The sequence below is a fragment of the Geomonas oryzae genome (genome assembly GCF_004117875.1).
Lineage (GTDB): Bacteria > Desulfobacterota > Desulfuromonadia > Geobacterales > Geobacteraceae > Geomonas > Geomonas oryzae.
Map to the genome: position 1 here is coordinate 1 of NZ_RAHW01000003.1, position 57,671 is coordinate 57,671.

44 protein-coding genes (1 of these 44 running past the window's edge) are annotated in these 57,671 nt (G+C 61.5%); 28 read left to right on the forward strand and 16 right to left on the reverse strand.

What is annotated here, in order from left to right; translation table 11 throughout:
* Positions 1–602: 602 nt before the first annotated feature.
* From D6Z24_RS08225 to D6Z24_RS08295, 16 genes are all read left to right on the forward strand, one after another.
* Positions 603–1,238 carry a DUF4255 domain-containing protein gene (locus tag D6Z24_RS08225; protein ID WP_129126108.1) on the forward strand — a complete coding sequence of 212 codons (636 nt, stop codon included), beginning with the start codon at positions 603–605 and terminating at the stop codon, positions 1,236–1,238.
* 52 nt (positions 1,239–1,290) lie between these two features.
* The gene (locus tag D6Z24_RS08230; protein WP_129126109.1) at positions 1,291–2,727 is read left to right on the forward strand and encodes a phage tail sheath family protein; all 1,437 of its coding nucleotides are present in this window, start codon (positions 1,291–1,293) and stop codon (positions 2,725–2,727) included.
* 38 nt (positions 2,728–2,765) lie between these two features.
* On the forward strand, positions 2,766–3,203 hold the full coding sequence (locus tag D6Z24_RS08235; protein ID WP_129126110.1) for a phage tail protein: 438 nt from the start codon (positions 2,766–2,768) through the stop codon (positions 3,201–3,203).
* Positions 3,204–3,213: 10 nt separating this feature from the next.
* Positions 3,214–3,651 (forward strand): phage tail protein, encoded by a 438-nt coding sequence (locus tag D6Z24_RS08240; protein ID WP_129126111.1) that lies wholly within the window; start codon positions 3,214–3,216, stop codon positions 3,649–3,651.
* 147 nt (positions 3,652–3,798) lie between these two features.
* Positions 3,799–3,954: a DUF5908 family protein gene (locus D6Z24_RS21620; RefSeq protein ID WP_198419528.1), complete on the forward strand. Its 156-nt coding sequence runs from the start codon at positions 3,799–3,801 to the stop codon at positions 3,952–3,954.
* The gene (locus D6Z24_RS08245) at positions 3,954–4,661 is read left to right on the forward strand and encodes a CIS tube protein (protein ID WP_129126112.1); all 708 of its coding nucleotides are present in this window, start codon (positions 3,954–3,956) and stop codon (positions 4,659–4,661) included. Before D6Z24_RS21620 ends, D6Z24_RS08245 begins: the two co-directional genes overlap by 1 nt.
* Positions 4,658–6,427, forward strand: coding sequence for a type VI secretion system tip protein VgrG (vgrG, locus tag D6Z24_RS08250; protein WP_129126113.1), 1,770 nt, complete (start codon positions 4,658–4,660; stop codon positions 6,425–6,427). The genes D6Z24_RS08245 and vgrG overlap by 4 nt, the downstream gene beginning before the upstream one ends.
* Before the next feature lie 219 nt (positions 6,428–6,646).
* Complete coding sequence (locus D6Z24_RS08255) at positions 6,647–6,916, forward strand: PAAR domain-containing protein (protein ID WP_129126114.1); 270 nt, start codon at positions 6,647–6,649, stop codon at positions 6,914–6,916.
* Between the two features lie 2 nt (positions 6,917–6,918).
* Complete coding sequence (locus tag D6Z24_RS08260) at positions 6,919–7,362, forward strand: GPW/gp25 family protein (RefSeq protein ID WP_129126115.1); 444 nt, start codon at positions 6,919–6,921, stop codon at positions 7,360–7,362.
* Positions 7,363–7,368: 6 nt separating this feature from the next.
* The gene (locus D6Z24_RS08265) at positions 7,369–11,085 is read left to right on the forward strand and encodes a baseplate J/gp47 family protein (protein ID WP_129126116.1); all 3,717 of its coding nucleotides are present in this window, start codon (positions 7,369–7,371) and stop codon (positions 11,083–11,085) included.
* On the forward strand, positions 11,082–14,489 hold the full coding sequence (locus tag D6Z24_RS08270; protein WP_129126117.1) for a hypothetical protein: 3,408 nt from the start codon (positions 11,082–11,084) through the stop codon (positions 14,487–14,489). The genes D6Z24_RS08265 and D6Z24_RS08270 overlap by 4 nt, the downstream gene beginning before the upstream one ends.
* A gap of 15 nt (positions 14,490–14,504) precedes the next feature.
* The gene (locus D6Z24_RS08275; protein WP_129126118.1) at positions 14,505–18,917 is read left to right on the forward strand and encodes a hypothetical protein; all 4,413 of its coding nucleotides are present in this window, start codon (positions 14,505–14,507) and stop codon (positions 18,915–18,917) included.
* Positions 18,918–19,093: 176 nt separating this feature from the next.
* Positions 19,094–20,512, forward strand: coding sequence for a contractile injection system tape measure protein (locus D6Z24_RS08280; protein ID WP_129126119.1), 1,419 nt, complete (start codon positions 19,094–19,096; stop codon positions 20,510–20,512).
* A 103-nt stretch (positions 20,513–20,615) separates the two neighbouring features.
* On the forward strand, positions 20,616–24,164 hold the full coding sequence (locus D6Z24_RS08285; RefSeq protein ID WP_246014612.1) for an eCIS core domain-containing protein: 3,549 nt from the start codon (positions 20,616–20,618) through the stop codon (positions 24,162–24,164).
* The gene (locus D6Z24_RS08290; protein ID WP_129126121.1) at positions 24,161–24,790 is read left to right on the forward strand and encodes a hypothetical protein; all 630 of its coding nucleotides are present in this window, start codon (positions 24,161–24,163) and stop codon (positions 24,788–24,790) included. Before D6Z24_RS08285 ends, D6Z24_RS08290 begins: the two co-directional genes overlap by 4 nt.
* The gene (locus D6Z24_RS08295; RefSeq protein ID WP_129126122.1) at positions 24,777–26,129 is read left to right on the forward strand and encodes an ATP-binding protein; all 1,353 of its coding nucleotides are present in this window, start codon (positions 24,777–24,779) and stop codon (positions 26,127–26,129) included. Before D6Z24_RS08290 ends, D6Z24_RS08295 begins: the two co-directional genes overlap by 14 nt.
* 92 nt (positions 26,130–26,221) lie before the next feature.
* Here D6Z24_RS08295 and D6Z24_RS08300 read toward each other — a convergent pair whose 3' ends face one another.
* Positions 26,222–26,698 carry a hypothetical protein gene (locus D6Z24_RS08300; protein WP_246014613.1) on the reverse strand — a complete coding sequence of 159 codons (477 nt, stop codon included), beginning with the start codon at positions 26,696–26,698 and terminating at the stop codon, positions 26,222–26,224.
* Positions 26,699–26,844: 146 nt separating this feature from the next.
* Here D6Z24_RS08300 and D6Z24_RS08305 point away from each other — a divergent pair, with 146 nt between their 5' ends.
* The 9 genes from D6Z24_RS08305 (at position 26,845) to D6Z24_RS22000 (ending at position 38,874) form a co-directional block, all read left to right on the forward strand.
* Positions 26,845–28,059: a molybdopterin molybdotransferase MoeA gene (locus D6Z24_RS08305; protein WP_129126124.1), complete on the forward strand. Its 1,215-nt coding sequence runs from the start codon at positions 26,845–26,847 to the stop codon at positions 28,057–28,059.
* A gap of 627 nt (positions 28,060–28,686) precedes the next feature.
* A complete protein-coding gene (locus D6Z24_RS08310; protein ID WP_129126125.1) occupies positions 28,687–29,511 on the forward strand; it encodes a c-type cytochrome in 825 nt (274 codons plus the stop codon).
* A complete protein-coding gene (locus tag D6Z24_RS08315) occupies positions 29,511–33,113 on the forward strand; it encodes a nitrate reductase subunit alpha (RefSeq protein WP_129126126.1) in 3,603 nt (1,200 codons plus the stop codon). The genes D6Z24_RS08310 and D6Z24_RS08315 overlap by 1 nt, the downstream gene beginning before the upstream one ends.
* Before the next feature lie 162 nt (positions 33,114–33,275).
* A complete protein-coding gene (narH, locus tag D6Z24_RS08320; protein ID WP_129126127.1) occupies positions 33,276–34,730 on the forward strand; it encodes a nitrate reductase subunit beta in 1,455 nt (484 codons plus the stop codon).
* Positions 34,727–35,272, forward strand: coding sequence for a nitrate reductase molybdenum cofactor assembly chaperone (gene narJ / locus D6Z24_RS08325; protein ID WP_129126128.1), 546 nt, complete (start codon positions 34,727–34,729; stop codon positions 35,270–35,272). The genes narH and narJ overlap by 4 nt, the downstream gene beginning before the upstream one ends.
* Positions 35,266–35,937 carry a respiratory nitrate reductase subunit gamma gene (locus D6Z24_RS08330; RefSeq protein WP_129126129.1) on the forward strand — a complete coding sequence of 224 codons (672 nt, stop codon included), beginning with the start codon at positions 35,266–35,268 and terminating at the stop codon, positions 35,935–35,937. The genes narJ and D6Z24_RS08330 overlap by 7 nt, the downstream gene beginning before the upstream one ends.
* Before the next feature lie 194 nt (positions 35,938–36,131).
* The gene (locus D6Z24_RS08335) at positions 36,132–37,517 is read left to right on the forward strand and encodes a NarK family nitrate/nitrite MFS transporter (RefSeq protein ID WP_129126130.1); all 1,386 of its coding nucleotides are present in this window, start codon (positions 36,132–36,134) and stop codon (positions 37,515–37,517) included.
* A gap of 114 nt (positions 37,518–37,631) precedes the next feature.
* The gene (locus D6Z24_RS08340) at positions 37,632–38,369 is read left to right on the forward strand and encodes a sulfite exporter TauE/SafE family protein (protein ID WP_129126131.1); all 738 of its coding nucleotides are present in this window, start codon (positions 37,632–37,634) and stop codon (positions 38,367–38,369) included.
* Positions 38,370–38,493: 124 nt separating this feature from the next.
* Complete coding sequence (locus D6Z24_RS22000) at positions 38,494–38,874, forward strand: DUF559 domain-containing protein (protein ID WP_129126132.1); 381 nt, start codon at positions 38,494–38,496, stop codon at positions 38,872–38,874.
* 137 nt (positions 38,875–39,011) lie between these two features.
* Here D6Z24_RS22000 and D6Z24_RS08350 read toward each other — a convergent pair whose 3' ends face one another.
* Positions 39,012–39,776: an undecaprenyl-diphosphate phosphatase gene (locus tag D6Z24_RS08350; RefSeq protein WP_129126133.1), complete on the reverse strand. Its 765-nt coding sequence runs from the start codon at positions 39,774–39,776 to the stop codon at positions 39,012–39,014.
* A 256-nt stretch (positions 39,777–40,032) separates the two neighbouring features.
* On the opposite strand from D6Z24_RS08350, the gene D6Z24_RS08355 reads away from it, so the two are divergent.
* Complete coding sequence (locus tag D6Z24_RS08355) at positions 40,033–41,439, forward strand: DUF6056 family protein (RefSeq protein WP_129126134.1); 1,407 nt, start codon at positions 40,033–40,035, stop codon at positions 41,437–41,439.
* A gap of 46 nt (positions 41,440–41,485) precedes the next feature.
* Here the strand turns inward: D6Z24_RS08355 and D6Z24_RS08360 are convergent, their stop codons facing one another.
* Both D6Z24_RS08360 and D6Z24_RS08365 read right to left on the reverse strand, forming a co-directional pair.
* Positions 41,486–41,893, reverse strand: a complete 408-nt coding sequence (locus tag D6Z24_RS08360) for a hemerythrin domain-containing protein (RefSeq protein ID WP_129126135.1) — start codon at positions 41,891–41,893, stop codon at positions 41,486–41,488.
* Positions 41,894–41,990: 97 nt separating this feature from the next.
* Positions 41,991–43,064 (reverse strand): glycosyltransferase family 2 protein, encoded by a 1,074-nt coding sequence (locus D6Z24_RS08365; protein ID WP_129126136.1) that lies wholly within the window; start codon positions 43,062–43,064, stop codon positions 41,991–41,993.
* Positions 43,065–43,452: 388 nt separating this feature from the next.
* On the opposite strand from D6Z24_RS08365, the gene D6Z24_RS08370 reads away from it, so the two are divergent.
* Both D6Z24_RS08370 and D6Z24_RS08375 read left to right on the forward strand, forming a co-directional pair.
* Positions 43,453–44,505 (forward strand): NAD-dependent epimerase/dehydratase family protein, encoded by a 1,053-nt coding sequence (locus D6Z24_RS08370; protein WP_129126137.1) that lies wholly within the window; start codon positions 43,453–43,455, stop codon positions 44,503–44,505.
* 22 nt (positions 44,506–44,527) lie between these two features.
* On the forward strand, positions 44,528–45,400 hold the full coding sequence (locus tag D6Z24_RS08375; protein WP_129126138.1) for an alpha-1,2-fucosyltransferase: 873 nt from the start codon (positions 44,528–44,530) through the stop codon (positions 45,398–45,400).
* Between the two features lie 7 nt (positions 45,401–45,407).
* Here D6Z24_RS08375 and D6Z24_RS08380 read toward each other — a convergent pair whose 3' ends face one another.
* The 12 genes from D6Z24_RS08380 to D6Z24_RS08435 form a co-directional block, all read right to left on the reverse strand.
* Complete coding sequence (locus D6Z24_RS08380; RefSeq protein ID WP_129126139.1) at positions 45,408–46,439, reverse strand: STELLO glycosyltransferase family protein; 1,032 nt, start codon at positions 46,437–46,439, stop codon at positions 45,408–45,410.
* 95 nt (positions 46,440–46,534) lie between these two features.
* Positions 46,535–47,815, reverse strand: a complete 1,281-nt coding sequence (locus tag D6Z24_RS08385; protein WP_129126140.1) for a hypothetical protein — start codon at positions 47,813–47,815, stop codon at positions 46,535–46,537.
* A gap of 72 nt (positions 47,816–47,887) precedes the next feature.
* A complete protein-coding gene (locus tag D6Z24_RS08390; RefSeq protein WP_198419529.1) occupies positions 47,888–48,631 on the reverse strand; it encodes a glycosyltransferase in 744 nt (247 codons plus the stop codon).
* A 224-nt stretch (positions 48,632–48,855) separates the two neighbouring features.
* Complete coding sequence (locus D6Z24_RS08395; protein WP_129126141.1) at positions 48,856–50,268, reverse strand: hypothetical protein; 1,413 nt, start codon at positions 50,266–50,268, stop codon at positions 48,856–48,858.
* 2 nt (positions 50,269–50,270) lie between these two features.
* Positions 50,271–51,104, reverse strand: a complete 834-nt coding sequence (locus D6Z24_RS08400; RefSeq protein ID WP_129126142.1) for a glycosyltransferase family 2 protein — start codon at positions 51,102–51,104, stop codon at positions 50,271–50,273.
* Entirely contained in the window at positions 51,101–51,937 is an 837-nt protein-coding gene (locus D6Z24_RS08405; RefSeq protein ID WP_129126143.1) for a sugar phosphate isomerase/epimerase family protein, read from the reverse strand. The genes D6Z24_RS08400 and D6Z24_RS08405 overlap by 4 nt, the downstream gene beginning before the upstream one ends.
* Positions 51,934–52,722 carry an NAD-dependent epimerase/dehydratase family protein gene (locus D6Z24_RS08410; RefSeq protein ID WP_129126144.1) on the reverse strand — a complete coding sequence of 263 codons (789 nt, stop codon included), beginning with the start codon at positions 52,720–52,722 and terminating at the stop codon, positions 51,934–51,936. The genes D6Z24_RS08405 and D6Z24_RS08410 overlap by 4 nt, the downstream gene beginning before the upstream one ends.
* A complete protein-coding gene (locus D6Z24_RS08415; RefSeq protein WP_129126145.1) occupies positions 52,719–53,987 on the reverse strand; it encodes a hypothetical protein in 1,269 nt (422 codons plus the stop codon). Before D6Z24_RS08415 ends, D6Z24_RS08410 begins: the two co-directional genes overlap by 4 nt.
* Complete coding sequence (locus D6Z24_RS08420) at positions 53,987–54,991, reverse strand: glycosyltransferase family protein (protein WP_129126146.1); 1,005 nt, start codon at positions 54,989–54,991, stop codon at positions 53,987–53,989. Before D6Z24_RS08420 ends, D6Z24_RS08415 begins: the two co-directional genes overlap by 1 nt.
* Positions 54,992–55,008: 17 nt before the next feature.
* Complete coding sequence (locus tag D6Z24_RS08425; RefSeq protein ID WP_198419530.1) at positions 55,009–56,145, reverse strand: NAD(P)/FAD-dependent oxidoreductase; 1,137 nt, start codon at positions 56,143–56,145, stop codon at positions 55,009–55,011.
* A complete protein-coding gene (locus D6Z24_RS08430; protein ID WP_129126147.1) occupies positions 56,142–57,338 on the reverse strand; it encodes a glycosyltransferase family 4 protein in 1,197 nt (398 codons plus the stop codon). The genes D6Z24_RS08425 and D6Z24_RS08430 overlap by 4 nt, the downstream gene beginning before the upstream one ends.
* A gap of 1 nt (position 57,339) precedes the next feature.
* On the reverse strand, positions 57,340–57,671 hold the end of the coding sequence (locus D6Z24_RS08435; protein WP_162605094.1) for a glycosyltransferase family 2 protein. The gene runs 505 nt beyond the window's last position; 332 of the gene's 837 nt are visible here — the last part of the coding sequence; its start codon lies off the right edge, out of view; its stop codon occupies positions 57,340–57,342.

Here is a 57,671-nt window from a genome sequence, read left to right on the forward strand (position 1 = left end):
CCACGGATCAGGACGGAACATTTTTAATTTACTACTGCCACCATAAGCTCCGGGAGATCCGGATCGGCGATAAAAAAGTGTCACCCATGTCTCCGAACGACTGTCACCCTTGACTCCGGTCTATACACCCTTCGCAAAGGGGGGAACATAACGCCTGCTGCTCTGCTTCGTGGAAACGGTCACCCTGCTTTCCCGGAATTCCCTGATGAACCTTCGCAAAGGGGGGAACGCCTGGGCTCATGCAACACTTCGCGAGCAACTGCACCCTGCCTTCCCGGAATTCCCCGCCTTCCCCGGGAACGCTCCATTTCGCACCGCCGCCTTAAGGGGACAGGCACCTGGCGGAGCCAGTCCCCCTCCCTCGTGCCCCACCGAAACAGAGAAACTCTGAATCCATTTTTTGTCGGTGCAGTTGACATCTTCACAAGCCGCGTTATTTTTAACCAATCCTAATTATTTTATTCAAATTTTAATCCTCATTACAGCTTCGGCGCCTGCGCCCGCACTTGTCGGTACACGCGCAGTTTGGTCCATAGGCATCCAAATAAGCAGGATTTATTGCGTTTTTTATTCCGGAAGCGCTCGGCGCAGCGAGAGAAGCCATGATATCCCACGCCCTCACCATCATAATGAACGAGCTGAACAAGCATCTTCATGATGTGTACAACATGACCGACGGCGTGAACCTTGGCAACGTTTCCGACATCTTCGCCTCAGGCGGGGGAAGCGGCAGCGTCTCGCGCGACAAGCTCTACATCTCGGCGGTGAACGTGAAGGAGGAGAAGACGCTCAAGAACGTCCCGAACTACGTGCGCAACGAGGCGACGCTCAAGGCAACCTACGAGAACCCTCCGGTATTCCTGAACTTCCTGATCCTGATGACGGCGACGCACAGCGACTACGTGAACGCCCTTTCGATACTCTCCCGCGTGATCCGGTACTTCCAGTTCAGAAACGTTTTCACTGAAACGAGCGTCGATCCGTCCTCGATCACCACTTCGAGCGTTCCGATCAACCCGCTCGACCAGTTACAGAGCTTCAAGCTGATCCTCGATATATACTCGCCGACCCTGGAAGAGGTGAACCATCTATGGGGGACGCTCGGAGGCAAACAGTACCCTTTCGTCCTCTACATCCTGCGTATGCTCGACCTGAAGTTCACCTTCGTGGAAAAGGAAGAGAGCCTGATCCTGGAGATCGTACGCAACATCCATCACAAACCGGCGGTAACGGTATAAGGGCTGGCGCTTCAAGCACAAAGCCTCTCACGCAAAAAAGGAGGAAGCACCCATGGCCACACTGTACAAGACACCGGGAGTTTACATCGAAGAGATACCCAAGTTTCCTCCTTCCGTGGCCCCGGTAGAAACCGCGATTCCCGCCTTCATCGGCTACACGGAAAAGGCGGAAGACGTGACACCGGGGGATCTCACCCTGAAGCCGACGCGCATCTCCTCGCTGGTCGAGTACGAGAAGTACTTCGGCGGACCCCAGAAGGAGCAGGACATCAACGTCGACGTGCAGGAAACACAGGTAAACGGCGTGACCGTCGACCTTAAGTCGACCGCTGCCGTGGCGGAAAACGCGCGCTCCAAGCACATCATGTACTACGCGATGCAGATGTTCTTCGCCAACGGCGGAGGCCCCTGCTACATCGTCTCGGCGGGTGCCTATAAGGCGACTTTCGGCGGCGCGCTGGTCGAGACCGAGCTGAAGGCGGGGCTTGACACCCTGGCGAAAAAGGACGAACCGACCCTCATCATCTTCCCCGAGGCCCAGAGCCTCTCCATCGCCGACTTCAAGGCGCTGCACGACGCCGCCCTCGCGCAATGCGCGGACCTCAAAGACCGCTTCGTGATCATGGACCTGCACGGCGACTCCGTCTCGCTCTCCGATCCGGGGGCGAATCTTTTGAACGCGGTGAACAACTTTCGCTCCAACGGCATCGGCGTGAACAACCTGAAGTACGGCGCGGTGTACGGGCCGAACATCGACACCATCCTCGATTTCGCTTACGACGACACCGCGGTGGACGTCACCATCACGACGAACGGAACCGCGGCAGCGCCGGTGAAGCTCGACACCCTCAAGGGGGGTAACAACAGGGTCTATGAGCAGGCGAAGGCGGCGATCACCGACATGGCCTGCAGGCTCCCCCCTTCCACGACCATGGCCGGGATTTACGCGGCGGTGGACAACAGCCGCGGCGTCTGGAAGGCGCCCGCCAACGTGAGCGTGAACTCGGTGATCCAGCCGACCATCGAGTTTTCCAACGTGGAGCAGGACCAGATGAACGTCGACCCGGTGGCTGGGAAATCGGTCAACGCGATCCGCGCCTTCACCGGCAAGGGGACCCTGGTCTGGGGGGCGCGCACCCTCGCAGGCAACGACAACGAATGGCGCTACGTGAACGTGCGCCGGCTCTTCAACTTCGTCGAGGAGTCGGTGAAGCGCGCCACCGAACCGTTCGTTTTCGAGGCGAACGACGCGAACACCTGGGTCCGCGTCCAGGGGATGGTGGAGAACTTCCTCACCGTGATCTGGCGTCAGGGAGCGCTGCAGGGGGTGAAACCCGAGCACGCCTTCTTCGTGGCGGTGGGGCTTGGCAAGACCATGACCGCCATCGACATCCTGGAGGGACGCATGATCGTCGAGGTGGGACTTGCCGCCGTGCGCCCCGCCGAATTCATCATCTTCCGGTTCTCGCACAAAATGGCGGAATCGTAGGGGCGGGAACCTAGGAACCGACAATAAAGGAGAAAGACATGGCGCAAGAATACCCACTACCGCGGTTTCATTTCCAGGTCGACTGGGGCGGGGCGAAGATCAGCTTCACCGAGGTGACCGGGCTCGTCATGGAGCGGGAAAAGATCGAATACCGCCACAGCGACAGCCGGGACTTCAACAAGATCGCCATGCCCGGCCTGGTGAAGAACAACAACCTCACCCTGAAGCGCGGCAAGTTCGAGAAGGACTTCGACTACAACACCTGGCTCGAGGCGGTGGCCAACGAGCGCGTCGAAGGGCGGCGCGACATCATCATCAGGCTTTTGAACGAGAAGCACGAACCGGTGGCGGCGTGGACCGCGACCCGCTGCTTCCCGGTCAAGGTCACCGCCCCGGATCTGAAATCGGACGCGAACGAGGCGGCCATAGAGACGCTCGAGGTCGCCCACGAGGGGCTGAAGCTGATGAAGGTCTAGGGGTGCCGTCATGGTGGACTACTATCCCCCTTGGGCCTTCTACTTCCGGGTCGAGTTCGGCATCAGCAAGAAGAAGGACGACGTCCGTTTCCAGATGGTCTCGGGGCTCTCGGTAGAGTACGACACGGAGGAGTACAAGGAGGGGGGCGAAAACCGCTTCACCCACAAGCTCCCGGTGCGCACGAAGTACGCCGACCTGGTGTTGAAGCGCGGCATGCTGACCGACTCCGAGGTGATCAAGTGGTTCTTGCGGGCCTTCCGGGACCGGCAGTTCGAGCCCACCGACCTGAACGTCATCCTGATGAACGAAAAGGGAGAGCCGCTGAAGACGTGGCAGGTATCGCACGCCATACCGAAGAAGTGGCAGGTAAGCGATCTGAACTCCGGCGAGAACGCGCTGGTGATCGAGACGCTGGAGCTTACCTACCGGTATTTCACGGTGGCCTAACGGTGCTTTACCCCTCTCCCTCCGGGAGAGGGTGGCCGGAGGCCGGGTGAGGGAGGTGCCCGAACGCCCTCACCCCAGCCCTCTCCCGGAGGGAGAGGGAGTGCCCGGGAAGAGCTTTTAAAAGAGAAAGAAATACCTAAGGACATCATGCCCATCGAGATCAAGGAACTGCACATACGGGTCGCGCTGACCACCTCGCCTGCCCCGCCTCCCTCTGCCGGAGGCGGCGCGGAGAAAGACGCCATCGTGAGCGAGTGCATCGAACAGATGCTGCAGATACTGCAAAACAAGGCGGAGCGCTGATGGCGGACAACGGCAAGCTGGAAAAGCTCCTGATCCTGGCCTTCGACACCTCGGAGGATGCCGAGCGCGGCACCAAGGCGGAGGCGAAGGAGACCTTCGAGGCGCTCATCAACCCTGAGAGCTACACCCTCGAATACAAGGTGAAGACCTCGGATGGCCAGGGCCAGGGAACCAGCGGCGCCCAGGTGAAATACGAGTTCACCCTCCCCGAGGAGCTGACCTTCGAGTTCCTCTTCGACAACACCGGCATCATCGATGGCAAGCCGAATAAGGAAGGGGTGCAAAAGGACGTCGACCGGCTGCGCAAAATGCTGACCGGCTACCAGGGGAAATCGCACGAGCCGTACCACTTGAAGCTGGTCTGGGGAAGCCTCGTCTTCACCGGGCGCGCCACCGAACTTTCCCTTACGCACAAACTCTTCAACCCGGACGGCCAGCCGATACGCACGATCGCCAAGGTGAAGTTCAAGAAGAGCATCGAGGAGAAGAAACGTGCGCGCAAGGAGGACAAGTCCTCACCGGACCTGACGCACCGGCGCACGGTAAAGGGGGGCGACACCCTGCCGCTGCTCTGTTACCGGATCTACGGCGACCCGAGATACTACCTGCAGGTGGCGCAGGTAAACGGACTCGACAACTTCCGCAAGCTCACGCCCAACACGAGCCTGCTTTTCCCCCCGATAGACAAGAAAGGTGCGCTGCCGTGAGCACGGAGTCGACCATACCCACCCCGGCGACGCCCGACGTCTGCACCGTGGAACTCCTGATGGACGGAGCAGCGGTGCCCGGGGAATACCACGTGATGTCGGTCGCGGTCCGCAAAGAGGTGAACCGCATCCCGACCGCGACGCTCCGGATCCGCGACGGCGAGGCAGCCAAGGCGACCTTCAACGCCAGCAACGCGGACCTCTTCCTCCCGGGGAAGAAGATCGAAATCAAGCTGGGTTACCGCTCGCAGAACGACACAGTCTTCAAAGGGGTGGTGCTCAAGTACGGCATCAGCGTCCGAAAGAGCGGCAGCCTCCTCACCGTCGAGTGCCGGGATGAGGCGGTGAAAATGAGCCAGGGGCTCAAGAGCCGCTACTTCGTGGAGATGAAAGACAGCGACGTCATCGAGCAGATCATCGACTCTTACAAGCTCGGCAAAGAGGTCGATGCCACGAAGCCGGACCTCAAGGAGGTCACGCAGTACAACTCGACCGATTGGGATTTCCTGTTGCTGCGTGCCGAGGCGAACGGACTCGTGGTGATCGCAAGCGACGGCAAGGTGACCGTGACGGCACCCGGCACGAGCGCCGCCCCGGTCCTGACCGTCGGTTTCGGCTCGACGCTTTTGGAACTCGATGCCGACATCGACGCGCGCAGGCAGAGCAAAGGGATCGTGGCGAAGAGTTGGGACGCATCGGAGCAGAAGGTCCAGGAGGCAGAGGCCAGGGAACCGGCGCCCTCTTCAAGCGGCAACCTGAAACCTGCCGATCTTGCAGCCGTTTTGGGGAGCGACCCGCACGAGTTGAGACACGGCGGAAGACTGGGGCAACCGGAATTGCAGGCCTGGGCGGACGGGAGGCTGCGGACCGAGCGCCTGGCGCAGGTGCGGGGGCGTGCGAGGTTTCAGGGCTTCGCCGCCGTCGCCCCCGGCAAGGTCATCGAGCTCACCGGCGTAGGTGAGCGATTCCAGGGGAAGGTCTACGTCTCCGGCGTGCGCCACCAGGTGGACAACGGCAACTGGGAAACCGACGTGCAGTTCGGCCTCAGCCCGGAGACCTTCGCCGAGAGTTTCGAGGTGAGGCCCGTTCCCGCCGCCGGGCTCATACCTGGGGTGACCGGGCTGCAGATGGGGGTGGTGACCGTTTTGGAAAAGGACCCGCAGGGAGAGGACCGCATCAAGGTCCGGCTCCCGCTCGTCAGCAAGGCCGATGAGGGGATCTGGGCGCGGCTGGCGACCCTGGATGCGGGGAAGGAGCGCGGCACCTTTTTCAGGCCCGAGATCGGCGACGAGGTCGTCGTCGGCTTTCTCTGGGACGACCCGCGCCACCCGGTGGTCCTGGGTATGTGCCACAGCTCGGCGAAGCCCGCGCCCGAACCTGCCAAGGACAAGAACCACCGCAAGGGGTACGTGAGCCGCTCCAAGATGAAGTTCACCTTCGACGACGAGAAGAAGTCCGTGCAGTTGGAGACCCCCAAGGGGAACCGGCTGACGCTCTCCGAGGATAAAAAGGGCGTGGTGATAGAGGACCAAAACGGGAACAAGATCACCATGGACGATCAGGGGGTGCGGATTGAAAGCGCAAAGGATCTCACCCTTAAGGCGGCCAAGAACCTGAAGATCGAGTGCGGCTCCAATCTGGATTTGAGTGCCCAAGCCGCGCTGAAGGCAGCCGGTACCGCGAGCGCCGAGGTGTCCGGCGCGAGCACGACGATCAAGGGAAGTGCTAAGACCGTGATCCAGGGGGGGATCGTGCAGATCAACTAGAGGCATGGGGGAATCATCGCCTAGTCCCCCTCTCCCTCCGGGAGAGGGTGCCCGAAGGGCGGGTGAGGGCGTTGGCACCATCAAAATCTCGCCTATCGCAGCGCCCTCACCCTAACCCTCTCCCGGAGGGAGAGGGGACATGGACGCTGTAGACGCATGGGGGCAACATGCCTACCGCCTCTCCCGGAGGGAGAGGGATGCTACAAAAGGAGCCCCAGCATGCTTCCTGCCGCACGCATCACGGATCTCATCGTCAGCACTGCGACGCAGGGGGTGCCGACGCCGATCATACCGCCGGGGGCGCCGACCGTGCTCATCGCCGGACTCCCCGCGGCGCGCATGGGGGACTCCTGCGGCGCTGACGCGATCATAAAGGGCTCGGCTACGGTGTTCATCGGCGGACTACCCGCAGCACGCATGTCGGACTCGACCGCGGGCGGCGGACTCATCCTCCCCCCCTGCGCCCTCACCGTGCTCATCGGAGGCTAACCATGAACCTCGACTTCCTGGGCCGCGGCTGGTCCTTTCCTCCCGAATTCGACAAGTCACTCCCCGGTGTCGCCATGCTGGAAGAGGAGGCGGACATCGTCGCGAGCCTGCAGACCTTGCTCAGCACCTCGCAGGGGGAACGGGCCATGCTCCCGCAGTACGGCTGCAACCTGGACGACCTGATCTTCGAAAACCTCGACACCGGCACCAAGGCGCTCATGGCGGACAAGATCGAGACGGCGATCCTCTACCACGAACCGCGCATCGAACTGGAGGGGATCAACCTGGACGACACGCGCGAACTCGAAGGGGTCGTCCTCATCGAGGTGGTCTACCGGGTCAAGACGACCAACTCGCGCTTCAATTTCGTCTTCCCCTACTACAGGCTGGAAGGAACCGACCTCGATCTCGGGGTGACGGTGAACCTCCTGCCGGAAAACGACTAGGTCCATATGCCCAAATCCGCCGACTGCAAACAGAACAGGGACGCACTGAAGCCGCTCCGCGAAGGGACGAGCCAGGACCAGCGCCTCGCCCTCCCCCTCGACCCGAACTTCGCTCCGGTGGACCAACGCGACACGGCGCACGGCATGGTCTTCGCGCAGGCCTACGCCTCCTTCCTGAACTACTTAAACACCAACGATGTGAAAGACGGCGACTGGACCCCTTTCTTCGGCACCGACGTATCGGTGCAGCTGGCACTCACCGCGGTGCAGGATGTGGAATTCTACCGAGGCAGGATCAAGGAGTTCCTCGACTTCCTGAAGGATCTCGGCTTCGGCTCGGACGAAACCAAGGCGAAGGATTATCTAGGCTACCTCTTCAGCAGCGTCGGGAGCCTTGCGCGGCAGTTCGACCGGCTGAAAGACGCGCTCCCACAGGATCTCGCCCTGAAGGAGATGCTGCAGGGGCTCATCGCGAACCAGCTCGCCCCGGCGCTGAACCGGCTCATCGCCTACTACAAGGCGGATCTCGCCGTGACGCCCGAATCGGACCGCCTGATAGCAGACCTGCAGCCGGGACTGGAGCTGTTCGGCGCCCAAACCGTCCCCTTCAGCACGGTCTTCACTTCCGGTCTCGGCAAGGAATGGATCACAGACAGCTCTCCCGACTGGGCGAGGTATACCGGGGCCGTCGCCCCGGACGCCTCGGTGTACGGGACCGGCATCGAGCCGTTCCAGAGGATCAATCACATCGCGACGCACAACATGTTCACCTCGATCCTCGACCAGTTTCTGAAAAGTTACGCGAAGGTCGCGAGCGAGGGTAAACAGGCGCTGGAGAAAAGCCTGACTGATCGCGATGACCACCAGCCCCATTACGCGCTGTTTCTCGCCTTTCTACGCCTCTTCGCCTACGCGCGCGATGCCGCCAACACGCTCACCGCCCGCCATCTCGATTTCTATTACCGTGAGATCCTGCGGCTGAAGGAGAAACCGGCCCACCCGGGACAGGTGCACCTCCTGGCGGAGCTCGCACGCCAAGTGGAAGAGCGGCTCTTCCCGGCGGGTGAGCTCTTAAAGGCGGGGAAGGATGCCCAGGGAAAGGACGCCTTCTACGCGAGCGATGCCGATTTCGTGGCGAACCAGGCCAAGGTGGCGGAGCTTAAGACCGTGTACCGCCACGGCCCGGAAAAGGTTGGGCTCTTAAGTCCCAGCGACGTGGACCGGGGGCGTCTCTTCGCCTCCCCGGTCGCCAACTCGGCCGACGGTAAGGGAGCGGAACTCACCAGCGAGGACAAGTCCTGGCACCCATTCCACAACAAGCGCTACCAGGACGGTGTGCTGGCCGCGATCGACATGCCCCGCGCGGAAATAGGTTTCGCCGTCGCCTCGCACTACCTGTTCCTTGCCCAGGGAACCCGTACCGTCACCGTGATCTTTCAACAGCCCGCGCCGGTCTCCGGTGATTTCACGGCCGACGTCGTCTGCTCCTTCACCACGAAAAAGGGTTGGCTCGACAAGTCCCCCCTCTCCTTCGGCCAGGTGACCGGGGGGCTGAGGGTAGTGGTCGCGCTCACCGGCGCGGATCCGGCGATAACCCCGTACCTCCCGGATACGCACGGCTACAACTTCGACACGACGCTCCCGGTCCTCATGGTGCGGCTCAAGCAGCGCCCAGATGCGAAGTTCAAGTACGAAAGCCTCGAGGACGTGACCATCAGCGGCGTGGAGCTGACCGTGGAGGTGCAGGACCTGAAGGTAGCCGCACTCGCAAACGACTTCGGACCGGTCGATGCCTCGAAACCCTTCCAGCCCTTCGGCCCCTCGCCGCTGGCGAACAGCGCATTCATCGTCGGCTCGAAGGAGCTTTTCCAGAAGAAGCTGACCGGCGCGACGCTGCACCTCACCTGGCAGGGGACGCCCGCCCCCTACGGCGGCAAGACGGTCAACGCGGTGACCGAATACCTCCAGGGGGGGCGCTGGCACCCGTACCTGACCGCGGTGCAGTCCTCGGTTACCGACACGAGCTTCACCCTGCTCGGCGACCCGCAAACCTCCGACGCGCCCCCATACCTGGACGCACCGGACCCGAGCGAGGACGAGCAGTTCACGACCGCTTCCCGAAACGGCTTCGTCCGCCTGAGGCTCGACGACGATTTCGGTCAGGCAAGCTACGAGCAGGCGCTCATCGACTACATCAAGCGGGTGACCGACGCCGACCCGAACAACGACGGCACGAGACCCACGCCCCCGGCGGGACCGTTCGTCACCGAGCTCACCCTCGATTACGCGGCGACCCAGACCATCCCCCTCGAAAAGGCGGCCCCCGACCAGTTTGCCGGACGTCCGGCACGCTTTTTCAACCTGGCCCCCTTTGGCACCGCCGAGCAGCACCCTTACCTGAAGGCGAACGCCCCATCGGCGGACGCCGCCATTTACCTTTTGCCTCAGTTCAAGCATCAAAACCGGGACGACCTGAAGCTGCCGCAGGGGCAAAAGGTGAAGCACGAGGCGGAGTTCTACATCGGCATCAGCGGCCTGGAGCCCCCCCGCAATGTAGCCCTCCTCTTCCAGGTGGTGGACGGCAGCGCCGATCCCCTCTCGGTGAAACCAAAGCCGCACGTCGAGTGGAGTTACCTTCGGCAAAACGAGTGGGTGCCCTTTGCCAAAGACGGGGTGGACGACCGCACCGCCGAACTGATCGACTCGGGCATCGTCACGTTCGCCGTGCCTCGCGAGGCCTCGGCCGACAACACCGTGCTCCCCGCCGGGATGCACTGGCTGCGCGCGGCGGTGGCGGAAAATGCCGATTCGGTTTGCCGCCTGATCATGGTCGCAGCGCAGGCGCTCAGGGCGACCTTCGCCGACCGCGGCAATGACCCGGCCTTCCAGGCTACGCCCCTTCCCGCCGGAACCGTCTCAAAGCTGGACCAACCCGACGCGGCCGTAAAGGGGATCACCCAGCCCTTCCCCGGTTTCGGAGGGCGCGGCAAGGAGTCCCCCGGAGACTTCTACACGCGCGTTTCGGAGAGGCTCAGGCACAAGGACCGCGCCATCGCACAGTGGGACTACGAGCACCTGATCCTTGAAGCGTTCCCTCAGGTCTACCGGGTCAAATGCCTGAACCACACGCAGTACGAGCCGGACGCAAGCGGCGCCGGGATCTACCGGGAACTTGCGCCGGGTCACGTCGCCGTGGTCGCGATACCGAACCAGCGCTTCGCGCATCTGCGCGATCCCCTGCGCCCCTACACGAGCCTTGGGCTCCTGGAAGAGATCGCCCGTTTCGTCGCAGCGCGCACCTCCTGTTTCGTAAAGCTGCACGTCAAGAACCCGCAGTTCGAGGAGGTGCGCGTGGACTGCAAGGTGCGCCTGCACCCGGGCCTGGACCGGTCCTTTTACGGGCAGAAGATCTCGGAGGCGATCACCCGTTTTCTTTCCCCCTGGGCGTTCCCCGGCGGCGGGAGCCCGACCTTCGGAGGGGTGGTGAGGAAGTCGGTCCTCATCAACTTCCTGGAGGATCTCCCGTACGTCGACTGCGTCACCGATTTCCGCCTCTTCCACACCTACCGGGACGAACACGACCAGCAAAGGACGGCGGAGGTGAACGAGGCGGCAGGATCCAAGGCGGTATCGGTACTCGTCTCGGCAAGAAAGCACGCGATCGCCTTCATCGACCCCGCCGGGGTGTCCTCCCCCGCCGAGCTCTGCAGGTGCGCGTTATGAGCAGCTTATCCGCGACCATAGCGAAACAGCCGCCGCTTCCCCCCGCCCAGGATTTCTACCGCCTGCGCCGGGAGGGGATCGCCTTCATCGAGCAGATGGCAAGCAGGCTTTGGACCGACTACAACGAGAGCGACTCCGGCATCGCCATCCACGAGGCCCTCTGCTACGCCATCACCGACCTCGGCTACCGCACCGGCTGGGACATCAAGGACATCCTGGCCCCGGCAGTCCCGTCCGGCGATCCGGCGCACCCCTTCCCGAACCAGCCCTTCTTCACGGCACGCTCCATCCTCACCGTCAACCCGTGGACAGAAAAGGATTTCAGACGCCTTATGATCGATCTCGAGCCGGTGCGCAACGCCTGGATCATCTGCAAGGAGTGCGCGTGCGACACGAGTTACTGGGCCTGGTGCGAAGAAGAGGATGGGCTCGCCCTCTCCTACCGCCCGCCGGAGGCAGGGGGACGCGGCAAGGTTCAGGTCTGGCCGCTCGGGCTGTACGAGGCGCTCCTGGAACTCGAAGAGGATCCTGACGCCGGGGACCTGAACGACAGGAAGATCGAGTCGGCCGCGGTGTTGAACGAAGCGGCGGCAGGCACTCCCGTTGTACTGGAGCTTCGTTTCCCGGAGGTGTCGCTTGCCGACCGGGAGCAGTGGGAACTCTTCCTGGACAGCGACGACGCCTTCGACGGCAAAAACGGCGCCTCCGTCAACCTGAAGCTGATCCGCTTCGGGGCGACCAGGAGCTACGATTTGCTGAGCGACCCGCATCTCGACGAAGAGGGGCGCGACGAGTACCTGAGGCGCCACTGGCGCAACATCTTCTACGGGACCTTCGAGGTCGAGATCCTCCCTTCCGGGGCGAAGATCGTGCTGCAGGATGCGGCGCTCCGCCTGCTGGGAGCGAGTGCGGCGCGGGACGCCGCCACGGTCGCGACACTGAAAGCGATACTGGAAGATAAGACGCCTAACGGACTGATTCAGCGTTATCGGCGCAAGGAACGGCTGAAGGCCTCCGCCGTCGGTCTAGCGAAGAAGGAGTTGGTCGCGCACCGCAACCTGGACGAGGACTTCTGCCGGGTAGGCGTGATCGGCATCGAGGAGGTGGCGGCCTGCGCCGACGTCGAGGTGGCGCCGGACGCCGACATAGAACTCGTACAGGCGCGCATCTGGTTCGAGATCGAGCGCTACTTCAACCCGCCCATCCCCTTCTACACGCTGCAGGAACTCCTCGACCGGGAAGTACCGGTGGAGGATATCTTCAACGGCCCGGAGCTCGCGAGCGGCTTCTTGAGCGACGACGACCTCGACGCGGCTTCGCTTAAGAGCGCGCTCTGCGTCTCCGATCTCATCAACCGCCTCATGGACATCGACGGCGTCGTTGCGGTCAACCAGCTGCAGCTCACCAAGTACGACGCCGAGGGGAACACGGTCCGTGGCGCCTACGACCCGATCTTCGGCAGCGACGGCAAGCCGATCTTCGACCCGAACAAGGCGAGCGCCTCCTGGCTCCTCTACCTGCTGCCGCAGCACCAGCCGAGGCTCTACAGAAACGCCTCGCGCTTTCTCTTTTACAAGAACGGGCTTCCCTTCCTCCCGAGGATGGACGAGGCGCTCGACACGCTCACGCGCCTGCGCGGCGAGGCGGAACGCTCCGGAATACGCGGTGCCGTGAACGACCTCCCGATCCCGGCGGGGAAATACCGGCACCCGGATCGCTACTTCCCGGTGCAGTACAGCTTCCCGCTCACCTACGGGGTGGGTCCCGACCAGCTGCCCACCACGGCTTCCGCCCGGCGCAGGGCGCAGGCGCGCCAGATGAAGGCCTACCTGATGGTGTTCGAGCAGATACTCGCCGACGCCTTCGCCCAACTCGCCCACGCCGCCGATCTCTTCTCGCTCGACACCGCGGTGAGCCGGACCTACTTCGCCGCCGAGCTTTCCGATGCGGTGATCCAGGGTTACTCCGAGCTCGTCACCGGCCTCAGCAAAACGCTTCTGGAGGCGATGCTGGAGACGCCGGAGGAATTCAGGGAGCGCCGCAACCGGTTCCTCGACCACCTGCTCGCCCGCTTCGGCGAAGACTTCAGCGCGTACGGCCTGCTCCTCGCCAAGGTGCTCGGGCAGGAGATCGCCCTGGACCAGTTGATCAAGGACAAGATCGCCTTCCTGTCGGACTACCCGAGGATCAGCCACGACCGCGCCAGGGCCTTCGATTACCGCCACGACCCGTGCGGCGCGGACAACCAGCCGGGGATCAGGCGGCGCATCGCCCTGCTTCTCGGCTACCCGGAGCTCGACAAGCGGATGATCGTGGTGGAGCACCTGCTGCTGCGCCCGAAATTCCCTGGCGACGCCCTCTACCCCGCATGCACCGACGGCGGTTGCAACACCTGCGGCGCCGAGGATCCCTACTCCTTCCGGCTCACCTTCGTCATGCCCGGCTGGCTCGACCCCTTCCATGCTGACCTGGAGATGCGCGGCTACGCGGACCGGGTGATCCGCGAGGAGGTCCCGTCGCACCTCGTCGCCAAGATCTGCTGGGTGGGAAACGACGGCTACGTCGAGGACCCGTGCGATCCGGTGCTCGGGCGGCTCGCGGCACTTCTGGAGCGTGAGGGGCACAAGGCGGACGGTCTGTCCCCCAGCGAAGAGGAGGCCTGCGCCTGCGCCATCGCCATCCACAAGGCGTTCGCTCAGGTGTTCCAGGTCTGGTACCAGGAGAACGCGCAGAAGCATTTCCACGCGGACGCCCTGAAGATGGAACTGGAGCTGACCTTCGGCGACAAGGTGAAACCGGAGGAGATCGCCTGCGGGGTGGCGCTTCCCTTCGAACTCTGGACCCGGGTTTTGGCGGTGGAGGTGGAACACTTCGGGAGAATCGCCCTTTACGGGCTTCAGTACGAGCGTTTCCAGGCGGCCTGGTGCGACTGGCTCGCGGCGAACGCAGGCTTCGACTGGACCGAGGAGCGCCTGGAAGAGAGGGTGGAGGCGATCCTGGTGCGGAACCTCCTTTCGCCGAGTAAATCGCTCAACCGGAACAGCGTCAACCTTTGCCGCTGCGCCCTGGGCATCCTGACCGGCTTCGGTATGGAGTTCTACCAGTGGATGGACGGCCTCTTCCGCTCCGGGAGTTTCACGCCGGATACGCAGCTCCCCACCTTCCCCATCGATCTCGGACAGGCGTGCCCGGGCGTTTCCTTCCAGGCCGGGACCACGGAAAGGATACGCGCCCTGCTCGAGGAGCGGTACCACGCCTACTGCGAGGTCTCCTACCGTCTGCGCGTGGTGCTCGACCTGCTAGGCGCATTGAGCAACAGCTACCCCCCCGCGACGCTGCACGACTGCGACGAGGGCAACGACAAAAACCCGGTACGTCTGGGTACAACGGCTCTAGGAAACTGATCGAGGTGCTCCGCGATGAAACCTTCACAAGATAACTTCCCCGTCTTCGAGGCGAACCAGGTGCTCTCCTTTTCACACTTGAACCAGGTCTTCGACTACCTGGACGAGCAGGAGCGGCTCACCCGCGCCAACCTGATCGGCATCGGCATCGTCTGCGGGCTGGAGATCACCCTCTCCCAGAACGTCGACGGCGGCCTTGGCATCACGCTCACCAGGGGATGCGGCGTCACCTCGCAGGGGTACCTGATCGTGGAACCTGAGGATGCGTTCCTCGTCAGCTACCGGCAGTACCTCCCCCCCACGGACCTCCCCTACCCTCTCTTCATGAAGGGTGACGCCCCCTATCCTCTCTGGGAGCTTTTTCCTGCCGGTGAGCCGGATACGGTCCCCATCACGACCCCGGAAGGCTTTCTGGCCGACAAGGCGGTGCTCCTTTTCCTTGAGTTGAAAAAGGAGGGACTGCGCAACTGCAGCATGAACAACTGCGACGACAGGGGAAGCGAGATCACGGTAACGGTGCGCCGCCTCCTTATCGGCGTGAACGACCTGAAGGAGATCATCGCACGGGCCAACGCCCTGGAGGGAAACGGCACCGTCACCGACCTCGCCGAGACACTACTCGAGCGGCTGAACATCCCGGAGGTGCACCTGCCGAGGATCGACGTGCCCAACACGGCCCCCGCCACCTCGCAGGACGTGTACGCCGCTTTCCAGGCCGCATTCACGGGTGAAAAGCTGGTGCAGCAGACGGCGACGGCACTGACCGCCGCATACGACGCGTTCAAGCCGCTCGCACAGCAGAAGTACCCGGACAACCCCTTCGCCGATTTCACCGGCCGCTTCGGGTCCCTTGACAACACGCCGGGTTCCACGGCACAGGTCAGGTTCCTGCAGTACTACTACGATTTCTTCGACGATATTTCGAAGGGGCTGCGCGAACTCTCCCGTGCGGGGGGCGAGCTTTTCTCGGTCTGTTGCCCGCCGGAGGGGCTCTTCCCGCGCCACCTGATGCTCGGGGTCCTCTTCCCGATCCAGGTGAGCGCACCGGAGCTGTACCGGACCCCGTTCTGGCCCTCCCCGGCTCTCTCCGGCGGCGAGGAACGTATCGTAGAACTGGAAGAGCTCTTCGAGCGCCTCGTGGAGATGACCGCCCGCTTCACCGACGCCCCGCCGCTGCCGCTTCCGGCTTTTTCGCGTCTCCCCTCGACCGACGGCTCGATCAGGATCACCCCGAGCAGGCTTGGGGAAGCCCCCCTTTCCGGGAAGGCGATCCCTTATTACTACCTCTTCACCGGCACGCCGCCGCTGTACCGGCTCTGGGACCCGGACAAGACGCAGCGAAACCGCGCCAACCAAAACCTCGGCTACCGTTCCGACTCCTACCAGCCCCCCGCTCCCCCCTTCGTGACGCAGGCGCTGCGCTACGACCTGGAGCCGTACAACTTCCTGCGCGTCGAGGGGCACCTGGGCAAGAACTACCAGCGCGTGATGACGACGCTCCTGACACTGAAGTCCCGTTACCGCCTCCCCATCGAGGTGATCGCGCTGCGCACCGGCGCCTTCGACGAGAAGGTACCGGTCGATCTATCCAAGAAGGGGTGCCGTTTCCAGGACCTCGAGACGCTTTACGAGAGCGTGAAGGCGGAATCGACCTGCTTTCTCTGTGCCGAGCTGCGCTACTTCTACGCGCTTCCCTTCGAGACCCGCTCGCCGGTCACCACCCCGGCCAAGCCGCAGTTGGCCGTCCTCGCGAACTGCGCGCCCGATTTCCTGGTGCAGCCCCAGACGCTGGGTCGGCTCTTCGAGGACTTCCTGGCGAACCAGCCGGGCGGGGCGGTACCCGAGATCGACCCCAACGTCATCATCAACTTCCTGAACAGTCAGAACGTCGGCCAGTCGAACCTGATCATCTTCTACGTGATCGCGTTCGTGGCGAAGCTTTTCGAGCAGTACGCCGCGACGCTCGCCGAGCTCGACTATCCTGGCTTCGAGAAACGCTACCAGGACCTGGTGCGGGTGACCGAGGCGGTGGAGAAGGAACGCGAGGGCGCCGCCGGAGCTATCGAGGGGACCGTCAACCTGCTCCGCTGGGAGGAACTCGACGACCGGCTCGAAGCGATCCTGTACCACTGCCGCCTGGATGTGATCAAGACGCTTGAGGGAGAGTTCCAGGACCGGCTGAGGGAGGTGAAGCAGAGGCTCTACCTCGGGACCTTCCTGCGCGACCACCCCGGCATCCAGCACAAGGCGGGGGTGCCGCTCGGGGGGACCTTCATCGTCGTCTACCACGAAGAACCGGCCAGGGTGCTTCAGCCTGGAGGCGGCATCGACCTCGGCGGGCTCAGGGACCGCTTCCGCTTCGACCGGCGCGTGACACCCGAGGGCGTGACCGGCCGGACGGGACCGGCGGCACCTTCAGGAACAGCCACCATCTGCGCGGACGTTGAGCCCGCCGCCATGATGGACGCCTTCACCAGGATGGCGAGCAAGCCCGAACTTGCGGCGGACCCGGACGTACGTTTGGTGCTGGGTGCCTTCACGGGTCGCGTGCCGGACCCTGGGGTAGTGCGCCCGCCGCGGACCGGCGCCGAGGACATCATCGAGCAGACGGTGCGGGAGCTTGAGGACGGCACCGTCATCGCCGACTTCTATCTCCCCTATCTCTGCTGCTCGGACTGCGCGCCGGTGCAGTTCGTGCTCCCCACGCCACCGCTCACCTTCACTGTGCAGACCGGCTGCACCAACGCCAATAACCAGGCCGAAGTTACCATCGCCCCGGACGGGGGGACGGCACCCTACAGCGTGAAGGTGGACCAGCAGGACTTCACGCCGCTGACCGGCGTGCTGGCGCTTTCCGCCGGAACCCATGTCATCTCGATACGCGACCAGGAGGCGACCGTCTCCGCGCCTCAGACGGTATCGATCCCGGCGCAACTCGTCCTCGGCGAGCCGCGTTTCGACTGCATCGGCGACACCGGCACTTACGTCGCCGTCATCGAGATAAAGGGCGGCACGCCCCCTTACACGCCGAACCGCGGCTCGGTCAACGGAACGGTTTATTCCAGCGGCAACCTCCCCGGCGACACCGACGTCGAGGTCGTCATCACCGACGCGCGCAACTGCAGCGCCTCGACCACCCCCAGGCACACCTGCACCCAGCCGCTGGCCTTCAGCGCAACGGTCGGCTGTACCGGCCCGGACAATCAGGCGCCGGTCGAGGTGAAGGTGACCGGCGGCACCGCGCCATACAACGTGCAGGTGGACACCGCAGCGCCCGCCCCGGTAGGCCAGGCGTTGAAGCTGAACGTCGGCGGGCACAGCATCATCGTGCACGACGCGGCCGGTGGCGCCACCGCGCCGCAGACCGTGGTGGTGCCGCCGCCTCTCGTGCTTCGGGAGACGGATTTCAGTTGCGAAGGGACCGCGAGCTACCGCTCCTTCATCCGCATCGAAGGAGGAACGCCACCGTTCACCGCGAACGACAAGCCGGTCACCGGAAATTTCTTCAACACCGATCCCATCCCGAGCGGGAGCAGTTTCTCGGTGACCGTTGCCGACCGCAACAACTGCACCGCCTCGCTCCAGGTGCAGCACAACTGCCAACAGGCCTGCGAGCTACCCTGCGGCGGGCAGTCGCGGCGCTGCGCCTACCGGCTCTGGATTCAGCCCCCGTTCCAGGACGCGCGCTACGAGAGCTATCGCCAGGAGCGCGAGGTGCGGCTGCGCTTCAACGGCCGTGACATCGCCCTGCGCAACGACGGACTTCCCATACCCGACGCTGGGCATTTGAACGAGAACTTCAACGACGCCGTCGGGAGCTACGTGAAGGCGCTGAACGAGGTGGTAGATCATGCCCTGGTCGAGCAGGCAGGTGCTGCGCCGGGACGTCTCGTCTTCAGCTTCCAGCCCGACGACGCCCTTCCCTTCGCCGTGCTCTTCATCGAGTACTTTGTCTGCGACAGCTTCGACCTCGAGTTCCGTTACAGCTTCGCAAGGCCGAATCCCGCCTTCTCGATGGTGATCCGTTACACCAACGAGCCCGCAGCGACCGGCGCGCCCTTCGACGGCGCCGTCTTCATCAACCAGCGCCTGAACAACAAGGAGACCCGCGTCCCCGCCTTCGATTGCAGCGAGCGCAACCAGTGCACGCACACCGACTACAAGAAGCTCTGCGAAGGGCCGCAGCCGGAACCGGACATGAACGTGGAGCGCGCGGCGGAGAACAGTTTGCGTCTGGAGGGAAAGGTGGGGAACCTGCCGGGCGAGGAAGTAGCCGCCTGGGTGTGGGACCTGCCGCTGGCGAACAGCAGCGAGCCCTTCTACGAAGGAGAAAAGGTAGAGGCCCAGGTGCAGCGCGCAATCGGCCCCGTTCTACTCGCCGCGATAACCCGCAAAGGGTGTTTCGGAGGGGCGAAGAAGGAGCTGTAGCCGTGAAGCATCACCCTGGTTTTCATCCCCCTCGCCCTCCGGGAGAGGGGCTGGGGTGAGGGCCTCGCAAGAATCAACCATGTCGCCGATGCACCGCCCTCACCCGCCCTGCGGGCACCCTCCCCCGGAGGGGGAGGGGATAACAGCCACCAACCCGACGCATTGGAGCACCAAAGATGCCTCACGTCATCCGCAAAAAGCGCCTCCATGTTGAGTTCGACGGCCCGGAGTCTGAGGTCTCGGCGCTGCAGCGCCGCCTGGAGCGCTTCTGCTACGACTGCTTACTACCTGTAATGGAGGTCGCCCTGAACGAACACGCCTCGCAAGATGAACACATCCTGCTGGAAAAATTGGTCATAGACGCGGGAACCATCCCGCTGGACCAGATGGAGGCCGACCTCTCCCAAGCGGTGCAGGAAGGGATGCATCAGGCACTGGGCGAGGAACTCCAGAGTCCGCGCATCAACTCCAGACGCAGGAACAAACTGCAGGCGATGACCGAGGCCTTCATGCATTTCCTCGAACAGGGTTCCCTCCCCTGGTGGTTCCAGCTTCCGGAGGGAAAGGAGCTGGAACAGGTACTGCTTGAGTGCTGGCTGGACGAAAGCCTCCCCTACGGCTCCGCCGTCATCACCCTGGAAGAGGTCCTCATCCCGCTCCAGAAGGAACAGGCGCGCAAGAGGCTCATCCTGCAGTTTTCGGAGCGCTTCCGCTCGCTGCTGCTGCCGATCATCGCACCGCAAGTCGGCATAAGGGTCGCGGCGGTTCTGGAGCGGCTGTCCGGAGTTGCGCTCCCTTCGGCAGCGGTAGCCCCGATCCGCGAAAACGTCTGGAACAACGGCCTGGCCGCCGCGGCAAACCACGTCAGCGCGACCGAACACGAACTCATCTCCCGCGCCTGGCTCGGGCTACCGGTGTGGTTGAGAAGTCATCCAGAGGTATCAGCCGCCCTCGAGCGACACTGGCCCGGGGCCGCCGGTTCGCGCAAGACCGACACCCCAATAGCCGAGCCCTTAAGCGCATCTCGCAGACAGGATGAGGAGCGGACAGCCGGGCATGCTGAGAAGCTCGAAGCAGCGGGTCACGCCGAGACACTGCAGGAGGGAATTTACATAGAAAACGGCGGCGTGGTGCTGCTGCATCCTTACCTCACGCATCTCTTCGAGTCGCTTGAAATCAGCAGTGGCGACCGCATCGTCGAACCCGAGCGCGGCGTCGCCGTGCTGCACTACCTCGCCTCGGGGTCGACCGAGCCGCCGGAATACCTTGTGGCGCTGCAAAAGCTCTTGTGCAACATCCCGCTGCACGATCCGATCGCACGCAGCGTGGAGCTCACCGACCTGGACATCGAGATGTGCGACTACCTGCTTAAAGCGCTGCTCCAGCACTGGGGCGCCCTTCGTAACAGCTCCCTGAACGGTTTGCGCGGCGCCTTCCTGATGCGGCCGGCAAAGCTGACCCTGCGCGACAACGACGAGTGGCTCTTGCAGGTCGAGAAGAACAGCTGCGACATCCTGCTGGACCAGCTCCCATTCAGCATCTCGATGGTGAAGCTCCCCTGGATGGAAAAGCTTTTATGGGTGCAGTGGAACTAGGAGTGCGGCGATGAAATCGTGCGCGGAAAAATCTTCTTCTGCTTCGAACGCAGCGGCTCAAGTCGCCAGAGAGCCGTTTCTCTCTCCTTCCGTGCAGAGAAAGATGACAGTCAGCAAACCGGGCGACAAGCAGGAGCAGCAGGCCGACCGGGCCGCAGACCGGGTCATGCGCGAGACCGCGCGGGAGGAAACGGCGGCGCGGCAGCAGGAGCCGCTCCAGCGCCAGGAAGAACACCTCCAAAAGCAGGGTAATGAGGAGAAAGTGCGGCGGCTCCCTGACGAGCGCCCGCAACGGCAGGAGGAGCGCCTTCAGAAACAGGGGAATGAGGAGCGCCTGCAGAAGCAGCAGGACGAGAAGCCCCAGCGTGAACAGGACCGCCTTTCCAGGCAGGGGAACGAAGAAAAGCTGAAACGCAAGGAGGACGAAAAGCTCAACAAGGAGGGGGCGGATAACGACAAACTGGTGCGCTCCGAGACCGGAGCCCCTCCGGCGGTCGGCGAGGCGACCCAGTCCGCGGTGAAAAGCGGCTCGTCAGGGGGAAAGCCGCTGGCAAGCGAGGTGCGGGATTTCATGGAGCCGCGCTTCGGCAACGACTTCGGCTCGGTCCGCGTCCACGACGACGAGCGTTCCGCCCGGCTTTCCGAAGACCTCTCCGCCCGCGCCTTCACCTATGGAAACCACGTCTTCTTCTCCCGCGACGCTTACCAGCCTGGAACGAGCGAAGGTAAGAGGCTCTTAGCCCACGAATTGGCCCACACCGTACAGCAGGGCGAGGGGGTCGCCCGTCAGGGGAACCCGCATAAGGAAAAGAAGAAAGAGCCCCACGTCATGCGGGCACCCGCGCCAGCTCCCCCAAAAGCCGCGCCTGCGGTCGATGCGGGTCCGGTCAGTTCCGAAGTGGTGGATCTCTCCTCCTCCGTATTCGCCCCGTCGCAAAAGGTTAAAGACGAGATCGAGGCTTCCAAGTACAAAGGTCTGGAAGTACGCGTAATCGTCAAGGGATTGACCGCCGAGGGACGCGTCAAGGTCCGCATGGACAGCAAGAAGAACCTCGACTCGATCGGCAAGGGGACCATGCCCCTGCAAAACCCGTGGACCGACCAGATCGGCGGGATGCACATCAACTTCACCATCAAGAACAACGAGGTAACCGGCGGCTACGCATCGCTGAAACCAAAGGGGGGCGACACCAACGACTGGCTGCGGGCCCTGCAGAAGAACGCGGAACTGCTGGGAGGACTTGGCCTCAAGGTCGAGAGGCTCCCGAAACCCAAAAACAGCTTCGAATCCGGCAAGCTCACCCTGGGCGTAGAAAACCTGAAGGTGGAAATCGGCGGGTTCCTGGACGCCGACTTCAACATCCTGGTGGAAAACGTCGCCAAGCCGAAGATAGACGCCTCCGCCACCGTCGACGTGAAGGGGATGGTGAAGGGGGACCTCAAGGTGGACAACACCAAGGGTCCCCTCACCGGCCAGTTGACCCTAGCGGTCAACCACAAGTCCTTCAGCGGTTCGGCGACGGTAACCTACAAGGCTGACGGCAGCGTCGACATAGGCGGCAAGGCGGCCTACAACGCGGACAAGCTCTCCGGCGAGGTCTCTTTCATCGCCACCGACCTCGATTCGGCCAACAAGTACGCCAAGGACGCCATCGCCGCGGCAGGAGGAAAGGAGAACATCGAGGCGACCGGCCCTCCCCCGCCGATACCTGCGTCGAAGCCCGAGAAGAAGAACCGCGCCATCGCGGCCACGGGACAGTTGCGGTTCCACCTGACCCAGTGGTTCGCCGGGACGGTTTGGGTCGTGGTAGACGGTCGCGGGCTTTTGACCGTGGTGAGCAAGATCGCGCCGCCGGGGGAGATCCCCCTCTTCCCGCAGAAGAACTTCGACCGCGAGATCGTCAAGTTGGAGGCGAAAGCCTATTACGGCATCCCCGTGGTAGGCAACCTGAACCTCTTCGCGAACATAAGCCTCTGGGCGCTGGCGCGGCTCGGCCCGGCGAAGATCTACAACATCGAGATCCTGGGGACCTATTCGACCGACCCGGAGGTCCAGAAGTTCATCCAGATCTCGGCCTCCTTCAATATCTCCGCTTACGCCGGTTTGCGACTGCGTGCCGAGGGGGGCGCCGGGATCGAGATCGCCTCGCACGACCTTAAGTTCGGCGTCGGCATCCAGGTGGACGTGGGGCTCATGGCCTACGCCGACGCCCGCCCCACCATCGGCTATCGCGACCCCGGGGTTTTCTACGTCGGCGGCACGCTGGACATCGTCGCCCAGCCGATGCTCGATCTCGGAGGCGATTTCTTCATCGCCCTGGAAGCGCCATGGTGGTCGCCGATCTCGGACCATCGCTGGACCTGGCCCCTGTTCTCGAAACAGTGGCCCCTCTCCGACCCGGTCGGCATCAGCGCGGTGGTGAAGGAGTACGTGCTCGGCTCGGGCACCGTCCCGGAGATCGAACTGAAGAAGCCGGAGTTCGACCCGTCCAAGTTCATGACCAGCATGGTGGACGACAAGCTGCCGGAGAAGTCCGGCGCCAAGGGGAGCGGGAGCGGCACCTTCAAGAACGACGGGAGCATCCCGCCCCCCACCATCCTCCCGAAGAAACCGGCGCCGAAGAAGCCGGAGGCGAAACCTACCAAGAAAGGAAAGACACCTCCTGCCGGAACAAAATCGGCCAAACCGGACCCGAAGGGGGTGAAGGACCAGGAAACGGCGAAGATCTTCCAGGCTGCGGCGAAGCCCCTGGGCTCGCTCCGGTCGGGCGGTCCTTTCACCCGCGCCATGCTCGATGCGGAACTTGGAAAGATCAGGGGATCGGTGAAGGGGGTGACCTTCGACGTGCAGGCCAAGGGGGAGAACTGGGTGGTGACCCCGAAGGCGGGCGGGAAGAGCGCGAAACCGGTCCAGTTGAAGGGAAAAGGCATCGACAAGGACGCCAAGGAGGGAAAAAAGGACACACGGAGCGATGCCCAGAAGCAGGCGGACCTCGATGCCGCCCTCGCCGACGCCACCGCCCTTCTGGAGGACGAGAACAAGGACGCCGCGGAAATAAAACAGGCGCTCCCGGCGATCAAGACTAAGTATCGCCTGATCCTGATCGAGCTGGTCGAGGCGGATGCGGACGAGGACGAGGTCTACGACAGCATACGCGCCACCGTCAACCCGACCAAGAGCGGCACCAAAAAGAAACGTCTCAGAAAGCACAAGTCGCAGTACGTAACCCGCAAGGGGCATCAGTACGTACTCAAGCCGGAGTTCAGCACCAAGGAGTACATCCGCGACAGTTTCTACGCCAAGGGATACCGCACCGATGTGTACGAGTGGCGCGACGATCAGGTGAACGATCCTAAAAAACTGAGACACCCGACCAAGCCCAATCTGTACAAATGGAACAACAAGTGGTGGGACAAGACCCTCAAATACAAGGAGTCCCCCACCATCGACCACAAGAAGCAGGCTGTAGTCCAGCACTGGAACGAAACCGGGAGAACGACCCATCACAAAAAACGACTCGATTACTTCAACGACATAAAAGGGATGGAGGTCGTACCCTACAGTGAGAACAGTTCCATGGGGTCAAAGCTTCCCGACAGTTATTCAAAGCGAGTCACCATCAAATTCAGAGGTCCGGGAGAAGGGACATGAGCATGTTGTATCTGTGGCACCCGTCGGTAAGCGGGGACGGCAAGGTCCTCGACTGCGTCCTGACGCGCGGGGATTCGGACCAGATCGGAGGCGGCTCGGAGCGCTTCGTGAGCGCGCTGGCTTCAACGCTCGAGATCGGCACCATTCCGCTTAAGTGGTCGATAAAGCCTTATCGCTGCAACTTCTACAGTGAGTATTGGTCCGAGGGTGGATGGGAAGCGAGGTGGGATTTCATCTGGCGCGTGACCGTCCATTTCAAGGCCCAGGTGGCGATACGACCGCTGAAGCTGGGCTATATCGGGATAGACGAAATCGACGACTACTCTCCGCTCGTGGAGAGCTACAAGTTCGAGCCATTCTCTTGCCTGGCGGCAGGCAGCTTCGCCTCGGAAGAAAAAGCGCGGGAGACGGCGCGCCGTCTTGCCGCCGACAAGGAACTGGCGGCGGCAAGGAAGGCGGCATCGGCCCCGGACCCGGTCCTACAGGTGGTCCGCGTCGAGGACAAGGCATTCCACCTGCGCGCGGCGCTGGGCTCCGGCGAGGCCTCTTTCTTCCGGGGAGAGTACCCCGAGCTGGCGCTCTCCTTTCTCGAATCCGCCGGGGCGGTGACCCATGTCCAGGGATAGGAAGGCCCAGCGCCCAAGCGCCGAAGCGGCGAACCTCGGTCTTGCGCTTGACTGGATCGAGCAACTGGTGACGGGCTATCTCGCCCTTCGTTTCGAGCGGGCGGAGAGCTTCGATCCGCCGCCCCTCGAGTTCTGCAGCGAGGATTCGCCGCTGGAGCTCTTCATCAAGAGCCAGGACCCGGGCATGGAGGAATTCGCCGTCGTGATGATGGCTCTGGCGCCCCACCTGCGCCCCGGCTTCTACAACAAGATACTCGCGCAGTTTCTTCCCGAGGGGGGCGAGGTGCACGAGTTCGGCGGGGTGCGCGGCGCCGACCACCGGGCCATCCTCCCTACCGGGGAGACCGCCCAGTTCATCCTGGCCGGGAACGACGTGCGCAAAAGGATCGAGGTGCAGCGCATGTTCGGCGCGGAGCACTGGTTCGCCAAGAAAAAGGTCGTGTGGCTCGACGCGGTGCATCCCGGCGAACCTATGATGAGCGGGCGCCTCTGCATCGACCCGGAACTCGTGGAATGGGTGACCCTCGGCACGGTGGGAAAGCCCCGTTTCGGCATCGACTTTCCCGCCCAGGCGATCGAGACGGAGATGGGATGGGAGGACCTGGTGCTGCACCCGGACACGCTGCGCCAGATCCGCGAGATCGAGAGCTGGGTCCGGCACAAGGACGTCCTCATGGAGGAATGGGGGATGAAGAAGAAGCTGCCGCACGGCTACCGTGCCTTCTTCCACGGCCCCCCCGGCACCGGCAAGACCCTCACCGCTACGCTTCTCGGGAAGTACACCGGTCGGGACGTGTTCCGCATCGATCTGTCGCGGGTGGTTTCCAAGTACATCGGGGAGACTGAGAAGAACCTCGCCCTATTGTTCGAGAAGGCCGAGTTCAAGGAGTGGATACTCTTCTTCGACGAGGCCGACGCCCTCTTCGGCAAGAGGACTGACGTCCGCGACGCCCACGACCGTTTCGCGAACCAGGAGATCTCCTACCTCTTGCAGCGCATCGAGCAGTACCGGGGGCTCGTGATTCTCGCGAGCAACAAGAGGAACCAGCTCGACGAAGCCTTCGTGCGGCGTTTCCAGGCCATCATCCACTTTCCCATCCCGCGGCCGGAGGAACGCTGCCGGATCTGGAACAGCGCCTTCCCGCCGCAGGTCGAGATTGCCCCCGATATCGACTGGAGTCAGATTGCCGCGAAGTACGAGCTCTCCGGCGCGGGGATCATGAACGTGATGCAGTACTGTGCCCTGGAGGTGCTGGCCGACCAGTCGCGCCGCCTCGATCTCAAGCGGTTGGAGGGGGCGATTTTGAGGGAGTACGTGAAGGAAGGAAAGGTCGTGTAAGGCAGAAGCCGTTCTAGGTTCTACGTTCTACGTTCTATGTTCAGAAGCCTGTTTTTAACGTAGAACGTAGAACGCAGAACGTAGAACGGTTGTTAGAACCTCCTGCTGTCGTACGCCCAGTGCAACAGCGCCTGGCGCTGCCTGCGGCGGCAGGTGAGCACCCCTTCGGGACAGTTGTTCCTGATCTGGGCGATGTGCCTCGTCATCGCCTTCCAACGCTTGATCTGCCTCGCGTCGTCCGGGCACCTGCGCCCCATGTAGTAGCGGCAATACCACTGGAACCAGCCGCGCGGGTCATCGCTGTAGATCCACCCCTTCTCACGCCAGTACGAAAGCGGCTTCGACGCGTTCACCCCGAAGAAGTTGTACTCCGGCACGTGCCGCTCGTGACAGAGCCTCGCCTTCTCGAACCACTCTTCGGGAAACTCATCCCGGCAATCGGTCATGTACTTGCCGCCAAAAACGCCCATCTCCAGCATCACTTTAGGCGTCAGATCGGGCTTGAACTCCGGATGGAAGTTCTCACCAATCGGTTCGGTACGGTAATAGACGTAGTCTCTCTGCATCATGTCATTGACACAAACACGAATCTTTTTCACTTTGACTTTGACTCTCCATGGAAAGCGGTAGAATATCCCGACAAAATGTACAGTGACCGGCAGCAGTGTCAAGCCGAGTAACAAGCATCTATTCACATTCAGGAGGCAGCGTCGCCATGGTGAGTATCGAAGAAGCACAGCGGATCATCCTGGAACAGATCGTTCCGCTCGAGATCGAGAAAGTAACCGTCTTCGACGGACTGAACCGCATCACGCCTGAGGATCACGTAGCGCCGTGGGACATCCCGGCCGCGGACAACTCGGCGATGGACGGCTTCGCCTTTCTCCACTCGTCGGTCCAGGATAACCGGCTGAGCGTCTGCGGCTTTCTCCCGGCCGGAGAGGTGCGCCGCGAGGCGGTGCCGCCGGGAGCCGCGGTGCGCATCATGACCGGCGCCCCGATCCCGCCGGGGTGCGACACCGTGGTGCCCATCGAGGACGTGGAAACGGACGGCGACGCCATCGTCATCCGGGGCAAGGTGAAAGCGGGCGACCATGTGCGTCGGCGCGGCGAGGACATCTCCCGTGGGGATATCGTCATCCCGACCGGTTCACTCTTGCGCCCGCAGGAGATCGGCATGCTCTCCGCCATGGGCAACACATCGCTCGCCGTCTACCGGCGCACCCGCGTCGCCATCCTCGCTACCGGCGACGAACTTCTCGAGCCCGGGGCCACGCCCGAGCCGGGCAAACTCATCAACAGCAACAGCTACAGCCTCGCTGCGCAGGTGCTCGACGCCGGGGGCGACCCGGTCCTGCTCGGCATCGCAACCGACGACCTCGAGGCCACCTGCGAAAAGATAAAAGCAGGGCTCAACGCGGACTTTCTCGTGATAACCGGCGGGGTCTCGGTCGGCGACCGCGATTTCGTGAAGGCGGCCATCGAGGAGTTGGGCGGCAGCGTGAACTTCTGGAAGGTGAACATGAAGCCGGGCAAGCCTCTCGCCTACGCCACGCTGCAGGGCAAACCCGTCTTCGCCCTTCCCGGCAACCCGGTGGCGGCCATGGTCTCGTTCGAGCTTTTCGTGCGCCCTTCCCTTTTGAAGGCGATGGGGCACCGGCGCGTGTTCCGCCCGACGGTCCGGGCCGGGTTGCAGGAGCCCGCCGTCAACAAGGGGAACCGCCCCCACCTCGTGCGCGGCATCGTGTCGAAGTGCGACGGGCGTTATCTCGTCTCCACCACCGGCAACCAGAGCTCGGGACGCCTCTCCTCCCTCACCCTGGGCAACGGTCTCATGAAGCTCGCACCGGAATCGAGGATCGAGTCCGGCAACGAGGTGGAGGTCATGCTCTTGGACCGTAATTTCGAGATGGGCCTTTTGCAGGAGTGATGACTCAGTTAAACTCCCAACGTTTCTTCACGGAAAATTTGATCGTTCCTACGCTCCAGCGTGGGAACGTAACGCCTCGGACGCTCCGGCGTCTGCTTACAGGACGCTGGAGCGTCCCGAACGTGCGTTCCCACGGAGGACCGTAGGAACGATCTCTAATCCCTTCCCGCCGCGGCCGTCGCTGCATAAGAGACGGCCGCCGTCATTTTTCCGCTTCAACCTGCAAATCCTCTTTGCCTTGTTATAATTAGAACCCGCCCCTTCGAAATTTCATGAACTACCTTACAAAGTACGCTGTTCGCCACGCCCATCCAACATCCCCTCTCCCTCCGGGAGAGGGTGCCCGCAGGCCGGGTGAGGGCGTCGCCACGAAAATGATATCAGGCCCCAAGTAACGCCCCCCCTGCCCTCTCCCAAAAGGAGGGGAAGAATGCGGTTGCTGTGCCGCAGCGCAGCACCGCGCGAAGGGAGATGGCAGCCTTCTCGCTTTTTTTGATCTAGGTCAAAATTATCCACAGAATAGTGTTCTAGAGTCGTCTAGCTTCAAAACGTTTACACTATCGGGCCGAAGGCTCCCTCGAGCGCCCCGCTCCGTACAACCAATCTGGAAGCAGAAGGAGAAAATCCATGCAACCTGCCTCATCCAAACTCGGCTGTTTTATTTTTTCGCTGATATTGGTGCTTTTCGCATCGGGAACCGTTCGCGCCGATGCGGGCAAGGACCTTTTCGACAAGATGTGCGCCTCCTGTCACAGCATCGGCGGCGGTGACGGGGCCGGCCCCGATCTCAAAGGGGTCGGTGCCAAGCGTTCTTCCGAGTGGCTGATGCAGATCATTACCGACCCGGCGAAGCTCACCGCGTCGAAGGACCCGGCCCAGGCCGAACTGGTGAAAAAGTACGGCATGGAGATGCCGGGCCTCGGGGTAAGCCGGGCCGATGCCGAGAAGATCGTCGCCTTCCTGGGTGGCGGAGCCCCGGCTGCGGGCGGCGCCGCGCCTTCGGCGGCGTCAGGTGGGGCTTCCGCTCCGGCGGAAACCAAGGCCGCCCCGCCAGCCGAGGTAGTGGTCACCAAAGAGCTCCTCGCGACGGGTCGGGACCTCTTCACCGGAAAACAGCGCTTCGCCAACGGCGGCGCCCCTTGCGTCTCCTGCCACCGCTTCGACTATCCCGGGATCTACAGCGGCGCCCTCGCCGCCGACCTCACCGGTCTCTACGGCAAGATGGGCGAGAACGGCGTGCGCGGCGTGCTGAAAAGCCTCAACTTCCCGGTGATGAAAAAGATCTACGCGGACCGCCCGCTGACCGACGATGAGGCGACCGCGCTCACCGCGCTCTTCAAGGACGCCTCGGCCAGGAAACAGGCCCAAAGTGATCCGTACCCCGTTGCCGGCCTAGGCTTCTTCGCCTTCTGCCTGATCGCCGCGCTCGCCTTCAAGAGGAGATACAAATAATGTCACACGACAGGATCAAGGACGATCGTTCGCCGCAAAACCGGCAATGGGAAGAGTTCTACCGCAACCGCCACCAGTACGACAAGGTGGTGCGCAGCACCCACGGCGTGAACTGTACCGGCGGCTGCAGCTGGATGGTGCACGTGAAGGACGGCATCGTCGGCTGGGAGCTGCAGGCGAACGACTACCCGCAGTTCGACGGCACCATCCCGAACCACGAGCCGCGAGGCTGCACGCGCGGCATCACTTTCTCCTGGTACCTCTACAGCCCGCTCCGCGTGAAGCACCCTTACCTGCGCGGCGCGCTCCTTGACCGCTGGACCGAGGCGAGAAAGCTCCACGCCGACCCGGTCGAGGCCTGGGCGAGCATCGTCGAGGACAAGGAGAAGCGCGCCTCCTACACCGGCCGGCGCGGCATGGGTGGCTTCCGGCGCGGCGACTGGGAAACGGTGACCGAGATCATCGCCGCCTCCAACATCTACACCGCGAAGAAGCACGGACCGGACCGCGTCGTCGGATTTTCCCCGATCCCCGCCATGTCCATGATCAGCTACGCGGCGGGAACGCGCTTCCTGCAGCTCTTCGGCGGGGTCGCCATGAGCTTCTACGACTGGTACTGCGACCTTCCCCCCGCCTCCCCGCAGGTCTGGGGCGAGCAGACCGACGTGAACGAGTCGGCGGACTGGTACAACGCCTCCTACATCGTCCTTTGCGGCTCCAACGTGCCGATGACGCGCACCCCGGACGCCCACTACCTGACCGAGGCGCGCTACCGCGGCACCAAGGTGGTGGTGATGTCGCCGGACTTCTCCATAGCGACCAAGTTCGCCGACGCCTGGCTTCCGGTCGAACAGGGGCACGACGCCGCCTTCTGGATGGCGGTGAACCACGTCCTCCTCAAGGAGTTCTACGCCGAGCGCGAGGTCCCCTTCTTCAAGGATTACGTCACGAAGTACAGCGATTTCCCCTTCCTCGTGCAGCTCACTCCCTCCTCCCCTCTCCCTCCGGGAGAGGGTCAGGGTGAGGGCATATGGCGCCAGGGCGAACTGGTGCGCGCCGCCCAGTTCGAGCGCTCGGCTGACCTCGAGCATGCGGAATGGTGCATGTGCGTCGCGGACCAGGACGGCTCGGTGCGCGTCCCCAACGGCAGCCTCGGCACGCGCTGGAGCAAACAGGAGGGGAACTGGAACCTCGAGATGAAGGACGTGGTGGACGGCGGCGCGATCGACCCCGCCCTCACCTTCTTAGGCGGCGAGACCCGCAAGGTCCTCTTCCGTTTCGAAGGGGAAAACGACGCGGTCCGCGAGGTCCCGGTGCGACGCGTCACCACCGCGCAGGGCGAGATCGTGGTCACCACGGTCTTCGACCTTATGATGGCGCAGTTCGGCGTCTCGCGCGGCCTTTCCGGCGACTACCCGGCCGGGTACCATTCCGAGCTTCCCTTCACCCCGAAATGGCAGGAGAAGCACACCGGCATCGATGCCGAGACCGTCCTGAAGATCGCGCGCGAGTGGGGCGAAAACGGCGAGAAGAGCAACGGGCGCAACATGGTCATCATCGGGGCCGGCGTGAACCACTGGTACCACCAAGACCTCATCTATCGCGCCGCGATAACCGCCCTCATCCTGACCGGGAGCGTCGGGAGAAACGGCGCCGGCCTCGCCCATTATGTCGGACAGGAGAAGGTCCAGCCGCTCTCCCCCTGGACCTCCATCGCCATGGCGCACGACTGGATCAAGGGATCCCGTCTGCAGAACACGCCGAGCTTCTGGTACATGCACTCGGACCAGTGGCGTTACGACCGCAGCTTCGTGGACTACTTCAAACCGGAGACCGGCGAGAAGATGCCGGTGCACGCCGCGGACTTCAACGCGAAGGCGGTGCGGCTCGGCTGGCTCCCCTTCGCCCCGCACTTCAACGAGAACCCCCTTTCGCTGATGAAACAGGCGAAAGAGGCGGGATGCGAGGACGACGCCGCGACACGCGCGTGGCTCGTGCAGCGCCTTAAAAGCGGCACCACCCGCTTCGCCATCGAGGACCCCGATGCCGAGGGGAACTGCCCGAAGGTGTGGTTCATCTGGCGCGGCAATGCGATCTCGGCAAGCGCCAAGGGGCACGAGTTCTTCCTGAAGCACGTGCTCGGCGCCCCGAACGCAAGCTGCACCGCACGCGAGGCGGCCAAGGGCGAGGTGCAGGACATCGTCTGGCACGACAAGGCACCCGAGGGGAAGGTCGACCTCGTCGTCGATCTCAACTTCAGGATGGACACCTCGACCATGTACTCGGACATCGTCCTTCCGGCGGCGACCTGGTACGAGAAGAGCGACCTGAACACCACCGACATGCACTCCTTCGTGAACTGCATGGACGCGGCCGTCCCCCCTTCCTGGGAATCCAAATCGGACTGGAAGATCTTCACCATGATCGCCAAGAAGGTGAGCGAACTCGCCGCGACGCACCTCCCCGAGCCCGTGCGCGACGTGATCGCCGCGCCGCTTCTCCACGACACCCCGGGCGAGATCGCACAGCGCACGGTAAAGGACTGGAAACTCGGCGAGTGCGAGCCGGTGCCGGGCAAGACCATGCCGAACCTCGCCATCGTCGAGCGGGATTACGTGAACCTCTACAACCGCTACCTTTCGGTCGGCCCGGAGATCGGGCACCTGGGGTCGCACGGCAACTACTACGACGCGGACGACGAGCACGCCAAGCTGCGTGAAACCCTTCCCAACCGGAGCTGGAACGGCAAGAGTTTCATCGATATCGCCGACGAGAAGGTGGTGGCTGACGTGATCCTCTCCCTCGCCCCGGAGACCAACGGGGAGCTCGCGCACCGCGCCTACCGCAACCTGGAGAAGCGGGTCGGCAAGCCGCTCGCGCAGATCGCCGAAGGGTCCCGCGATGTCCGGGTGAAATGGGAGGACGTGACCCAGAAACCGCGCCGGGTGCTCAGTTCCCCGATCTGGAGCGGGCTCGTCAACGGCGGGCGCCCGTACGCGCCGTACACCCTGAACGTGGAGCACGAGGTACCCTGGCGCACCCTGACCGGCCGTCAATCGCTCTACCTGGACCACCCCTACTACCGCGAGTTCCACGAGGGGCTCCCGACCTTCAAGGGGAAACTGAACCCGGCGCTTCTGGATGAGACCGAGGGCGAAACCGGGCTCGTGCTGAACTTCCTCACCCCGCACGGGAAATGGGGCATCCACTCAACCTACAGCGACAACCTGAGGATGCTCACCCTCTCGCGCGGCGGGCAGGCGGTGTGGCTGAACCACCTGGACGCGGCCGGCGCCGGCATCGAGGACAACGAGACCATCGAGGTGTACAACGCAAACGGCGTCGTCGTCTGCCGCTCCATCGTCTCGTCCCGCATACCGCGCGGCGCGGCGATCATGTACCACGCACCGGAGCGGACCCTGAACATCAAGACGTCGAAGAAAAGCGGCAAGCGCGGCGGCGTGCACAACAGCCTCTCCCGCATCCGCCTGAAGCCGACCCTGATGCTCGGAGGGTACGCGCAGTTCAGCTACTACTTCAACTACTGGGGCCCAACCGGCGTGAACCGCGACAGTTACGTCGTCGTAAGAAAACTGAAATAGAGGCGGAAGCCTCGCCCCCGTTCCAACCGGATACGCTCATCCCTTCCCCCGGAGGGGGGAGGTCAGGAGGGGGGATACCAGCCGAAACGAGACGCTGCGCGCCCCCCTCCCGTCCCCTCCCCCTCCAGGGGAGGTAACATGGGGCAACAAGGAGCCATAAATATGGATGTAAGAGCCCAAATAGTCATGGTGTTCAACCTGGACAAGTGCATCGGCTGCCACACCTGTTCCATTTCCTGCAAGAACATCTGGACCGACAGGAAGGGCGCCGAATACATGTGGTGGAACAACGTCGAGACCAAGCCTGGCGTCGGTTACCCGCGGCAGTGGGAAGACCAGGAACGGTTCAAGGGTGGCTGGGTGGTCGACGGCAAGAAGCTGAAGCTCAAGGCCATGGGCAAGGGCCCCACCCTCGCCAACATGTTCTTCCAGCCCAACATGCCGAAGATCGAGGACTACTACGAGCCCTTCGATTTCGATTACGGCAACCTGGCCGGCGCCAAGGAGTCGAAGGACCAGCCGGTGGCCGAGGCCTTCTCACAGATCTCCGGCAAGAAGATCGAGGAGATCCAGGGAGGCCCGAACTGGGACGACGACCTCTCCGGCTCCCAGGTGTACGCGGCGAAGGACCTGAACCTCAAGGACAAGAAGGTGATCGAGTCCTACGATTCGATGTTCATGCAGTACCTGCCGCGCATCTGCAACCACTGCCTGAACCCGGCTTGCGTCGCCTCCTGCCCCTCGCGCGCCCTCTACAAGCGCGGCGAAGACGGCATCGTTCTCGTGGACCAGGAGGTATGCAAGGGTTGGCGCTTCTGCACCAGCGCCTGTCCGTACAAGAAGGTCTATTTCAACTGGAACACCGGCAAGGCGGAAAAGTGCATCTTCTGTTATCCCCGCGTCGAGACCGGCCAGTGCAACGCCTGCGCCCACAGCTGCGTCGGGCGCATCCGCTACGTGGGCGTGCTCCTTTACGACGCGGACGCCGTCGAGGCGGCAGCATTGAAGGGGGACGCCGAGCTCGTCGAGGCGCACCGCGACGTGATCCTCGATCCGCGCGACCCGGAGGTCTGTAGAAAGGCCAAGGAAAACGGCATCTCCGACCAGTGGCTGGACGCCGCGGCAGCTTCCCCGGTCTACGCGCTGGTGAAGGAGTACCGCGTCGCTCTCCCGCTGCACCCGGAATTCAGGACGCTCCCGATGGCGTACTACATCCCTTCCCTCTCCCCGGTCCTCTCCACCTGGGGCGACACCCACAAGCTCCTCGAGCACGGCATGATCCCGGCGCTCGAGACGCTGCGGGTCCCCATCGGGTACCTGGCGAGCCTCCTTTCCGGGGGAAACCACGCCGTCATCGAAGAGGCACTGAAGAAACTGATCGCGATCCGGGTGCAGATGCGGTCCGAAAATTTAGGGCTCCCCGCCGACCCGCAGTTGCTCGCGGACGCGGGACTCGACGAGGCGGCGGCAAAGAGGCTGTACCGGCTCTTCACCGTCGCGGGCTACAACGAGCGCAACGTGATTCCGCCGCAGCAGCGCGAGGAAAACGATCCCGAGAAACGCAGGCAGGAGGGAGGCTTCGGCATCCTTAAAAAGACCAGGGGAGGCGGCAAATGAGCATTCAGCAGAGCTATGACGCCCTGGCGAGACTGTTCGAGTATCCGAGACAAAGAGAGGAGCTGCAGGCGTCGTTTGCCAGTGTCGCTGGCTACCTGAGGCGAAACGAGATCCAATCACGTCTGAACCTTTTCGGCGAACTGGTGAACGAAGCGACGTTGGAAGAACTGCAGGAAGAGTACGTCGCCCGCTTCGACTTCAACCCGGCGGCGGCGCCGTACCTGGGTCACCACCTTTACGGCGACAACCAGAAAAAAGGCGGATACATGATCCAGGTGAAGCAGGAGTACGCAAGGCACGGCTTCGTCGCGCCCGAAGACGAACTCCCCGACCACCTGGCGGTGCTTCTCTCCTTTTTGGCGCACCTGGCGCGGCACGGCGAGGATGAGGCGCGCCGCGAGTTCATCGACAAACTGGTCCTGCCCGGGATCAACAAACTGATCGGGTCGCAGGCCCCGCGCGACACGTCCCCATGGTTCACCCTGGTCGAGGCGGCCGAACTGCTTTGCAGCGCGGACTGCCGGGAGGTTCCCTCATGCTGAACGATCTGATCTTCATAGCACTTCCCTACGCGGCAATCGCGCTGGTGCTCCTGGTCACGCCGTACCGCTTTTTGAGTAACCGGCTCACCTGGTCGGCCTACTCGACGCAGTTTCTCGAGAGAAAAATCCTCTACTGGGGGATCAACCCGTGGCACTACGGCATCCTCCCCATCCTGCTGGCCCATGTCTTGGGCTTTGCCTTCCCCGGTTTCTTCAAGGGGTTCCTCGGCAACCAGCAGACGCTTTTCGCGACGGAAAGCGTCCTCTTCGGGCTCGGCGCCTTCGCCCTGTTCGGCGTCCTGCTCCTTTTGCTGCGGCGAGTGAACTCGGGGATGCTGAAGCGGGTCACCTTCAGTTCGGATTGGCTCGTGCTCTACCTGCTCGCCTTCCAGGCGGGGACCGGGATCTACATCGGCTACTTCATGCGCTGGGGCTCGCAGTGGTACCTGCACACCGCGGTCCCCTACCTATGGTCGATAGTCTCGTTCCGCCCGCAGATCGAGTACGTAGCGGACCTGCCGCTCGCATTCAAGCTGCACGTAGCCTGCGCGTTTCTGATCGTCGCGGTGCTTCCGTTCACTAAACTCGTGCACATGCTCTACCTCCCCGTCGACTTCCTGAAGGACCCGCCGCTTCTGTACCGGTGGCGGTCGAACAAACAGTAACTAAATGACATTGCGGCTTCCGCCGTCCTCTCTCTCCCGAAGACCGGGTCAAAGCCTCCCCCAGGAGGGGGGAGGTTGGAGGGGGGAAGCCATGGAAGGACACTACGCGCCCCCTCCCTGTCCCTCCCCCCCCGGGAGAGGGGAACGATGCGGAAGCCAGGGTTGATGGGCACTTGAAAATTACAGGAGGGTCGATGTCGTCAAGAGTATTGGCAGTATGGAGTCCGGAGGACGCAACATTCTGGGAGGATCAGGGGAAGGCGGTCGCCTATCGAAACCTCTGGATCTCGATCCCCGCCCTGTTCCTCTCATTCGCGGTATGGATGGTCTGGAGCGTGGTGGTGGTGAACCTGCAGTCGATCGGCTTCGCCTTCGACGCGGACAAACTCTTCTGGCTGGCGGCGCTTCCCGGGCTCTCCGGCGCCACCCTGAGGATCTTCTACTCCTTCATGGTCCCCATCTTCGGCGGCAGGACCTGGACCACGATCAGCACCGCATCCCTTCTCATCCCGGCGGTAGGCATCGGCTTCGCCGTGCGCGACCCGAGCACGAGCTACACGACCATGCTGCTGCTCGCCTTCCTTTGCGGCCTGGGAGGGGGGAACTTCGCGTCCAGCATGTCCAACATCAGCTTTTTCTTCCCGAAATCGCTGAAGGGAACCGCCCTCGGTCTGAACGCAGGTCTCGGCAACCTGGGGGTCAGCGCCATGCAGTTCCTGGTGCCTATCGTCATCACCACAGGGACCTTCCGCTCGCTCTGCGGCGACCCACAGCTCTGCGTCATCAAGGGGACGGCGGAGTCGGTATGGATGCAGAACGCGGGCTTCATCTGGGTCCCCTTCATCGTGCTCGCCACCCTCGCCTCCTGGTTCGGCATGAACGACATCGCAGATGCGAAAGCGTCCTTCAAGGAGCAGTCGGTCATCTTCAAGCGCAAGCACAACTGGATCATGTGCTGGCTCTACCTCGGCACCTTCGGCTCCTTCATCGGCTACTCGGCCGGTCTGCCGCTTTTGATCAAATCCCAGTTCCCCGCCGTCAGCCCGACCCAGTACGCCTTCATCGGTCCGCTGCTGGGCGCGCTGTTCCGTCCGGTCGGCGGCTGGATCGCGGACAAACTGGGCGGCGCACGGGTCACCTTCTGGAACTTCATCGCCATGGCGGCGGCCGCCGGCGGCGTGCTGTACTACCTTCCGAGTCAGGGAAACCCCGGCAATTTCTGGGGCTTCCTCGCCATGTTCATCCTGATGTTCGTAACCACCGGGATCGGCAACGGCTCCACCTTCAGGATGATACCGGTGATCTTTTTGACCGAACGCCAGCGTGCCGCTCAGGGTGGCGGTCCGAAGGCGCAGGCCCAGGCGACGGCCGAGGCGGGCAAGGAAGCGGCGGCGGTTCTAGGCTTCTGCTCGGCGTTCGCAGCCTACGGGGCCTTCTTCATACCCAAGGCCTTCGGCAGCTCGATCACCCACACCGGGGCCCCGCATCTCGCCCTGTACGGCTTTCTCGCCTTCTACCTGAGTTGCCTGGCTCTTACCTGGTACTGTTATTCGCGGAAAAACGCAGACATGCCTTGTTGAGGCAAGCGCTGTGAAGGGAACGGGGAAGCGTGGTAACTTTCCCCGGGGTATCAAGCAGAGTTGAGGCGGGGCGACGGCAACGGCGCCGTTCCCCGCCGCCCGCCGGAGGGTTACATGATCCTGCAACTTCTCATACCGATGCTTTTTTGCACCCTGCTGGTGGCGCTATTGTACTCCTGCGTCGGCCACGGCGGCGCATCCGGTTACATCGCGGTACTCGCCTTGTTCAGCGTGTCGCCCGAGGTCTTCAAGCCGACCGCGCTCACCCTGAACCTCTTGGTCGCCGGGATCGCCACGTGGTCGTTTTTCCGCGCCGGGCATTTCTCGTGGCGGCTTTTCTGGCCTTTCGCCGCGACCTCGATCCCGTTCAGTTTCCTGGGCGGTTACCTCACCCTCCCCGCCCATATCTACCGGCCTCTGGTCGGGGTGGTGCTGTTACTTTCCGCGTCGCGTCTTTTGCTGCAGAAAAACGCCGCCCCTGTCCGCACCACTCCCCCGTCCCTGCCGGTCGCTCTCGTCATAGGGGCCGCGCTCGGGCTTCTCTCCGGCCTGACCGGAGTCGGCGGCGGCATTTTCCTGAGTCCCCTGCTGCTGCTCTGCAAATGGGGCGAGCTGCGGGAGGTATCAGCGGTCGCCGCCCTCTTCATCCTGGTGAACTCCTGCGCCGGGCTGCTCGGGCACTTAAGCGGCGTACAGGCGATACCGAGCTACGCGCCGCTCATGGCCGGAAGCGCCCTTCTGGGCGGCGCCGTCGGTTCGCTTTTGGGCAGCCGTCACCTCCCCGTTCCCACCATCATGCGGGTCTTGTCGCTCGTACTCACCATCGCGGGATTCAAGCTGTTGCTGGTGTAACCTATAAGCCCGTCCATTCCCCTCTCCCGGAGGGCGAGGGGGTGGACAGGCATCTCTATTCCGGTTAAACAGTAGAGGGTATCAATTCACCCTCTCCCTCCGGGAGAGGGCCGGGGTGAGGGCAATGCCACGAGCTACGCATTCAAAACTACCTGATAATGTGCGTGAGTTCGCGAGGCACCTCAGGGTAAGCCAGACCGATGCGGAAAGTCTGCTCTGGCTACTCCTCAGAAATCGTAGGTTTGGCTACAAGTTTCGAAGGCAGCACCCAGCAGCTGGATATGTCCTCGACTTTTTCTGCTGCGAGGCCGGCCTATGCATCGAACTCGACGGAGGGCAGCACAACCGATTGCATGCAGCGACCTCTGACCATCAAAGGACAAAGGATCTGGAGAAACATGGCATTCACGTGATCAGATTTTGGGATGACGAAGTGCTTAAACAGACGGAAGCTGTGTTGGAAAGGATCTATCAAGAGTTGCAAGCCAGGACTCATCGCACATAAAACCACTGCCCATAGTCCATACCCTCTCCCTCTGGGCGAGGGTGGCCGGAGGCCGGGTGAGGGCGTCGCCCACGGCAACATCCAGCCACTCCCAGCGCCCTCACCCCTGCCCCTCTCCCGGAGGGAGAGGGGGGGGACTAAAACAGGAAAATCAGGAAGAGCACGCCTGCGGCGATGCGGTAGATGCCGAAGGGGATGAAGGTGTGGCTGGTGACGAACTTTAAAAGGGCCTTGATGCCGATCACGCCGAAGATGAACGAAACGACGAACCCCACGGCGATGTTCTGCCAGTCTCCCATGTGGAACACGGAGTGGTTCTTGTAGATGTCGTAGCAGGTGGCGGCAAGCATGGTGGGAAGCGCGAGGAGAAAGGAAAATTCGGCAGCGTCCTTGCGGTCGAGCCCGCAGACGAGCCCCCCGATGATGGTGGCGCCAGAACGCGAAACGCCGGGGACCATGGAGAGGCATTGCACGAGACCGATGATGAAGGCCTGCCGGTAGGTGACTTCGTCAAGGGTGTGTGTGGTGGCCGGGCGGTCCTTCATCCAGAGCTCTATGACGATGAAAGCGATGCCGCCGGCGATCAGCATGTAGCTCACCAGGGAGGGCTGGAAGAAGGACTTGACCAGTTTGTAGAGGAGAAACCCGATGGTGCCGGTGGGCAGGAAGGCCCAGCAAAGCTTCTTGAGCAGTTCCGGGCGGGCGAAGAGCTGCTTTCGGTACACCTCGACGACGGCGAGCATCGCCCCAAGCTGGATGACCACCTCGAACACCTTGTGCGCATCGGACTGCGGCAACTTCAAAAGCGTGGAAGCCAGGATGAGATGCCCGGTTGATGAAATGGGAAGAAACTCGCTCAGTCCTTCCACGATGCCAAGTATGATCGCGTCGAAAATCCCCACGGAAAACACTCCTCGTACTGCAACTGCAGTCGCTGGTAATCAAAGCGAGGTACCATACCCCATCATCTTCCCCTTGTAAAGGAGCCCGTGACTCGAGCCTGATCCTTTGAGGAAAAGCCCACTGAGGCCAACAGCATGTGATTATTGTTTTTTGAAAAAGGAGCGTGGCATGCTAGGATGCCGAGGTTTGAAGCGCTGCTGTAAAAGAGCGCGCCCAAAGTTGATTTAAACCTAAATGAAATGAGGCTTGGGAACTGTGATAGGCAAAGATGAAGTACCGGCGTTGGAAAGCGACAGGATCGCTACCTGGATCATTCTCATTTCAACACTGGCGTATATCGGCATCTATACATGCCTTAGTTTCTACGCCCATCCCGCCGCTGACGATTTCAATTTTGCCAACAAGCTGATCGAGGAAGGCTTCCTCAAAAGCCAATATTCCACGTACCTGACCTGGAGCGGGCGCTACACCAGCACGGCGGTCATCAGCGGCTTCATCGCCGGGTTCGATCTGTTACGGGGCTTTTGGCTGTTACCGCTGTTTCTGATCGTTACGACGGGCGCATCGTTCGTCGCGCTGGCGCACTCCATCTGGAAGGAGAGCAAGCCGACGCTTTCTGTTTGGTGCTATGGCCTGGCGCTTACCGCGCTCTACTTGTCCGGCCTTCCCTCCACGTCCGAAACTGTCTACTGGTTGGCCGGAGGGATCAGCTACCAGTTGGGAAACTCCCTGTATGTCCTGCTGCTGGCGGCCTTGATCAAACTGCACCGCGGTGAGGGGGGCACCAGGCTCATCGTTGCCACCGGTTTACTGGTACTCGTCATCGCAGGACTGAATGAGACCATCATGCTGCTGCAGTCGATGTCTCTCGCAGTCGTGGCGACATACGCCTTCGTACGAAAAACTCCCCAACGCTACCGCCTTTTGATGTTTACCCTGACCAGCCTTGTCGGGGCGGCAATCGTCGCCGCCGCACCGGGGAACGCGGTCCGTTCCAGTTACTATCCCGCAGCGCATGACATAGCCTTTTCCATCAAGGAGTCGATACGCTGGTCCGCAATCAGGTTCTTTTCCTGGGGAAAGTCGCCGGTCATGTGGCTGGCAACTCTGCTTTGGGTCGCCGCAACAGCTTCACACATACCGAACACCGCATCTCGTTCGAGCTTCAAGAGCAGCGCTTTTGTGGCGCTGTTATGGCTGTCGACTTTGACCGCCCTGTTCTTCCCTGCCTTTTGGAGCATGGGCTACGCTCCGCCGAACAGGACGCTCAGCATCAACTACATGTTGTTTCTGATCGGCTGGTTCCTCATGGTCAGCTTCGGCACTTCGTTACTCTCCATAAGGAAATCCGTTTTTTCCAAAAGTTTCCTTCGCTTCATCGCCGTGGTCTTCGCCATATGCCTCTTCACAACCGGCAACGGCGCCAGGGCGCTTAAGGATCTGGAAATCGCCCCCGAGTACTCGAAGCAGTTGAACGAGCGCTACAAAAAGATCGAACAGCATCGCGGGCAGGCCGCTGAACTAAAGGTACCGGTACTGTCGGAAAATCCGGGCACGATCTTCTCAGCCGACATAACAACGAAAAAAGACGACTGGAAAAACGTGTCGTATGCCCAGTATTTTCACTTGCAGGCAATAGCGACGACCTACAAAAAGCTGTAAGACGCTTTCCTTTAGAACAAGCGGCCGATCCCTTTGTGAAACGGCCTCAGGCGCTGAGCTTTTCGTAAGAGGCGTACAGGGTGTTCTCCTCGCTGCGCAGCCTCCTCGATATGGTCGCGAAGAGCCGGCCGAGCGCCCTTGCGAACTCGATGTCGATGGGAGCGTCGTCCGCCGCGTACTTTTTGAAGAAGGCGATGGCGTTACCTGAGATCTCCTCCATGTCCTTCGCGTAGAAATCGACGGTGCGTTTGAGCGCCTGGTCCGTCTGCGCGGCACGGTTCAGCACCGGGTAAAGCTGGGTGTCTTCCTTCCTCAGGTGGGCGAGCAGCGTGTTTTGCGCCGCAACGAGGATCCTGTGCGCTTCCTTGTTGGTGATGGTGGTATCCTTCACGCGATTGAGCATCGCCTCGATTTCCACGTGGTCCCTCTTCAACTCGTCGATCAACCTTGCCATGAGCCACCTCTCCTTGTCTGTCCTGCACCTAGATCAGAACGTTTGCTTTGTATGATCGGAGTATAGGCCAGGACGGAAGGCTGCGGCTTGATGCAGGTCAAGAAATAAAGGAATCGCTGAGGGCCGTGCGGATGCGTTTGCAGAGGAAGGCAAAGGCGTAGCGCCATGCGGAGCCGGTAAGCCGGAAAAGTCCCGGTGCCGTGAAGAGTCCGGGAGACAGTATCCCCCTGGCGAGGAAGTTGACCGCGCAGACGCCAACCCAGCGTTCCACCAGCATCCGGGAGAACTGTGGTTCGGGGTAGATGCCGCGGGCGTCGTTCGCGTTTTTCAGCTTGCAAAGCCAGGCGTCGATCCTGGCGAGCTGTTCGGGGACGGGAAGGTTCTGGACGGGAAAACGGACGGGGCGGGTCAGGGCGCTCAGCATCTGGTGAACCTCGAACTCCTCAGGAGTCGGATCGATGCCGAGCTCACGCAGCAGGGCGCGGCGCACCCGGCCCGAGGATTCCATCTGCTGCTGCGCATGCACGCTGGTGACCTGGCCGGCATGAAGCCGGTAGTGCAACAGGACTTCGGGGATGTTGGCGAAGCGGCAATACCTGAGCGCCTCGGCCCACAACCTGAAATCCTCGGCATGGCGGAAGTCGGCATCGTAGCGGAGGCCGTGCTCCTCGAGAAGCCTTTTGCGCAGGATCACCGTCGGGTGCCCCACCACCGGGTTGAAGAGGGTGCCGCACCTGATGCTGTCGTGGTCGCAAGCACAGCGCGTCGTCCTGCGCACGCGCTCGCCGAACTCGAGGTACCACACACCGCAGACGCCGACCTCGGGGTGGGCCTCCATGAAGTCGACCTGCCGTTGCAGCCGCTCCGGGAGGCTCACGTCGTCGCAGTCCATGCGCACGATATAGGCGCCGCGGGCAAGTTCGATGCCGCGGTTCAGGGTCGCGATAAGGCCGAGGTTTTTGCCGTTGCAGACGAGCCTTACACGCGGATCGACGAAGCTTGCGACGATGTCTTGGGAACCGTCGGTCGATCCGTCGTCGATCACCAGGAGCTCGAAATCCTTGAAGGTCTGGGCAAGGATACTCTCGACCGCCTCGCGCAGGAACACCTCCCCGTTGTAGACCGCCATCAGCACCGTCACCGCCGGGTGGCCCGACGCCGCAATAGTCACATCTTTCTCCCATCTGTTAATACGCAGGCCTAAAGACCTGTCAGCGAGCCCGATTGATCCGACAGAGCCGGATCTTACCGGCAAAAACCGACAACTTCAAACACAAATTAGTTGCAAGACCTGACGGTAAAGTGCTTTCAGAGAAGTTCCACAAAAAGCTTCTTTTGCACTATGGCCAAAAGGGGTCGCTTCATGATAATATGCCCGGGATATTTGACCGAAGCAGGTACTATGAAAGACACCCCTCAAACCATCGTCTCCCCTTCCCCGCCGACACCTGACTCTCCTCGCGGAAATCCCTTGTCGACATAGCTTAGATTTCTCCGATCAGCGCATTTTTGCGGCTGCAAAAATAATACTGATGACTCCGTCATAAAGAGGTGAAAACATGAAATCCGTATTGGTAACCGGCTCAGCAGGACTCATAGGTTCGGAAGTAGCGACTTTTTTCCATGGTCAGGGCTTTACCGTACACGGCATCGATAACAACCAGCGGGCCGTCTTTTTCGGCCCCCAAGGCGACACCCAGTGGAGTCTCAAGCGGCTGCAAACCGCGTTGCAGAACTACCGTCACCACGCCGTCGATATCAGAAACCGCGACGCGATCCTCAATCTGGTCAAGGAACTCAAACCCGATGTCATCGTGCACGCGGCGGCACAACCGTCCCACGACCGTGCCGCGGATATCCCCTTTGACGACTTCGACACCAATGCGGTCGGTACACTGAACCTCCTGGAAGCGGCACGCAGGGCCTGCCCCGAGGCTCCCTTCATCCACATGTCGACCAACAAGGTGTACGGCGACCTCCCGAACACCATCGCTCTCAAGGAACTGCCGACGCGCTGGGAATACGATGACCCGGCGTACGCGAACGGGATACCGGAAACCTTTTCCATCGACCAATCCAAGCATTCGCTCTTCGGCGCATCAAAAGTCGCAGGGGACGTCATGGTTCAGGAGTACGGCCGCTACTTCAACATGCCCACCTGCTGCCTGCGCGGCGGCTGCCTGACCGGCCCCAACCATTCCGGGGTCCAGTTGCACGGCTTTCTCAGCTACCTTGTCAGGTGCAATCTCGAGGGGATCGAGTACCGCATCTTCGGCTACAAGGGGAAACAGGTCCGCGACAACATCCACTCCGAGGACGTGGCGCGCTTCATCCACGCCTTTTACAGCGCCCCCCGCTGCGGCGAGGTCTACAATCTGGGTGGCGGCAAGAACAATTCCTGCTCGATTCTGGAGGCCTTCGAACTGGTTGAAGGCTTCAGCGGCAAGAAGCAGATTTACAACTATGTCGACGAGAACCGCATCGGCGATCACATCTGCTACTACAGCGATCTCACCAAAATGAGATCCCACTACCCGTCCTGGGACATCACGAAGACCCTCACTGCGACCATCGAAGAGATCGTCGCGTCGTGGCGCAACAGGCTGGTGTGACAGAGCAGGGAGGCAGGCAATCGTGATAGTAGTCAAACTGATGGGCGGACTTGGCAACCAGATGTTTCAATACGCCGCCGGGCGCGCCCTGGCCCACGCGAACAAGGACGTGCTCAAACTCGATCTGAGCCACTACAGCAACCCTCCACCTGGGTGCGTCCCGAGAAAATACGAGCTCTACAACTTCAACATAAAGCCCGAGTTCGCCACGGATGAAGAACTGCAGCGTTTCGGTCGCCACGGTTCCCCCAAATGGCTGTTCACCCGGGCCAAACAGTTACTCGGCCGCGTGCAACCATGCTACCTGACGGACCGCGACATCCGGTTCAACCCGCGCTTTAAAAAGGCCACCGGCGACGTTTATCTTGACGGGTACTGGCAGTCCACGAGGTATTTCGCGGAAATCGAGGGGACGATCCGGACCGAACTGCAGCCTGCCGTTTCCGGTGCCGGTCACGTCATGAAGCTTTGGGAGGAAATACAGGGATGCAATTCGGTCTGCGTGAACGTGAGGCGCGGCGATTTCGTCACCGACAATTTCCTTGGTTGCCTCGGCATCGACTACTTCCGCAGGAGCCAGCAAGTGATGGCACAGTCGCTGCCCGACGTCAGGTACTTCGTGTTCTCGGACGACATCCCATGGTGCGAAGAACATTTCGGGAAGGATCCCTGCACTACTGTGGTCTCTCACGACTACGCCGGTCCGGACTTTATCGACTATCTGTTCCTTATGACGTCGTGTAAGCACTTCATCATCCCCAACAGCAGTTTCGCATGGTGGGCCGCCTGGCTGTGCGCGAACCCGTCCAAGCGTGTCATTGCGCCGCTAAGGTGGTTCAACGACACAACGGTCGACACCTCGGACATCGTGCCGGGCACCTGGCAGCGCATCTAAGGGAGTCTCAGTCTCTCCCCTGCCCCTTGCCTGCCTGGCCCAACGACGCTAAGGCCTCAAGCCAGGCATCCAAAAGGGGCATCTCCTCTTCCCCGATCAGGCCAAGTTCCACGAAGGCGCGGTAGCACGACCTCAAGTTGTCGGGCATGTGCGAGTCTCCCGTCGCGAGTTCGAGACCCGCCAGCGCCTTGCAGATCTTGACGTTGTTCAAGTAACCGGGCACTTCGTCCTTGAAGTCCCTCAGCAGATCATGCTCGTTGCGCTCCTGGTACACGGTCGGCCCGTGGAACAAGACGCCCCAGCCGTTGGCCCAGCAGATGCGCTGCGCGATGAAGCTGCGCCAGATGTCACACATGCGGAAACTGCAGTACGAGGGAATGTAAAGAAGGGGAAAGGCTTCCCTGAACCAGGTGGTGTTCTGGCTGTTGAACGAGGTCCAGCTACCCTCCCCTATCGCCACCTGCGCGGCGGCATCGAAGCGTTGCGGCAACTCACGGGTGAGACGGTAGATGGCATCCACGTCCGGGTTGTCGTCGGCCAGCCCCTGCTGAATCGGACAGACGATTTCCCTCTGCGCGCTCGTCTGAAGATCGGGAACCGGTGCCTGGATCTCCTCGAGCGGAAACCCCCGCGGCCAGATCATGGCGTCGGTGAAGTACCGGTAGACGTTGACCCACCCCCCATCACGTACAAGCGGGACCCGATGCACCCGCCCCTTCTCCAGCCAGAACGACTCCCTCGGGAAATTGTCGTCGTCGGTCTCGATGATGGTGTGCGCACCCCGCGCCATTGCGGCAAGATACCCCAGGTTCTTCCGCGCGTAGTGGCGCTCAGGAAGAAGCGAGGCAATCCGCAACGGCATCCGCCTTTGGCTATCCAGACTAAGGAATTGGCAGCCGCCGAGAGAGAAGTCAGCGGGAGACTTGGTGTCCCCGACGACGAAGAAATCGATTCCGTGGCGCAGACATCCCTCGGCGCAAGCCCTGAGCGCAGGGTTAGGCGCGGAAATGGAAGTGATAACGAGCGCGGTGTCAGTCATGAGCGCCTCCCTTGAGGATTTGTGTTATACGTGCCATGTATCCGGGCAGAGTCACATGCTGCAGCCACCAAGGCACGGAAGGCAGTGGATTTGATTCAAGAAAGCCCGAGATAGTAATGCACATATCTGACGGCCTTGGAACTGAACTCAAGCAGCAGGTACAGCGGCGTGCTGCGGTAGTAGTTTTCCATATTCCATATGCTGTTTGGCATGCCGATGAACATGGCGAGGAGCAGTAGTTCCCCCCGTGAGCGTCCCGCCAAGGCGTCCGCCGACGCAACCACTCTATTGGGGATGAACCTGCGCGGCAGGAGCAGTACTTGTGCGGCAGGGGGGGGGACCAGCAGGTACAAAATGAACGAGGTTGTTACCCAGAAGAAGATCCAGCGTCCATAATCGAAGCCAAGTATGAACAGCGGAGAAACAGCTAGAAGCTGCAGCAGCAGAAAGCTGCAAAGGCTCGATCGCTCTTCAGCCACCACATGCCGGGGTTGATTGTCTGAGGCGCCTAGCCGGTGGATATTAACCGACACGATGAATATCGAGACGATGATGATGAGCCATGCGATAGGTGCGTAGATCCCGTCGTTGAAGTTGGCCAGTTGTTTTGCGGAGAAGCTCACCCCCTTCTGCAGACTCCAGGAAATCCCATCGATGGCAGAGGGTATGGCAGTGGTCGCGTTTTGGTCCTGAAACGGAAATGGAACGGGCTTCCATGACTCCCAGATGGCGGACGCTATGCCAACAGTGCCCTTGTTGTAGAGTACAAGAAGGAAGGCAGCCAGACCTGGAGAGAGTTGCAGTGCCGAAATAAAGGCAGCCTTGACAGGACGCCCCACCTCACGAAGCACCCGCTGCTGGTAGTTAAGCAGCAACAGCACCGGTACGGCCCAGAAACCGACCGACTCGTGGACGAGCAAGGCGAAAACAAGCAGGAGGTTGATGCCGATTGCTTTTCCCCGGATATCGATCACCGTCAGACGAACCATGCCGATGAAAAGCCATATGAGCAGGAGATCCTTGCGCGCCCAGAAATTATTTAGCACAGGAGCGCCGAGCAGGAAGACGAACGGCAACAAAAACAGCGGCAATCCGGCACGCCGAAAGGATCGGTAGAAAAAAACGACCAAAGCGACATACAGACAGAAACAGGCAGACAAAATGACGTAATAAGGGCTTAGGCCAAAACGGTAATACGAAATGAGCAGCAATTCACCGATCAAGCCTCTCCGTACAAAGCCTCCCTGGTAGTTGATCAGCCATTCTGTTATCTGCCAACTTTCCTTGTAATAGCCGGTCAATATCCGTTCGGCGAGTTTAAACGCAAGGATTATAGGGAAGAGTATTCCAATCGTTCTGGCAAAGTAATTTCGCATTGTATTTTCGATTTACCATGCCCCGTCATCCCCCAAGTGGCGGACTGGCGTGCGGTATGAGGCAGGTGCGCCTCACTGAATGACGACGGGTTTCCCGGTCAGACGTTTCAAGAAATAGTAGCCAAGGACAGCAAAAGAATTGTAGATGGCTCTGCGGGAAACGCGTGGAGAAGGCGCCCGGTATCGGATAGGAACCTCTACATGGCTGAAGCTGCGCATCAGATATCTGACCTCGGTCTGATAAAAGTGCGCCTTGGAGAGAAGCTCATATCCCAGAAGTTTTCCCAGGACCCCAGCATTAAACCCCTGAAACCCGGAGGTCATGTCGTAGAGCCTGCTACCAAGAAGCAGGTTCGCCAGGAAGGTCCCCCCGCGGGAGAGCACCCTGCGGTTCAGCGGGGAGTCACCGATAGAACCGCCGGTGATAAAGCGGCTGCCAAAGACGCAGTCGTAGCCCCGGCCGAAGGCATCCAGAAAGATCGGGATTGCCCTCGGGTCGTGTGACAGGCCTGCGTCCATCTCGATGATGAACTCGTGACCGGCACGGAAGGCCTCTTGGTAACCACGCAGGTAAGCGTCCACCACATTTCTTGTTTCCGGGGCCCAAACCGTGATGAAACGCCCGTCCTTTTGCGAGAGTTCCCTGCATAACTGTAGCGTACGGTCTTTCGAAACCTGGTCGACGATGAAGTAGACGGCGCCAGAGGCGAGCTGGTCCAGGATCTTCACAAGTTCAACAGTGAAGATCTCGAAGTCCGGTTCTTCGTTGGCCATCGGGACGATTACGGCCCAGTTGCTCGTTTGGATACAGTCCATTGCGACGAAGGAACCCCCTTGATGTCATGCGCGCCCCCACTCACCGGCCGGTGAGACAAAGGCGGAAAAAACTGAATTCGCTGCCTTGCCGTCAGCGGGAGCACAGGTGCATTAAAACACTTTAATTGCCGAGATTATCTATACAGAAAAAGCGACGGATCTGCAACTATCAGTCATCATTGCCATCATTACCGTCTACGAGACGGTGCGCCTCGCTGAGCAAGTCAGCCATGTTTTGTCGATCGGCCTTTATCCCGTCTGTGAAATAAGGAGAGCATGGCCCACGGAACAAACAGCAGGTACCAGAGCACGTAATTCAGGTGGAGGTGGATGTATGAGTGCCCTTTCGCCAGAATAAACCAAGAAAGCGGGGCCAAGGCCGAGACCACCAGTGTGCAGGAAAGAGAAGAGTCACGTCGCCACAGGCTTGCCACACCGGCCAGCAGAACAAACAGGGGAAAGGCCACACCCCCGAAGGCCTTGTACGCAACGAGAGACGTCCGCAGGGGACCAATCCCCAAGACCGCTCCCTTCAGCGCCGCCAGGGTCATCTTTTCCGTCACATCTTGAACGGTGACGTATTCCCGCCAGGTGGGTACGATGCGGTCTTCCCAGGGAAGAAAGTGCGGCATGTGCAGATAGCGCCCAACGAGAAGAAGCGGGCTGCACGTCAAAGATGCACCGTAGTTCTTCTTGTATCCCTCAGAGCAGGCATCGACATCGGGCGCATTTCTGCAAGCCTCGCGCGCCAAGGCATCGACATCGCCGGTGGCCAGCCTCTTCCTGGCGATATCAGCCACCCGCTCGTACTGCAGCCCCTGTCCGTGACCGAGCTTTCGCACGTGAATCGTGGCCGCGACTCCGAAGGCGAGCAAAGCGGTGATGCCGAACAACACGGTCTGCACCGCAGCGCGTTTCCCGTCAAGCCGCAAACGGCTCGCGTAATAGGCCAGCGGGAGAAAAGCGGCCAGTACGATAGTCGTGATATACTCGTAGCCACAGAGAAATTTCATCAACAGGCTGGCGAAAAGCAGCAACAGCAGCACCAGAAAACGCCGCGGCGAGTGCAGCGCGCACTTCCCGTAAGCTAAGCTGACCAAGGCCGGAAGGAACCAGGTTGCCTCCACCCAGTAAAGGTTTCGCGCGAAAATTACCACCCACGGGCTGAACACGAGCACTGCACAAAAGCAAAGCGATCCACGCAGGGAAAACTCCCGCGCGAGCACGACGAAGAAGCCGGCCACCACGAGCGCCATGAACATGGCGCACGCCGACTGCAGGAACCTGACGTCTTCGTTCAACGCCGCAAGCCAGGACCAAAGGATGAGCTGCAGGCCGTACTGAGACTGGTATTCAGTAAACTCTCCGCCCCTGTTCTTAACCGCGTAAAGCTCGTGAGCCAGAAGGTCCTGGCTCTTTAGGCCGGGGCGGTCGTACTTCCCAAGGGTCAGGGTGCCGTCCTGCGCGCGGCCGTGCAGGAGGCCGTCGAGCACAAGCCGTTCCGAATCGAGCTGGTGCTCGATGAAGAGGGTGTCGGAGGTCACCTTGAACGCGTTGAAGCCGTAGGAAAAAAAGGCGGCTGTGGCAACGAGCAGGGCAAGATGCAGAATTCTGAAGTCGGGCGAGGTAAGTTTCATCTTCAACACTTCCCGCCCCGTCCGGGCGACGGATTGTAACGGGAGAGGCATGCCATGATGAGCACCCGCAACAGCCCAAGATTCCCCCTGAAGGCGCTGATTTTGGTGGGCACTTTACCGGTGGCCGGATACCGGCGCGCAGCGGGAAGCTCCCTGCAGCGATAGCCCAGCCTTGGCGCACGGAAGGAGAGATAGGCGAGCAGCTCATACCCGGCGAAAAGATCTCTGAACGGAGCGATTTCCGGGTCGACAAGCATCCTGCCGCTGTAGCCGCGGAACCCCTGCGTGGTATCGGTCCAGTGAAAGCCGGAGCAAAGACTCAATAAAGGCGCGTGAAGCCAACGGATGGCGAGGTCCCTCATTCTGGGGGTGTTCTCCGCGACGCCTCCCGGCAGGTAGCGCGAGGCCTGCACGAAATCGGTCCCGTCCTTGAGTGCTTCGACAAACGCTGCGATCGCCTCGGGGTCATCCTTGTCGTTGCCGTCTATGGTCACGACCCCCTGATACCCATGATCGAGCGCGAAGGCGTAAGCGCAACGCAGCTGCGCGCTTAATCTCCCCGGGCCGGTCTTTACCAGCAGCCCCCTTACCCCGCATCTTTCGAGCAGCTCCAGATCCAGAGAGCCATCGGTAGTGCCGCCATCAACGATGATGATGTCTGAAATTTCTGGAGTACGGCAAGCGGACATGCGCTCGAGGAGTTTGCGGATCCTGCTTCCCTCGTTGACGACCGGGATCACGACGCAGAACGTGCGGCTCTTCCCGAGCCAAAGGGGGATCTCGAAGGAGGGAACCTCCCAATGCGAACGCTGATCTGACGTAAGGACCTGGTTCATGGCAGCCTCCCCTCTTCTCCGCGCCGGTAGTGGGCCAGGGCAACCTGCACCCCCCGCTCGATACCGGCGAGAGCGGGTTCGTCTTTCGGCGGCAGCATCTCGATGCAGGCGACGCGTTCCGGCACGAAAGCCGCCACTTCATCGGCAGCCTTGGCATGATCCGTTTCGCCGTCGCCAAGAACGACGAGATGCGGCTCGCTCAGGTGGATGTGGCCGATCAAGGGAGCAAAGGCGCGACAAACCGCACCGACGTCCTCCCCGTTTATCGTGCACGCACCGGTGTCGAACAAAAGGCGGATGGCGGGATGGGCAACGTCCGCCACGACCTGGGCGGCCTCGGCCGTGGTGGTCATGAAGTTCGCCCCGTAGCAGGGCGGGTTCGGCTCCAGACAGACAAGGACGCCACGGCTGGCGGCGATATCCCCAAGGCGGGAGAAAAAGCGGTGCGCGATGTCCCTTGTTTCCGCATCGGTGCGGCAGGAGCGATCACGGTTTTTAGGGGAGCCGAAAGCGAGCCTTGTCGCACCGAGCCCCGACGCTATGCGACACACCTCACCCATGTGGGAGAGCATCGCATCCTGCTGCGCATCGGTTCCGAAGAGATTGAGTCCGGTGGTCCCGTACAGCAGGGCCTGCATCCCCGTTATCGTGATCCCTTTGTCACCCCACCAGTTCCTGACGCGCGAAAGGTCCGTGCCGCTTGCAGCGCAAAAATCGGGAAAGTACTTTCCTGGCGCGATGTCTATGGCATCGATTTCATGGCGCCTCAAAAGGGCTGCCACTTCGGTGTCCAGCGTGACATCCCAGGCAAGATTGGAGATGGCGACTCTCATAGCTGGTGCGCCCCCTTGAGGGTCAGCGGTTCGGACTGGGCGTAGGCACGGATCGCCTGGACAGACTCGCGGCGGCTGTACTGGTATGGGCCGTTTCCGCCGAAAAGCGGGGCGTGCACAGAGCGGAAATCGTAACGAGCCGCCACACCGCCCAGAGTATTGACGAAAGGCCTGCCGAACCCCTCTTCGGAGACCTGCGCAACGCTGACCGGTTCGGCGGTGAGGTGCACCAGCGTCAATCCCGCCTCCAGGGCGGTCCGGATGTCGTACCAGAGGTTCACCATAGGATAGAACTGGAAGACGCCGCGGCCGTCGATGGCGTGCAGGTTGTTGTCGTTAAGAAAGTCGAAGACGACGTTCTTGCGCAGCCCCGGCCCCACCAGACCCGGCAGTCTGACGATCAGGTGATTCTCGAAACGACACTTCACGAAGTTCTCCAAGAGGAGCCGATGCCTGCCGTAAGGGTGCAGACCCGCTTCGTCGGGAATGCTGTTCTCGTCGACACCAGCAGGGTTCCCGAAGACGTCGACGGTGCTTATGAGGACGAAAGTGCCGCAGCAGACCGTCTCGAGGTGCCCCATCAGTCGTTCGATATTTTTAAGGTCCGCCTCCGGTTCGCGATTAGCGATCCATTTCTGCGCGGGGACGCCGGCGCAGACCACGCAATCGTAAGAGGCATTCTCGATCCCGGCTATGTCAGTGGAGCGAAATACTGCTTCAAACTGCCGCTGCCTAAGCAACGTGGTTCCGACGTACCCGGTATATCCGATCAGTGCGCTGCTCATGCCGAGTCCCCTCTATCAAACTTTCTGGTAATGAAGCCGATAATGCCGTCAAGGTATAACACCGACAGCAAGCTGAAAGAAAGCCCTACCGTCAAGGAAAAGATGTACCAGTCGTACATGGTGTGCCACATTATGTGCTGGTACGCACACACGTACCACGAGAGGTAGCCCGCGACACCGTAACAGATGATCAACATCTCGGTCCCCGACCTCCGCTTCATCTGCGACAAGCCGGCCAGGAAAAGAAGGAACAGTACCTGCCGTTCCGAAAGCTTCCACCACGCGGCGTTCAAGCTGAAAGCCACGGCCAGCCACCGCTGGCTGAGAGCAGAGAAAAATTCAGGGCCAAAGGGAGCAGGGACGTGGCTTGTCGTGGCAGTCCGGAGCTTTACGTGAACGAACGCCTGTCGAGCGGACTCTGTGAAAGAGAGCATCCATCCGCTGTCGACGTCTATCAGGATGACGTGCGCAACGAGGCAGAAAGCGAAAGATAGACAAACGGCAGCAAAGGCTACCGCGCCGCTTCGCAGCTTGCGGCGCCACCCGTCATCGGTAAAGAGGGCAGTGGAAAAGGCAGTCAGCAAGGTGAAGACGGTGGCGAACTCGTACCCTCTTGCGAAATAGGCTACGCCTGAAAAAAAGATCAGAAGCGGCGAGAGTCTTCTGCCAAGACAAGAACGACAGGCGATGACCGCCGCGGGAAGCACCATGAGCGAAGACATAAAGTACAGGTTGTGCGAGTAGAAAAGAAAACCCGCGCTCCCCCCCAGTAAAAGCGGGACGACGAAGTGATGCTTCACGCTCCGCGCCTGACAGAAGAAATACAGAAAAACGGTGAGGCCGAGAGAGAATAACGCGGCATTCACCAGGCGCAGCATGTCGAATAGGCGGTCCAATGCACCTTCCGTCTTTAGATGGAGCGACCTCGCAAGCAATGTAGCCGGAACGGTCTGCAAAGAGAGGTTCGAGGTGTACTTGTGATACCCCGTGCCTTGATAGGAGTAATCGTCGGGATAGCCGCTGGTCTTGATGGGGAGGAAACTCCCGTCACTATCGAGGATGTTGCGCTTTATCGTGTTGCGCACGATGTTCTCGGAATAGGAATCGACCCGGTCGGCATAGCGGCCATTGCCGTCGCCATAGGGGAAACGCAGGTCCTGAGGGTTGCCCGCAAAGAAAAGCAGCACCACCGCCGCATAGACGAGGATGCAACCCGCTCTCCGGGCCATGCCTTCACCCCGCTCCCCGGGCAGTGACAAAAACATCAGCAGTTCCTGCCGGTCTGGACCAGGTTCGCGTCCGTGGTCGTGGCGCCGCTCAAAACGTTCAGCCGGTCCTTGTTCACCATCACGGCGCTGTTCTTCTCGAAGACCACGGAATACTCGGCCTGTTCGCTGCGATCGAGCAGACGCCCGAGGTACTCTCCGAAAAAGGCCATCATCACGAACTGCATCATGAACAGCGCGGACATGAACAGGATGGTCGTGGTCCATCCTTCAACAACATGCCCTTTCACCAGGTGAACGAGGAGGCTGTAGGTACCGAACAAGAAGGCGGAACAGCTGCCGAAAAAGCCGAGTCCGGACATCCAGCGCAACGGCCGCGAGGAGTTGAACACCATGAGCTGCAACAGTGCACGGGCGCCTACCCAAAGCGAGCGGGGCGCGCGGCGCCTTTCGGGCCGCAGGGCGTAGTTGTAAGCGATCTGCGGGTAGCCGGTCTTCTGGATCCTCATGGGAAGCTGCTGGTGGAAACGCCCGGTACAGGAGACGGAGTTGACGGCCCGGCGACTCAGGCACCTGAGCCCGGTGGCGTCGCGCGGCAGGGAGTACTCGATCATGTGCAGCACGTGCTCGACGAGCGGTCTCAGCATCCGATACCAGATCGTTCTGGGCTGTTTGGCAACCCCTACCACCACGTCGTACCCTGACTTGCAAAGGGCCACGGTCTCGGAGATCGCCCGGACCGGGGTCGCCTCGGAGTCGAACATGACCGCGAAGTCTCCGATGGCGTTCTCAAGACCCGCGCCCCAGGCGACATCCGGGGAGACCCGGGACGATAGCTGGATATAACGCAGGCTCGGGATCTCTTCTAGGACCGCCTGGTCCTGCAGGGTAAACGGCTGCATGGTACCCTGTCCGACCGCCACCACCTCGTAATCGGAAAAATGACGGTCCAGTTCGCCCTGGATGTCCTGAAGCATCGGCGCGACGGCGGCAAGAGGCCGCTCTTCCACGACGACGACGGAGACAAAGGATTCGCTTTTCACGCTGGGCACCTCGGCAATCAGGATAGAAGGTTATGTGCGTCGATCGATTCCAGCACGTCGTAGACGTTGTCGATCTTTCCCCCCATGACGCAATGGAAGCCTTTCAGTCCGTAATGCGGCAGGAAGAGGATCGGCCGGGAGTCGTCGGACTCGCTGCGCGGCAGCACCGTCTTGACCTCCCAGAGGGAATCACGGTACTCGCACTCGGAGAGAACCGGAAAGTAGCGCGCCGCGTCCTTTTGCATGTAGCGCCAGGCACTGTGGCGCAGGTCGCCGCGGAAACGGTCCTCGGCGTCGAAAAAGCCGGGGCGATCGCCGTCTCTCCACTCGTAGTGCGGGGTGTACCGGACATGGCTGAACGAATGCAGCCCCACAGGGGGAAACGGCATGACGGAAAAGAACGGACCGCACATCACCGTTACCCCCACCCTTTTGAACGGGTCCGGGACATCAACCAGGCACATCTCGGTCATCTCGTGTTTGAGCGGAACGAGATCGAGCCCACAGCGCGCCGGGAGGAAATTGATGCGGGAATAGGTGCAGTTGAAAACGTGATCGGCATAGACCGTTTCGTGCTCCCCCGACGCCGCGTGCAGCAACTCGACCATCACCCCATCCCCTTTCGGGGTGACCCGCTCCGCCGAGGTCTCCGTGGAACAGTGCACCTGCGCGGCTGCGATCCTGGCCGCCATCAGGTCCCGCAGCTTCACCGCGTCGAAGGCGTATTCCTGGACCGAGAAACACTCCTCGATGAGAGCCGGATTGCAAAGCGCCCTTATGCCGTGGGGAGCCGGCGTGCAGGGAGCCCCGATGCGCTCGCAGAACTTGAGAAACTGTTTCGCGGAAACCTTGCCTAGCGGGGCCGCGATACAGTAATACTTCTCGAACCCCGAGTCGATGCACTCCCTGAACTCCTCCACGAAACGGGGAAAGGAGAGACGCGAGCGCAGCGCGGTCAGAACACTTCTCGGGTAGTGGTAGCCGTTGTGGACCCGGGCCTGGTTGGCGTAGGAGGCCCTGGACATCATGGCCGGATCCTTCTCCACAAGACGCACCGCGCACCCCTGACGCGCGAGCTGCTCGGCCAGGTACATCCCGAAGAATCCGCCGCCTATGACGAGGATCCGCTTTCTCGCGGGAACCGAATCCTTCACTCGCGCCCCCCTGCAACCTCGTGGTAGAGCGCCTCGTAGTCGAGGGCGATCTTTTCCCAGGTGAAGCGCTCGCGCCACGCGGCGTGCCCCGACTCAGCCATCCTGAGGCGCGCCTGTTTGTCGCGGTAAAGCATTTCCAGAAGAAGTGACGAGTCCGCGACCTTCGCCTTGCTGAACCCGGCACGGTTGATACGCGTCGGCAGCAGCGCCCCTCCCCCGGACCATGAAAGGATCTCGGCGGCGTTTCCGACATCGGTGGTGAGAAAGGGAGTCTTAGAGGCCATGCACTCGAAGAGGACGATGGGTGAGCACTCGATGTTGGACGGGAACAGGAAGAGATCGGCCTGCTGATAGGCGGCAACCGTTTCCGCCCGGTCGAGCGGCTTCACCATGAGCCGCTTACCCTTCTTGGCGAAGTGCTCCTTCAGACCTAAGAGACGTTCCCTCATGCGGCACGCCCTGGCGCAGCCGATCCCCGCCTCGTTGCCGACCAGCAGGAAGGTGGCGTTTGCGATGCGAGCCCGGTCGAAGATCCTGATCGCCTCCGCGTGCCCCTTCACACCGGTGTGGGAACCTACATGCAGCACGAGGAAGTGGTCCTCAGGGATACCATGCCTTTTTCTGAAGGTGACTGAGTGATCCGGGGCAAATTCGTCCGCGCCGGCGCCGTTGGGGATGAGCATGATCTTCTCGACCCGCCGGCTGCGCGCGAATTCGATATCCCGGTAGTCGTCGGAGAGAAAGACGTTCATGTCGTATTTCTTCATGAACTCTCCCATCTGCGCGAAGTACCCCCGGTAACGCCTAAGGTGCAGCGCGGAAAACCCCGTCGGGACGAAGACCTTCGCCGGCCAAAGGCGGTCCAGCAGGGGAAGCGCGAGGTCGGTGGGCCAGACCTGCGCCGCGAAGTTGGTGATGACGTCGAAGTCGGCATTGAGCAGGAATTCACGGTAGCGCTGTGCGTCACCGGTGATCCCCCTTACCGCGTTGCCGGCGACGTTGAAAGACCTTATCTCGACGCCGTTCAGACTCCCGTCTTTTCTTTGCGCGACTTCGCTCGTTGCAACAGTCACCCGGTGTCCGAGCTTTACCAGCCGCTCGGAGATCTGCCGGACCACCTCCTGCATCCCTCCGACGGAAGGGTGATAGAACTCGACCGTGTGCAGTATGTTCAGGCTCTTGGCTCCGGGCACGTCAGGCTCTCCCCGCCCGCCCGAAGGAGAGCAGGCGCCGCACCTTGAAAAGCCAGTTGAGCACCTTCAGGAATTTCTGATAGTTCGGGCAGTTGTACCTGGTGATGAGCTGCATTTCCTTCTCGTAAAGCAAATGCTCGATATTGTCACAGAAACACTGACGGTGCTTGCGCACCATCTTTTGATAGATATCAGCCCTCTGCGTGGCGTCATGCGATGACTTGGAACGTCCCGTTATCCGGTAGAAAAAGAGCGGCTCCTGGAGCACGTGCACGGTCCACCCCTTCGAGGTCCCGGAAATCCAGAAGTCCCAGTCCTCGTAAAGGATGGTCG

Bases quoted from the DNA above. Each gene is read 5' to 3' on its own strand.
- D6Z24_RS08225 (WP_129126108.1), top strand. From the start codon at position 603: ATGATATCCCACGCCCTCACCATCATAATGAACGAGCTGAACAAGCAT.
- D6Z24_RS08230 (WP_129126109.1), top strand. From the start codon at position 1,291: ATGGCCACACTGTACAAGACACCGGGAGTTTACATCGAAGAGATACCC.
- D6Z24_RS08235 (WP_129126110.1), top strand. From the start codon at position 2,766: ATGGCGCAAGAATACCCACTACCGCGGTTTCATTTCCAGGTCGACTGG.
- D6Z24_RS08240 (WP_129126111.1), top strand. From the start codon at position 3,214: ATGGTGGACTACTATCCCCCTTGGGCCTTCTACTTCCGGGTCGAGTTC.
- D6Z24_RS21620 (WP_198419528.1), top strand. From the start codon at position 3,799: ATGCCCATCGAGATCAAGGAACTGCACATACGGGTCGCGCTGACCACC.
- D6Z24_RS08245 (WP_129126112.1), top strand. From the start codon at position 3,954: ATGGCGGACAACGGCAAGCTGGAAAAGCTCCTGATCCTGGCCTTCGAC.
- D6Z24_RS08255 (WP_129126114.1), top strand. From the start codon at position 6,647: ATGCTTCCTGCCGCACGCATCACGGATCTCATCGTCAGCACTGCGACG.
- D6Z24_RS08260 (WP_129126115.1), top strand. From the start codon at position 6,919: ATGAACCTCGACTTCCTGGGCCGCGGCTGGTCCTTTCCTCCCGAATTC.
- D6Z24_RS08265 (WP_129126116.1), top strand. From the start codon at position 7,369: ATGCCCAAATCCGCCGACTGCAAACAGAACAGGGACGCACTGAAGCCG.
- D6Z24_RS08270 (WP_129126117.1), top strand. From the start codon at position 11,082: ATGAGCAGCTTATCCGCGACCATAGCGAAACAGCCGCCGCTTCCCCCC.
- D6Z24_RS08275 (WP_129126118.1), top strand. From the start codon at position 14,505: ATGAAACCTTCACAAGATAACTTCCCCGTCTTCGAGGCGAACCAGGTG.
- D6Z24_RS08280 (WP_129126119.1), top strand. From the start codon at position 19,094: ATGCCTCACGTCATCCGCAAAAAGCGCCTCCATGTTGAGTTCGACGGC.
- D6Z24_RS08285 (WP_246014612.1), top strand. From the start codon at position 20,616: ATGACAGTCAGCAAACCGGGCGACAAGCAGGAGCAGCAGGCCGACCGG.
- D6Z24_RS08290 (WP_129126121.1), top strand. From the start codon at position 24,161: ATGAGCATGTTGTATCTGTGGCACCCGTCGGTAAGCGGGGACGGCAAG.
- D6Z24_RS08295 (WP_129126122.1), top strand. From the start codon at position 24,777: ATGTCCAGGGATAGGAAGGCCCAGCGCCCAAGCGCCGAAGCGGCGAAC.
- D6Z24_RS08300 (WP_246014613.1), bottom strand. From the start codon at position 26,698: ATGATGCAGAGAGACTACGTCTATTACCGTACCGAACCGATTGGTGAG.
- D6Z24_RS08305 (WP_129126124.1), top strand. From the start codon at position 26,845: ATGGTGAGTATCGAAGAAGCACAGCGGATCATCCTGGAACAGATCGTT.
- D6Z24_RS08310 (WP_129126125.1), top strand. From the start codon at position 28,687: ATGCAACCTGCCTCATCCAAACTCGGCTGTTTTATTTTTTCGCTGATA.
- D6Z24_RS08315 (WP_129126126.1), top strand. From the start codon at position 29,511: ATGTCACACGACAGGATCAAGGACGATCGTTCGCCGCAAAACCGGCAA.
- narH (WP_129126127.1), top strand. From the start codon at position 33,276: ATGGATGTAAGAGCCCAAATAGTCATGGTGTTCAACCTGGACAAGTGC.
- narJ (WP_129126128.1), top strand. From the start codon at position 34,727: ATGAGCATTCAGCAGAGCTATGACGCCCTGGCGAGACTGTTCGAGTAT.
- D6Z24_RS08330 (WP_129126129.1), top strand. From the start codon at position 35,266: ATGCTGAACGATCTGATCTTCATAGCACTTCCCTACGCGGCAATCGCG.
- D6Z24_RS08335 (WP_129126130.1), top strand. From the start codon at position 36,132: ATGTCGTCAAGAGTATTGGCAGTATGGAGTCCGGAGGACGCAACATTC.
- D6Z24_RS08340 (WP_129126131.1), top strand. From the start codon at position 37,632: ATGATCCTGCAACTTCTCATACCGATGCTTTTTTGCACCCTGCTGGTG.
- D6Z24_RS22000 (WP_129126132.1), top strand. From the start codon at position 38,494: ATGCCACGAGCTACGCATTCAAAACTACCTGATAATGTGCGTGAGTTC.
- D6Z24_RS08360 (WP_129126135.1), bottom strand. From the start codon at position 41,893: ATGGCAAGGTTGATCGACGAGTTGAAGAGGGACCACGTGGAAATCGAG.
- D6Z24_RS08370 (WP_129126137.1), top strand. From the start codon at position 43,453: ATGAAATCCGTATTGGTAACCGGCTCAGCAGGACTCATAGGTTCGGAA.
- D6Z24_RS08380 (WP_129126139.1), bottom strand. From the start codon at position 46,439: ATGACTGACACCGCGCTCGTTATCACTTCCATTTCCGCGCCTAACCCT.
- D6Z24_RS08385 (WP_129126140.1), bottom strand. From the start codon at position 47,815: ATGCGAAATTACTTTGCCAGAACGATTGGAATACTCTTCCCTATAATC.
- D6Z24_RS08390 (WP_198419529.1), bottom strand. From the start codon at position 48,631: ATGGACTGTATCCAAACGAGCAACTGGGCCGTAATCGTCCCGATGGCC.
- D6Z24_RS08395 (WP_129126141.1), bottom strand. From the start codon at position 50,268: ATGAAACTTACCTCGCCCGACTTCAGAATTCTGCATCTTGCCCTGCTC.
- D6Z24_RS08400 (WP_129126142.1), bottom strand. From the start codon at position 51,104: ATGAACCAGGTCCTTACGTCAGATCAGCGTTCGCATTGGGAGGTTCCC.
- D6Z24_RS08405 (WP_129126143.1), bottom strand. From the start codon at position 51,937: ATGAGAGTCGCCATCTCCAATCTTGCCTGGGATGTCACGCTGGACACC.
- D6Z24_RS08410 (WP_129126144.1), bottom strand. From the start codon at position 52,722: ATGAGCAGCGCACTGATCGGATATACCGGGTACGTCGGAACCACGTTG.
- D6Z24_RS08415 (WP_129126145.1), bottom strand. From the start codon at position 53,987: ATGTTTTTGTCACTGCCCGGGGAGCGGGGTGAAGGCATGGCCCGGAGA.